Annotated in this window: 55 protein-coding genes and 1 pseudogene (2 of these 56 cut by a window edge); 32 read left to right on the top strand and 24 right to left on the bottom strand. The window is 67.9% G+C overall.

The genetic code is table 11. The features are described from left to right. The 7 genes from ACMGRF_RS19990 to ACMGRF_RS19960 all read left to right on the top strand — a co-directional run. Positions 1–606, top strand: partial view of a hypothetical protein gene (locus ACMGRF_RS19990; RefSeq protein WP_049439095.1) — the 3' portion only. 57 nt of this gene lie to the left of the window's left edge; 606 of the gene's 663 nt are visible here — the last part of the coding sequence; its start codon lies off the left edge, out of view; it ends in the stop codon at positions 604–606. A gap of 174 nt (positions 607–780) precedes the next feature. Next, positions 781–873, top strand: a complete 93-nt coding sequence (locus ACMGRF_RS19985) for a potassium-transporting ATPase subunit F (protein ID WP_005407770.1) — start codon at positions 781–783, stop codon at positions 871–873. 12 nt (positions 874–885) lie between these two features. Next, complete coding sequence (gene kdpA, locus ACMGRF_RS19980; protein ID WP_111190482.1) at positions 886–2,595, top strand: potassium-transporting ATPase subunit KdpA; 1,710 nt, start codon at positions 886–888, stop codon at positions 2,593–2,595. 10 nt (positions 2,596–2,605) lie between these two features. Then, a complete protein-coding gene (gene kdpB / locus ACMGRF_RS19975) occupies positions 2,606–4,663 on the top strand; it encodes a potassium-transporting ATPase subunit KdpB (protein WP_049413981.1) in 2,058 nt (685 codons plus the stop codon). Beyond that, the gene (gene kdpC / locus ACMGRF_RS19970) at positions 4,660–5,310 is read left to right on the top strand and encodes a potassium-transporting ATPase subunit KdpC (protein WP_100478987.1); all 651 of its coding nucleotides are present in this window, start codon (positions 4,660–4,662) and stop codon (positions 5,308–5,310) included. The genes kdpB and kdpC overlap by 4 nt, the downstream gene beginning before the upstream one ends. A 51-nt stretch (positions 5,311–5,361) precedes the next feature. Then, positions 5,362–8,022 (top strand): sensor histidine kinase, encoded by a 2,661-nt coding sequence (locus tag ACMGRF_RS19965; protein WP_049439093.1) that lies wholly within the window; start codon positions 5,362–5,364, stop codon positions 8,020–8,022. After that, positions 8,003–8,716, top strand: coding sequence for a response regulator transcription factor (locus tag ACMGRF_RS19960; protein WP_005420506.1), 714 nt, complete (start codon positions 8,003–8,005; stop codon positions 8,714–8,716). The genes ACMGRF_RS19965 and ACMGRF_RS19960 overlap by 20 nt, the downstream gene beginning before the upstream one ends. A 76-nt stretch (positions 8,717–8,792) precedes the next feature. Here the strand turns inward: ACMGRF_RS19960 and ACMGRF_RS19955 are convergent, their stop codons facing one another. The 3 genes from ACMGRF_RS19955 to coaBC are packed head-to-tail and all read right to left on the bottom strand — an operon-like array spanning position 8,793 to position 12,913. Beyond that, positions 8,793–11,141: a phosphomannomutase/phosphoglucomutase gene (locus ACMGRF_RS19955; RefSeq protein WP_049414326.1), complete on the bottom strand. Its 2,349-nt coding sequence runs from the start codon at positions 11,139–11,141 to the stop codon at positions 8,793–8,795. 12 nt (positions 11,142–11,153) lie between these two features. Further along, positions 11,154–11,627 carry a dUTP diphosphatase gene (gene dut, locus ACMGRF_RS19950; protein ID WP_005420510.1) on the bottom strand — a complete coding sequence of 158 codons (474 nt, stop codon included), beginning with the start codon at positions 11,625–11,627 and terminating at the stop codon, positions 11,154–11,156. Then, a complete protein-coding gene (gene coaBC, locus ACMGRF_RS19945) occupies positions 11,624–12,913 on the bottom strand; it encodes a bifunctional phosphopantothenoylcysteine decarboxylase/phosphopantothenate--cysteine ligase CoaBC (RefSeq protein ID WP_049414325.1) in 1,290 nt (429 codons plus the stop codon). Before coaBC ends, dut begins: the two co-directional genes overlap by 4 nt. Positions 12,914–13,112: 199 nt before the next feature. Between coaBC and ACMGRF_RS19940 the strand changes: the two genes are divergently transcribed. The 4 genes from ACMGRF_RS19940 to ACMGRF_RS19925 all read left to right on the top strand — a co-directional run bounded on the left by ACMGRF_RS19940 (position 13,113) and on the right by ACMGRF_RS19925 (position 17,226). Continuing rightward, complete coding sequence (locus ACMGRF_RS19940) at positions 13,113–13,739, top strand: response regulator transcription factor (protein ID WP_049443446.1); 627 nt, start codon at positions 13,113–13,115, stop codon at positions 13,737–13,739. 70 nt (positions 13,740–13,809) lie between these two features. After that, the gene (gene radC / locus ACMGRF_RS19935) at positions 13,810–14,514 is read left to right on the top strand and encodes a RadC family protein (RefSeq protein WP_014035697.1); all 705 of its coding nucleotides are present in this window, start codon (positions 13,810–13,812) and stop codon (positions 14,512–14,514) included. 114 nt (positions 14,515–14,628) lie between these two features. Beyond that, the gene (gene argS, locus ACMGRF_RS19930) at positions 14,629–16,317 is read left to right on the top strand and encodes an arginine--tRNA ligase (RefSeq protein WP_005420518.1); all 1,689 of its coding nucleotides are present in this window, start codon (positions 14,629–14,631) and stop codon (positions 16,315–16,317) included. Between the two features lie 21 nt (positions 16,318–16,338). Next, complete coding sequence (locus tag ACMGRF_RS19925) at positions 16,339–17,226, top strand: SPOR domain-containing protein (protein WP_049414323.1); 888 nt, start codon at positions 16,339–16,341, stop codon at positions 17,224–17,226. A 129-nt stretch (positions 17,227–17,355) separates the two neighbouring features. Here the strand turns inward: ACMGRF_RS19925 and ACMGRF_RS19920 are convergent, their stop codons facing one another. Both ACMGRF_RS19920 and ACMGRF_RS19915 read right to left on the bottom strand, forming a co-directional pair. After that, complete coding sequence (locus tag ACMGRF_RS19920) at positions 17,356–18,108, bottom strand: SDR family NAD(P)-dependent oxidoreductase (protein WP_049414322.1); 753 nt, start codon at positions 18,106–18,108, stop codon at positions 17,356–17,358. An 87-nt stretch (positions 18,109–18,195) separates the two neighbouring features. Continuing rightward, a complete protein-coding gene (locus ACMGRF_RS19915; protein WP_049414321.1) occupies positions 18,196–18,681 on the bottom strand; it encodes a hypothetical protein in 486 nt (161 codons plus the stop codon). An 84-nt stretch (positions 18,682–18,765) separates the two neighbouring features. On the opposite strand from ACMGRF_RS19915, the gene ACMGRF_RS19910 reads away from it, so the two are divergent. Continuing rightward, a complete protein-coding gene (locus tag ACMGRF_RS19910) occupies positions 18,766–19,233 on the top strand; it encodes a DUF1456 family protein (protein ID WP_049414320.1) in 468 nt (155 codons plus the stop codon). Here ACMGRF_RS19910 and ACMGRF_RS19905 read toward each other — a convergent pair. Next, positions 19,202–20,087, bottom strand: a pseudogene (locus ACMGRF_RS19905) (LysR family transcriptional regulator). The gene ACMGRF_RS19910 and the pseudogene ACMGRF_RS19905 sit on opposite strands and share 32 nt — an antisense overlap. A gap of 143 nt (positions 20,088–20,230) precedes the next feature. Between ACMGRF_RS19905 and ACMGRF_RS19900 the strand changes: the two are divergent. Next, positions 20,231–21,379, top strand: coding sequence for an MFS transporter (locus ACMGRF_RS19900; RefSeq protein ID WP_342585646.1), 1,149 nt, complete (start codon positions 20,231–20,233; stop codon positions 21,377–21,379). Here ACMGRF_RS19900 and ACMGRF_RS19895 read toward each other — a convergent pair. Beyond that, on the bottom strand, positions 21,376–22,074 hold the full coding sequence (locus tag ACMGRF_RS19895; RefSeq protein WP_049414317.1) for a TorF family putative porin: 699 nt from the start codon (positions 22,072–22,074) through the stop codon (positions 21,376–21,378). The two genes, ACMGRF_RS19900 and ACMGRF_RS19895, sit on opposite strands and share 4 nt — an antisense overlap. A gap of 178 nt (positions 22,075–22,252) precedes the next feature. Here ACMGRF_RS19895 and ACMGRF_RS19890 point away from each other — a divergent pair, with 178 nt between their 5' ends. Then, positions 22,253–22,642, top strand: a complete 390-nt coding sequence (locus tag ACMGRF_RS19890; protein ID WP_049414316.1) for a DUF6165 family protein — start codon at positions 22,253–22,255, stop codon at positions 22,640–22,642. Between the two features lie 6 nt (positions 22,643–22,648). On the opposite strand, the gene ACMGRF_RS19885 is transcribed toward ACMGRF_RS19890, so the two are convergent. Both ACMGRF_RS19885 and ACMGRF_RS19880 read right to left on the bottom strand, forming a co-directional pair. After that, positions 22,649–23,326, bottom strand: coding sequence for a response regulator transcription factor (locus tag ACMGRF_RS19885; protein ID WP_049414314.1), 678 nt, complete (start codon positions 23,324–23,326; stop codon positions 22,649–22,651). 198 nt (positions 23,327–23,524) lie between these two features. Beyond that, the gene (locus tag ACMGRF_RS19880) at positions 23,525–24,097 is read right to left on the bottom strand and encodes an Ax21 family protein (RefSeq protein WP_049414309.1); all 573 of its coding nucleotides are present in this window, start codon (positions 24,095–24,097) and stop codon (positions 23,525–23,527) included. 283 nt (positions 24,098–24,380) lie between these two features. Here ACMGRF_RS19880 and ACMGRF_RS19875 point away from each other — a divergent pair, with 283 nt between their 5' ends. Beyond that, a complete protein-coding gene (locus ACMGRF_RS19875) occupies positions 24,381–24,740 on the top strand; it encodes a DUF1428 domain-containing protein (RefSeq protein WP_049414306.1) in 360 nt (119 codons plus the stop codon). Between the two features lie 15 nt (positions 24,741–24,755). On the opposite strand, the gene ACMGRF_RS19870 is transcribed toward ACMGRF_RS19875, so the two are convergent. Both ACMGRF_RS19870 and ACMGRF_RS19865 read right to left on the bottom strand, forming a co-directional pair. Next, positions 24,756–25,448 carry a hypothetical protein gene (locus ACMGRF_RS19870; protein WP_049414305.1) on the bottom strand — a complete coding sequence of 231 codons (693 nt, stop codon included), beginning with the start codon at positions 25,446–25,448 and terminating at the stop codon, positions 24,756–24,758. Positions 25,449–25,554: 106 nt separating this feature from the next. Next, positions 25,555–26,427, bottom strand: coding sequence for a hypothetical protein (locus ACMGRF_RS19865; protein ID WP_049414304.1), 873 nt, complete (start codon positions 26,425–26,427; stop codon positions 25,555–25,557). A gap of 490 nt (positions 26,428–26,917) precedes the next feature. On the opposite strand from ACMGRF_RS19865, the gene ACMGRF_RS19860 reads away from it, so the two are divergent. From ACMGRF_RS19860 to ACMGRF_RS19820, 9 genes are all read left to right on the top strand, one after another. Beyond that, on the top strand, positions 26,918–28,354 hold the full coding sequence (locus ACMGRF_RS19860) for a Do family serine endopeptidase (protein WP_049414303.1): 1,437 nt from the start codon (positions 26,918–26,920) through the stop codon (positions 28,352–28,354). A gap of 101 nt (positions 28,355–28,455) precedes the next feature. Continuing rightward, on the top strand, positions 28,456–28,821 hold the full coding sequence (locus tag ACMGRF_RS19855; protein WP_004153835.1) for a hypothetical protein: 366 nt from the start codon (positions 28,456–28,458) through the stop codon (positions 28,819–28,821). A gap of 8 nt (positions 28,822–28,829) precedes the next feature. Further along, positions 28,830–29,300: a phage holin family protein gene (locus tag ACMGRF_RS19850; protein ID WP_004153834.1), complete on the top strand. Its 471-nt coding sequence runs from the start codon at positions 28,830–28,832 to the stop codon at positions 29,298–29,300. Then, positions 29,297–29,758, top strand: a complete 462-nt coding sequence (locus ACMGRF_RS19845) for a hypothetical protein (protein ID WP_005420550.1) — start codon at positions 29,297–29,299, stop codon at positions 29,756–29,758. The genes ACMGRF_RS19850 and ACMGRF_RS19845 overlap by 4 nt, the downstream gene beginning before the upstream one ends. Positions 29,759–29,825: 67 nt before the next feature. Then, positions 29,826–30,935, top strand: coding sequence for an AI-2E family transporter (locus ACMGRF_RS19840; RefSeq protein WP_049414302.1), 1,110 nt, complete (start codon positions 29,826–29,828; stop codon positions 30,933–30,935). A 31-nt stretch (positions 30,936–30,966) separates the two neighbouring features. Then, a complete protein-coding gene (locus ACMGRF_RS19835) occupies positions 30,967–31,686 on the top strand; it encodes an HAD family hydrolase (RefSeq protein WP_049414299.1) in 720 nt (239 codons plus the stop codon). A gap of 3 nt (positions 31,687–31,689) precedes the next feature. Further along, entirely contained in the window at positions 31,690–33,057 is a 1,368-nt protein-coding gene (locus ACMGRF_RS19830) for a leucyl aminopeptidase family protein (protein WP_049414297.1), read from the top strand. A 136-nt stretch (positions 33,058–33,193) separates the two neighbouring features. After that, positions 33,194–34,297, top strand: a complete 1,104-nt coding sequence (locus ACMGRF_RS19825) for a catalase family peroxidase (protein ID WP_049414295.1) — start codon at positions 33,194–33,196, stop codon at positions 34,295–34,297. Next, entirely contained in the window at positions 34,294–34,830 is a 537-nt protein-coding gene (locus tag ACMGRF_RS19820) for a cytochrome b (RefSeq protein ID WP_099495468.1), read from the top strand. Before ACMGRF_RS19825 ends, ACMGRF_RS19820 begins: the two co-directional genes overlap by 4 nt. A 576-nt stretch (positions 34,831–35,406) precedes the next feature. Here ACMGRF_RS19820 and ACMGRF_RS19815 read toward each other — a convergent pair. From ACMGRF_RS19815 to ACMGRF_RS19805, 3 genes are read right to left on the bottom strand one after another with little or no spacing between them, the layout of a single operon-like run. Next, a complete protein-coding gene (locus ACMGRF_RS19815) occupies positions 35,407–36,009 on the bottom strand; it encodes a response regulator transcription factor (protein WP_014645643.1) in 603 nt (200 codons plus the stop codon). Continuing rightward, entirely contained in the window at positions 36,006–37,229 is a 1,224-nt protein-coding gene (locus tag ACMGRF_RS19810; RefSeq protein ID WP_111096994.1) for a sensor histidine kinase, read from the bottom strand. Before ACMGRF_RS19810 ends, ACMGRF_RS19815 begins: the two co-directional genes overlap by 4 nt. After that, positions 37,226–37,354, bottom strand: a complete 129-nt coding sequence (locus ACMGRF_RS19805) for a hypothetical protein (RefSeq protein WP_257473236.1) — start codon at positions 37,352–37,354, stop codon at positions 37,226–37,228. Before ACMGRF_RS19805 ends, ACMGRF_RS19810 begins: the two co-directional genes overlap by 4 nt. 202 nt (positions 37,355–37,556) lie before the next feature. On the opposite strand from ACMGRF_RS19805, the gene ACMGRF_RS19800 reads away from it, so the two are divergent. From ACMGRF_RS19800 to ACMGRF_RS19785, 4 genes are all read left to right on the top strand, one after another. Then, positions 37,557–38,804, top strand: a complete 1,248-nt coding sequence (locus ACMGRF_RS19800) for an efflux RND transporter periplasmic adaptor subunit (protein ID WP_049412546.1) — start codon at positions 37,557–37,559, stop codon at positions 38,802–38,804. Positions 38,805–38,906: 102 nt separating this feature from the next. Then, entirely contained in the window at positions 38,907–39,596 is a 690-nt protein-coding gene (locus tag ACMGRF_RS19795; protein ID WP_004137569.1) for an ABC transporter ATP-binding protein, read from the top strand. Positions 39,597–39,610: 14 nt separating this feature from the next. Continuing rightward, positions 39,611–40,768: an ABC transporter permease gene (locus ACMGRF_RS19790; protein WP_005420575.1), complete on the top strand. Its 1,158-nt coding sequence runs from the start codon at positions 39,611–39,613 to the stop codon at positions 40,766–40,768. A 12-nt stretch (positions 40,769–40,780) separates the two neighbouring features. After that, positions 40,781–42,097, top strand: a complete 1,317-nt coding sequence (locus ACMGRF_RS19785; RefSeq protein WP_100478998.1) for an ABC transporter permease — start codon at positions 40,781–40,783, stop codon at positions 42,095–42,097. A gap of 302 nt (positions 42,098–42,399) precedes the next feature. On the opposite strand, the gene rarD is transcribed toward ACMGRF_RS19785, so the two are convergent. Then, positions 42,400–43,296 carry an EamA family transporter RarD gene (gene rarD, locus ACMGRF_RS19780; RefSeq protein ID WP_049412555.1) on the bottom strand — a complete coding sequence of 299 codons (897 nt, stop codon included), beginning with the start codon at positions 43,294–43,296 and terminating at the stop codon, positions 42,400–42,402. Next, positions 43,293–44,198, bottom strand: a complete 906-nt coding sequence (gene yedA, locus ACMGRF_RS19775) for a drug/metabolite exporter YedA (protein ID WP_099488051.1) — start codon at positions 44,196–44,198, stop codon at positions 43,293–43,295. The genes rarD and yedA overlap by 4 nt, the downstream gene beginning before the upstream one ends. A gap of 223 nt (positions 44,199–44,421) precedes the next feature. Here yedA and ACMGRF_RS19770 point away from each other — a divergent pair, with 223 nt between their 5' ends. Together ACMGRF_RS19770 and ACMGRF_RS19765 are read left to right on the top strand one after the other, a co-directional pair. Further along, positions 44,422–45,756, top strand: a complete 1,335-nt coding sequence (locus ACMGRF_RS19770; protein ID WP_005420583.1) for an MFS transporter — start codon at positions 44,422–44,424, stop codon at positions 45,754–45,756. A gap of 31 nt (positions 45,757–45,787) precedes the next feature. After that, positions 45,788–46,123: a hypothetical protein gene (locus tag ACMGRF_RS19765; protein WP_239666619.1), complete on the top strand. Its 336-nt coding sequence runs from the start codon at positions 45,788–45,790 to the stop codon at positions 46,121–46,123. A gap of 151 nt (positions 46,124–46,274) precedes the next feature. On the opposite strand, the gene ACMGRF_RS19760 is transcribed toward ACMGRF_RS19765, so the two are convergent. The 4 genes from ACMGRF_RS19760 to ACMGRF_RS19745 all read right to left on the bottom strand — a co-directional run bounded on the left by ACMGRF_RS19760 (position 46,275) and on the right by ACMGRF_RS19745 (position 50,828). Further along, positions 46,275–47,927: a M28 family metallopeptidase gene (locus ACMGRF_RS19760; RefSeq protein ID WP_100478999.1), complete on the bottom strand. Its 1,653-nt coding sequence runs from the start codon at positions 47,925–47,927 to the stop codon at positions 46,275–46,277. A 106-nt stretch (positions 47,928–48,033) separates the two neighbouring features. Continuing rightward, positions 48,034–48,966: an MBL fold metallo-hydrolase gene (locus tag ACMGRF_RS19755; RefSeq protein ID WP_049412565.1), complete on the bottom strand. Its 933-nt coding sequence runs from the start codon at positions 48,964–48,966 to the stop codon at positions 48,034–48,036. A gap of 149 nt (positions 48,967–49,115) precedes the next feature. Then, a complete protein-coding gene (locus tag ACMGRF_RS19750) occupies positions 49,116–49,412 on the bottom strand; it encodes a hypothetical protein (RefSeq protein WP_049412567.1) in 297 nt (98 codons plus the stop codon). A gap of 123 nt (positions 49,413–49,535) precedes the next feature. Continuing rightward, positions 49,536–50,828 (bottom strand): tryptophan--tRNA ligase, encoded by a 1,293-nt coding sequence (locus tag ACMGRF_RS19745; RefSeq protein ID WP_049412569.1) that lies wholly within the window; start codon positions 50,826–50,828, stop codon positions 49,536–49,538. A 108-nt stretch (positions 50,829–50,936) separates the two neighbouring features. Between ACMGRF_RS19745 and ACMGRF_RS19740 the strand changes: the two genes are divergently transcribed. Continuing rightward, positions 50,937–51,737 (top strand): hypothetical protein, encoded by an 801-nt coding sequence (locus tag ACMGRF_RS19740; protein WP_049412572.1) that lies wholly within the window; start codon positions 50,937–50,939, stop codon positions 51,735–51,737. A 66-nt stretch (positions 51,738–51,803) separates the two neighbouring features. Here ACMGRF_RS19740 and ACMGRF_RS19735 read toward each other — a convergent pair whose 3' ends face one another. The 3 genes from ACMGRF_RS19735 to rocF all read right to left on the bottom strand — a co-directional run bounded on the left by ACMGRF_RS19735 (position 51,804) and on the right by rocF (position 53,449). Further along, positions 51,804–52,025: a CsbD family protein gene (locus ACMGRF_RS19735; protein ID WP_019661831.1), complete on the bottom strand. Its 222-nt coding sequence runs from the start codon at positions 52,023–52,025 to the stop codon at positions 51,804–51,806. A gap of 202 nt (positions 52,026–52,227) precedes the next feature. Beyond that, complete coding sequence (locus tag ACMGRF_RS19730) at positions 52,228–52,365, bottom strand: entericidin A/B family lipoprotein (protein WP_019661832.1); 138 nt, start codon at positions 52,363–52,365, stop codon at positions 52,228–52,230. A gap of 163 nt (positions 52,366–52,528) precedes the next feature. After that, on the bottom strand, positions 52,529–53,449 hold the full coding sequence (rocF, locus tag ACMGRF_RS19725; RefSeq protein ID WP_005420594.1) for an arginase: 921 nt from the start codon (positions 53,447–53,449) through the stop codon (positions 52,529–52,531). Between the two features lie 272 nt (positions 53,450–53,721). Between rocF and ACMGRF_RS19720 the strand changes: the two genes are divergently transcribed. After that, entirely contained in the window at positions 53,722–54,171 is a 450-nt protein-coding gene (locus tag ACMGRF_RS19720; protein WP_414485507.1) for a hypothetical protein, read from the top strand. Positions 54,172–54,293: 122 nt separating this feature from the next. Here ACMGRF_RS19720 and ACMGRF_RS19715 read toward each other — a convergent pair whose 3' ends face one another. After that, positions 54,294–54,621: the final stretch of an ankyrin repeat domain-containing protein gene (locus ACMGRF_RS19715; RefSeq protein WP_262257535.1), read on the bottom strand. Its footprint extends 617 nt past the window's final position; only the last 328 of its 945 coding nucleotides appear in the window; its start codon lies beyond the right edge, outside the window — the gene reads right to left on this strand; the stop codon is at positions 54,294–54,296.

Below are 54,621 nucleotides of genomic sequence, written 5' to 3'. Positions count from 1 at the left end.
GTGCCGGCGCAGTCGCGCGACGGCGGCAAAGTGGAAAAGAAACTGTACTGCTGGAACGAGGGCAAGGAGCGGATCTGCAGCGATTCACTGCCAGCCGATGCGGTCAATCACGCCCGCGAGGAGTTCAACGCGAAGAGCGGCCTGCGCAATGCGCAGGTCCAGCGCGCGTTGACCGACGAAGAGCGCGCCGCCGCCAGCACGGTGGCCGCGCAGCAGCAGCTGGACCTGATGGCCGAGCAGACCCGCCAGCGCACCGAGCAGGCGATGCTGACGACCTATGGCAGCGAGGACGACCTGCGCCGGGTGTTCGCCGAGCGCCAGGAAGTGCTGGACAACAACCTGAAGACCGCCGAGTACAACGTCACCAGCCTGCGCGAATCGCTGGTGGCGCTGTTGTCGGCCGCTGGCGACCGTGAACTGGCCGGCGGCAAGGTCGCCGACAAGCAGGCCGAGGCGATCCGTCAGCGGCACGTGCAGTTGCGGGCGCAGCAGCGCCTGCAGGCGGGGTTCCTGCAGCAGCAGCAGGCGCTGAAGGCCGAGATCGACAGCACGCTGCAGCGCTACCGCGAGCTGAAGGGCGTGGCGCCGGCTACCCCGGCGGGCTGACGACGCTCCTGCCGCCGGGCATGACCCAGCGCTACCCGTGGCCCGGTTACGGCTTGAACCACCGAATTTATGCACTCTTTACGCGTCGGCACGGTCCGGCGCGTAGTGCGTTTATGGGCGGCAGGACGACGATGACGACCTGAGGTGGAGGGGTTCCACCAGGACGCTATTGCAATGTCCCCCTGGCTGTCGTTGTTGTGTGGCGTGCTGGTGCTGGTCGCCGCCGCCTATCTTCTTTATGTCGTGCTGCGGCCCGAGTCGTTCTGAGCGGAGCCTGCCATGACCGAGATGCTTGTGATTATTGCCGCCAGCCTGCTGCTGGCGTGGCCGCTGGGCCTGTACCTGGCCCGCGTGATGCGTGGCACGCCGATGAAGGTCGACGTGCTGTTCCACTGGATCGAGAAGCCGCTGTACAGGGTGTTCGGCGTCGATCCCTCGCGCGCGATGTCCTGGCGCGGCTACGTGCTGGCCTTCGTACTGAGTAACGTGGTGGTCGCCGTACTGACCCAGGCGGTGTTCATGACCCAGGCCTGGCTGCCGCTGAACCCGGACCAGATCCCGAACATGCGCTGGGACACCGCGCTGCACACGATGATCTCGTTCCTGACCAACACCAACCAGCAGCACTATTCGGGCCAGGCGCAGCTGTCCTACCTCTCGCAGATGACCGGCATCACCGGCCTGCAGGTGGTGACACCGATGATGGGCCTGGCGCTGGCGGTGGCCACGCTGCGCGCGTTGTTCTCGCGTGCGCCGCAGGCTGCCGCGGCCACCGGTGCCGGCGACGACCGACAGGTAGCGGTGGGCAACTACTACGTGGACGTGGTGCGCCTGTGCGTGCGCTTCCTGTTGCCGCTGTGCCTGGTGTGGACCCTGCTGCTGACCAGCCAGGGCGTGCCGTCGACGATGGCCGGTGGCCCGCAGGCCACGCCGATCGATGCCAGCGCCGGCATGGCCGCACAGAAGCTGCCGCTGGGCCCGGTGGCGGCGATGGTCGCGGCCAAGCAGCTGGGCGCCAACGGTGGCGGCTGGTACGGCCCGAACAGCAGCTTCCCGCTGGAAAACCCGACCCCGCTGTCGAACGCGCTGGAGATCGTCGGCATCCTGCTGGTGCCGATGGCGGTGATCTTCATGATCGGTGCGTTCACCGGCCGGCGCCGGTTCGGCGCCCTGGTGTTCAGCTGCATGCTGGGCATGTCGCTGCTGTCCACCGGCGCAATGATGTGGAGTGAAGGGCACAGTGCCAGCGCCGCCACGCCGCTGCTGATGGAAGGCAAGGAGGTGCGCTTCGGCGCCGACGGCACTGCGCTGTGGGCGGCGGTGACCACGCAGGTCTCCAACGGCTCGGTCGACGGCATGCATGACTCGCTGGCGCCGCTGAGTGGCGGCATCGCGATGGTCAACATGCTGGTCAGCGCGATCTGGGGCGGCATCGGCTGTGGCCTGCAGCAGTTCATCGTGTACCTGCTGCTGGGCGTGTTCCTGGCCGGGTTGATGACTGGGCGTACGCCGGAACTGTTCGGCCGCAAGCTGGAGACGCCACAGGTACGCCTGCTGGCCCTGCTGGTGCTGCTGCAGCCGATCACCCTGCTGGTGTTCACCGCGATCACCCTGGCCGTGCCCGGGCTGGCCGGTACCTCCAACCCTGGCTTCCATGGCATCAGCCAGGTGTTCTACGAGTACGTCTCGGCCTACGCCAACAACGGCTCGGGCTTCGAGGGGCTGGGCGACGCCACGCTGTGGTGGAACCTGAGCTGCTCGCTGGTGCTGCTGCTGGGCCGCTTCCCGCTGCTGATCATCCCGCTGGTGGTGGCCGCCCAGCTGGCCGCCAAGCGCCAGGCGCCGGAGTCTGCCGGCAGCCTGCAGATCGAAACCCCGACCTTCGCCCTGACCCTGGTCTCGGTGATCGTCATCCTGACCGTGCTGCAGTTCATGCCGGCGCTGGTACTCGGCCCGATCGCCGACCACCTCAGCCTGGGACTGCACTAAGGACACCCCGATGAGTACCCACGCAAGTTCCACCCGTAGTTCCCTTGCCCCGCGCCCTGCGCTGCTTGATGGCGCCGGCCTGCGCCGTGCGCTGGTCGAAGCAGTACGCAAGCTCTCGCCGATGCACCTGGTGCGCAGCCCGGTGATGGCGGTGGTGATGGCCGGCACGATCGTCGCCGCCATCGTCACACTGACCGGCAATGCGCCGCTGGGCTTCGGCCTGGCGGTGACCGCGATCCTGCTGGTGACTGTGTTGTTCGGCAATTTCGCCGAAGCAGTGGCCGAGGCGCGTGGCCGTGGCCAGGCCGCGTCCTTGCGCCGCGCGCGCCAGGATCTGGTGGCGCGGCGCCTGGCCGCACCGCAGCCGGGGGCTGCGGAAGCCCAGGTACCTGCCGCCGAGCTGCGCCCGGGCGACCATGTGATCGTCAGTGCCGGTGAGCTGGTGCCGGCCGATGGCGAGATCGTGCAGGGCCTGGCCACCATCAACGAGGCGGCGGTGACCGGCGAATCCGCCCCGGTGCTGCGCGAGGCCGGTACCGACCGTTCCGGCGTGATCGGCGGCACCAAAGTACTGTCCGACCAGATCATCGTGCGGGTGACCGCCGAGCCGGGGCACAGCTTCCTGGACCGGATGATCGCGCTGGTGGAGGGTGCCAACCGTCAGAAGACGCCGAACGAGATCGCGCTGACCCTGTTGCTGGCAGCGATGACGCTGACCTTCCTGGTGGTGGTGGCGACGCTGCCGGCGATCGGTGCGGCGGTAGGCGTGCAGGTCGATCCGCTGCTGCTGATCGCGCTGCTGGTATGCCTGATCCCGACCACCATCGGCGGGCTGCTGCCGGCCATCGGCATCGCCGGCATGAACCGTGCGCTGGCCGCCAACGTGCTGGCCAAGTCGGGCAAGGCGGTGGAAGTGGCCGGCGACGTCGACGTGCTGCTGCTGGACAAGACCGGCACCATCACCTACGGCGACCGCCAGGCCAGCCACTTCCATCCGTTGGCCGGCATCGACGCCAGCCAGCTGCGTGAAGCGGCGCTGCTGTCCTCGCTGGCCGACCCGACCCCGGAAGGCAAGTCGATCGTGCGCCTGGCGCGCGAGCAGGGCTGCGCCACCGCCGAGCCGGACCATGCCGAGTACCTGGCGTTCAGTGCGCAGACCCGCATGTCCGGCGTCGATCTGGAACATGGCCGGCAGATCCGCAAGGGTGCCGCCGATGCGATCCGCGCCCATGTGCAGGCGCTGGGCGGCAACGTGCCGGCGGAACTGGCCGGTCGCGTCGAGCAGGTGGCGCGCAATGGCGCCACCCCGCTGGTGGTGGCCGAGGGTCGCCACGTGCTGGGCGTGATCGAACTGTCGGACGTGGTCAAGCACGGCATGCGCGAGAAGTTCGCGCAGCTGCGGGCGATGGGCATCCGTACGGTGATGATCACCGGCGACAACCCGCTGACGGCTGCAGCCATTGCCGCCGAGGCTGGCGTCGACGACTACATCGCCGAGGCCCGCCCGGAGGACAAGCTGGCGCGCATCCGCCAGGAACAGGCCGGTGGCCGGCTGGTGGCAATGGTCGGTGACGGCACCAACGACGCCCCGGCACTGGCCCAGGCCGACATCGGCCTGGCGATGAACTCCGGCACGCAGGCGGCGAAGGAGGCCGGCAACATGGTCGACCTCGATTCAGACCCGGCCAAGCTGCTGGCGGTGGTGGAAGTGGGCAAGCAGCAGCTGATCACCCGCGGCGCGCTGACCACCTTCTCACTGGCCAACGACGTCTCCAAGTACTTCGCGATCCTGCCGGCGCTGTTCGCCGCGGCCGTTCCGACCATGGCCGCACTGAATGTGATGCAGCTGTCGAGTCCGCGCAACGCGGTGCTGGCGGCGCTGATCTTCAACGCCCTGGTGATTCCCGCGCTGATCCCGCTCGCCCTGCGCGGCGTGCGCTTCCGCCCGGCCACCGCGACCGCGCTGCTGCGCCGGAACATGCTGGTGTACGGCCTCGGCGGCGTGCTGCTGCCGTTCGCGGCAATCAAGCTGATCGACCTCCTCCTTGTCCTGGTATTCGGCGCATGAACCGTTCTGTTTCCACCTCCACCTCCCTGCCCCGCGAAGCGAACGCCGAGGCCCGCGTGGCCAGCCTGCAGGACGACGCCCGCTGGCGCCCGGCGATCGGCCTGGGCCTGGCCACCCTGCTGCTGGCCGGCGCGGTCTATGCCGGCATCGCCACCGGCTTTGCCGGCCTGGCCTACCCGACCCAGGCCGAAGGCAGCCTGCTGCGCGATGGCAGCGGCCAGGTGCGTGGCTCGGCCTGGCTGGCGCAGCCGTTCACCGGTGACGGCTACTTCCAGGCGCGTCCGTCGGCGGCCAACTACGACCCGATGGCCGCGGCCGGTTCCAACCTGGCGCGCAGCAACCCCGCACTGGCCGAGCGCGTCGCCGCCAGCACCGCTGCGGTGGCCGCACGCGAAGGCATCGCCCCGGCGCAGGTGCCTGCGGACCTGGTCACCCAGTCCGCCGGTGGCCTGGATCCGCAGCTGTCGCCGGCGGCGGCGCAGCTGCAGGTGGTACGCGTGGCGCGTGCCCGTGGCCTGCCGGTGGAGCGCGTGCAGGCACTGGTGCAGGCGCATACCGAAGGGCGCCAGTGGGGCCTGTTCGGCCAGCCACGGGTGAACGTGGTGACGCTGAACTTCGCGCTGGACCATGCGGCCAAGACGCCGTGATGCCGGGCTGTACCCGCTGCGCGCACAATGGTGGCCATGACAGCGGCCCCCATGACTGATGCACGTACCCGCCAGGCCGATGCCCTGGTTGAAGGCCTGCAACGCGAAGCCGGCGGCAAGCTGACCGTGTTCCTCGGTGCGGCGCCGGGCGTGGGCAAGACCTACACCATGCTGACCCGTGCGCAGGAACAGCTGCGCCGCGGCGTCGACCTGGTGGTGGGCCTGGTGGAAACCCATGGACGCACCGATACCCAGGCCCTGCTGGAGGGCCTGCCGCAGCTGCCGCTGAAGGACGTGGCCTATCACGGCCATGTCCTGCAGGAGATGGACCTGGATGCCGTGCTGGCACGGCATCCTGCGCTGGTGCTGGTGGATGAACTGGCCCACCGCAATGCACCGGGCAGCCGCCATGAGCGGCGCTGGCAGGATGTGATGGAGCTGCTGGATGCCGGCATCGACGTCTGGACCACGGTCAACATCCAGCATCTGGAAAGCCTCAACGACGTGGTGATGCGGATCACCGGCGTGCGCGTCAGCGAGACCGTGCCCGACGGCGTGCTCGACCGCCTGCACGACATCGTGCTGGTCGATCTGCCGCCGCGCGAACTGATCGCTCGCCTGCAGCAGGGCAAGGTCTATGTGCCCGAACAGGCGGCACAGGCACTGCAGGCGTTCTTCTCACCGGCCAACCTGACCGCGCTGCGCGAACTGGCGATGCAGGAAGCCGCCGACCGCGTCGACAGCAGCCTGCGCGAAACCCGTGCCGCGCGCGGCGAAAGCAATCTGCCCCTGCGTCGCGGCGTTCTGGTGGCCATCGACGGGGGCGGCCAGAGCGAATACCTGGTGCGCGTGGCGCGGCGCATCGCAGAGCGCCGCGACGCACCGTGGACGGTAGTGACCGTGCAGGGCCGGCGCCAGGACGAGGCGACCCGGCGCGAGATCGATGCGGCCTTCGCGCTGGCACGGCGGTTGGGCGGCGACGCCGAACTGCTGCACGGATCGAGCATTGCCGATGCCCTGCTCGACCATGCCGCACACAACGGCGTGTCGACCCTGGTGCTGGGCCGGACCCGCGAACGGCCGCTGGCGCGGATGTTCAACCGCACCCTGACCCAGCAGCTGATCCAGCGTGGCGCGCATTACGAGATCACCATCATCAGCACGCCGCAGGCACGCGCACGCTCGCGCCGCGAGAGCCTGCTGCCGCCAATGCGCGGTATCAGTCATGAACCGGCACAAGCCCTGATCGCCACCGCGCTGGCCTGTGCGGTGGCGTGGCTGGCCGAACACTGGGTGGGCATGGCCGACCTGTCGATGGTGTTCATCGTCGCGGTGGTGCTGGTGGCTGCACGCACGCGCGCCAGCGTGGCGGTGATGGCCGCGATCCTGTGCTTCCTGGCCTACAACTTCCTGTTCATCGCGCCGCGCTTCACCTTCGCCATCGGTGCGCGCCAGGGCGTGATCACCGTGTTCCTGTTCCTGGCTGCGGCACTGGTGGCCGGGCGCCTGGCCTCGCGCCTGCGCATGCAGGTGATTGCGCTGCGTGCGGCCAACCGCCATGCGCGTGCGCGCCAGCAGCTGGGCCGTCAGCTGGCCAGCGCGGCCGGCAACGGCGAAGTGGCACAGGCGGGCCGGCATGCGCTGGAGCAGGCCCTGGACGTGCCGGCGTGGCTGCGGATCGGCACCGATACCGCCGCCGGTGGCCGCAGCCAGCCTGGCGATACCGACCTGGCGGCCGCCGACTGGGCACTGCGCCACGGCCAGCCCAGTGGGCGTTTCACCGATACCCTGGCCGGCGCGCAATGGTGGTTCCTGCCGCTGCTGGACGGCGAAGACCGTGCGATCGGCGTGGCCGGCCTGTACCTGCCCGGCGCACAGGCGCGCCTGCTGCCCGAACAGCGGCAGCTGGCCGAAGCGATGGTCGATGACATCGCACAGGCCGCGCTGCGTACGCGGCTGGTGGCGGAACTGGAGCAGGCACACGTCAGCAACGAGACCGAGCGGCTGCGTTCGGCGCTGCTCTCCTCGGTGTCGCACGACCTGCGCTCGCCACTGGCGGCGATGATCGGTTCGGCCGACAGCCTGGCCAGCTACGGTGCAGCGATGGATACGGCTGATCGCCGCGCCCTGCTGGACACCATCCTGGTCGAGGGCGAGCGCCTGGACCGCTACATCCAGAACCTGCTGGACATGACCCGGCTGGGTCATGAAGGGCTGAAGATCAACCGCGACTGGATCGGCGTGGACGAACTGATCGGCTCGGCGGCACGGCGCCTGCAGCGCTACCAGCCAAAGGTGCGGCTGGAGCTGGACATCCCAGCCACGCTGGCACCGATCTGGGTGCATCCGGCGCTGGTCGAACAGGCCGTGTTCAACGTGATGGAGAACGCGGCCAAGTTCTCGCCGCCCGACGCCGCCGTGCAGGTACAGGCGCGCGAGCTGGACGGCCAGCTGCGCATCGACGTGATCGATGCCGGCCCCGGCATTCCCGATGACGAGCGCGCGCGCATCTTCGACATGTTCTACAGCGTCGAGCGTGGCGACCGAGGCCGCCACGGCACCGGCCTGGGCCTGACCATCTGCCAGGGCATGATCGGCGCACATGGCGGCAGCGTGCAGGCGCTGCCCGGACGCGACGGTCGCGGTACCCTGATCCGCATCACCCTGCCCCTGCTCAAGCCAGCCTCCCACGATGAGCCCGACCCCGATTGATGCCAGCGTGCCGGCCGCGCGCGTGCTGGTGATCGATGATGAAACCCAGATCCGCCGGTTCCTGGACATCAGCCTGCGCGCGCAGGGCTATCAGGTGCGGCAGGCCGCCACCGGCCAGGAAGGCCTGCAGCTGGCCGCCAGCGAGGACATGGACCTGGTGATCCTGGATATCGGCCTGCCGGACATGGAAGGCCACGAAGTACTGGAACAGCTGCGCCAGTGGAGCCAGGTGCCGGTGATCATGCTGACCGTGCGCGCCGGCGAAGCCGAGAAGGTGCGCGCACTGGATACCGGCGCCAACGACTACGTGACCAAGCCATTCGGCACGCAGGAGCTGATGGCGCGGGTGCGGGCGCTGCTGCGCACGCGCAGCGTGCCGACCGATGGCACGCCGCCGGTGTTCGACGATGGCCACCTGCACGTGGACCTGGTGCGTCGCGAAGTCGCCCTGCAGGGTGAACCGGTGGCGTTGACCCGCAAGGAATACGCGCTGCTGTCGCTGCTGCTGCGCAATGCCGGGCGGGTGGTGACCCAGCCGCAGATCCTGCAGGAGATCTGGGGGCCGACCCACCAGCACGACACCCACTACCTGCGCATCCTGGTCGGCAAGCTGCGGCACAAGCTGGGCGATTCGGCGCTGGATTCGCGCTACCTGTTCACCGAGCCGGGCGTGGGGTTGCGGTTCAAGGGGTAGTGCCGGCCGCTGGCCGGCAAGCCCAATTGCCGGCCAGCGGCCGGCACTACCCATTCTGCTGCAGCGTCCAAAGGGGTCAGAACCCCAGCGGGGTATCGCCCAGCACTGGTTGCAGCTGGCTGCGGAACAGGGCCTGGATGCGTTCCAGTGCGGCCTCGTCGTTGCCTTCGAAGCGCAGCACCAGCACCGGCGTGGTGTTGGAGGCACGCACCAGGCCCCAGCCATCGGCGAAGTCCACGCGCAGCCCGTCGATGGTCGACAGGCGGCCACCCACATACGGGTTGTCCGGCGATTGCGCCGCCGCCACCAGCATCGCCACCAGGGCATGCGGCGTCCCGTCGGCCACCGGTACCTTCAGCTCCGGCGTGGCGACCATTTCCGGCAGTTCGCCCAGCACCTCGTCCGGGGTTTCCTCGCGCTGGGCCAGGATCTCCAGCAGGCGCGCAGCGGCGTACAGACCGTCGTCGAAACCGAACCAGCGTTCCTTGAAGAAGAAGTGGCCGCTCATCTCGCCGGCCAGCTCGGCATCGGTCTCGCGCATCTTCGCCTTCATCAGCGAATGCCCGGTCTTCCACATCAGCGGGCTGCCACCGTTGCGCAGCACGTGGTCGGACAGCTTGCCGGTGCACTTCACGTCGTAGATCACCATCGCGCCCGGATTGCGCATCAACACATCGGCAGCGAACAGCATCAGCAGGCGATCGGCGTAGATGATCCGGCCTTCGCCGGTCACCACGCCCAGCCGGTCGCCGTCGCCATCGAAGGCCACGCCGAGATCGGCGCCAAAGCGCTTGACCGTCTGCACCAGGTCTTCCAGGTTGGCCGGTTCGCTCGGGTCGGGATGATGGTTGGGGAAGGTACCGTCGACATCGCAGTACAGCGGAATGACGTCGGCGCCGATCGCTTCCAGCAGCTGCGGCGCCAGTGCGCCGGCCACGCCATTGCCGGCATCGGCCACGACCTTCAGCGGGCGGTCCAGCTGCACGTCATCGGCGATGCGCTGGATGTAGTCGGCACTGACATCGCGCTGCTGGTAGTCACCGGGCTCGGCGGCCTGCACCAGGCGGCCCTCGACGATGCGCTGGTAGAGATCGGTGATGGCATCGCCGGACAGCGTCTCGCCGCCAATGACCACCTTGAAGCCGTTGTACTCGGGCGGATTGTGGCTGCCGGTGACTGCCACGCAGGTGCCGGTACGCAGATGGAAGGCGGCGTAGTACACGAGCGGGGTCGGCGCCAGGCCGATGTCGATCACCGCGCAGCCGGCACGGCGCAGGCCCTCGGCCAGCCCGGCCGTCAGCTCGGGTCCGGACAGGCGGCCATCGCGACCGATCACCACCTCGCGCAGGCCCTGCTCCAGTGCCACGGTGCCGATGGCCTGGCCGATCAGCGCCGCGGTCTTCGGTGTCAGTTCACTGCCCACCACGCCGCGGATGTCATAAGCGCGGAAGATGCCGGCGGCCAGCTCCTCGGCCGGCACCGGCGGGGGCGGCGGTGGCGTGGCATCGCCACTGCCGGTCACAGCGGCCACGGGTGGCGGCGCCTGCTGCAGGCTCTCGCTCAGGGTCGGGCCATGGTCGGCCTCGGACGCTGCGGCGCGGCGCGGCAAGGGCAGCGACTTCGGCAGTCGGTCACGTCCCACCACCAGCAACACGGCAATGAACGCCAGCAGCAACGCCACAATGGCGCTGGCCAGCGCGCCCAGGCCCAACGGACCGGCGTCGACATTCGGCACCGACGCGACCAGCCGCAGCGGCGTGCCTGCAACCGGGCGCGCCAGCGCTTCGGCACTTTCGGACAGGCCCGCGTCGCCCTGGGTGACCAGATCGAACCCACCCTGGCGCAGGCCAAGGAAGCCTGCGGACGGCGCACGCACCTGGTCCAGCGGCGAGGTCAGCCGCAGCAGCGGCTGGCGGACATAGATCACGGCCGGCCCCAGGCTGCCCAGCTGCACCGGCGCGGCCAGGCCCAGGCGATTGCCGCCACCATCGCGGACGACGCGCAGGCTGGGTTTGCCCTCAGCCACCGCCGCTTCCAGCAGAGCCAGGCGTGCATACCCGAAGGTGGCCGGATCGGCATAGGCGTTGGCCAGATCGGCCGTCAGCACCTCGACCTGCTCAACCCCGGTCCAGCTCTCGCGCACGGCCAGCGCCGCTGCAGCAGCATCGCCGGCCTGCAGCGCCTGCTGCACGCGATCGTTCTTCAACTGCTGCTGCAGCTGCTGCAACTGGCCTGCAGCGGCCTGCTGCAGGCCCTGCACGGCCTGGTCGCGCGCTTCTTCCAGCGCCTGGCCGTTGGCCTCCTGCCGCCATTGCTGCACCGCGCTCCATCCGAACCAGCCGGCCAGCAGGATCAGCAGCACCCCCAGTAGTGGTGCACTGCGACCCAACGACCGTCCCCGCTGTCCTTCCCCGATGCCGCTCATCGATGTCCCCTGTCAACGCACCCCGGTATGGCCGAATCCACCCGTGCCCCGCACGCTGTCGGTGAAAGTATCCACCACCTGCAGGCTGACGCGGGCAATCGGAACCACCACCAGCTGCGCGATGCGATCGCCGGGCTCGATGGTGAAGGCCTCGCGGCCACGGTTCCAGACGCTGATCAGCAGCGGCCCCTGGTAGTCGGCATCGATCAGGCCGGTGCCGTTGCCCAGCACGATGCCATGCCGATGGCCCAGCCCCGAACGCGGCAGGATCACCGCGCACAGGTTCGGGTCGGCAATGTGGATGGCCAGGCCGCTGGGCACCAGCGCGGTGTCGCCCGGCTGCAGGGTCAGCGCGGTATCCAGCGCGGCGCGCAGGTCCATGCCGGCGCTGGCTTCGGTGGCGTAGGCCGGCAGCGGCCAGCTGTCGCCGAAGCGCGGATCGAGCAGCTTGACCTGCAGCGGTTGGGAAAGGGATGCCTGGGTCATGCCTGGAGTCTCCGCGCGATCAGCGCCAGCAGTTGTTCGGCCAGTTCGCGCTTGGAGGTGGCCGGGAATACCTGTTCACCGTCCTGCCAGAAGGCCGTGGCGGCATTGTTGTCGCTCTCGAAACCACCGCCACTGATGCCGACCTGGTTGGCAATCACCAGGTCCAGGCGCTTGTCGATCAGCTTGCCGCGTGCATATTTCTCCACGTCGTGGGTCTCGGCGGCGAAGCCGACCACCAGCTTCAGCGACTGCGTCTGCGCGGCGACTTCGGCCAGGATGTCCGGCGTGCGCACCAGCTCGATCACCAGCGACTGGCTGTCGGCGGTCTTCTTCAGCTTCTGCGCGGCGACCTGGCGCGGGGTGTAGTCGGACACCGCGGCGGCACCGATATAGATGTCGGCGGGCAGCGACTTCAGTACGGCATCGCGCATCTGCGCGGCCGAGCGCACGTCGATGCGCTGCACGCCCGGTGGCGTCGGCAGCTGGACCGGGCCGCTGACCAGAACCACGTGCGCGCCCAGCGCGGCGGCGGCAGCGGCCAGGGCAAAGCCCATCTTGCCGCTGCTGCGGTTGCCGACGTAGCGCACCGGATCGATGTCTTCGTAGGTCGGGCCGGCACTGATCAGCAGGCGCAACCCCTGCAGGGCATGGGTTTCCGGCGCGGCAACCGTCGCAGCGGTACCGCCATTGGCCACCAGCGCGGCCACGATGTCGCCCGGTTCGGCCAGCCGGCCGGGACCGGATTCACCTTCGGCCAGCGGGCCATCGACCGGGCCGATCACCTGCGCACCGCGCTGGCGCAGCAGGGCGATGTTGGCCTGGGTAGCCGGATGCAGCCACATCCGGTGGTTCATTGCCGGGCAGATCGTCAGCGGTGCGGTGCTGGCCAGGCACAGGGTGCTGACCAGGTCATCGGCATGGCCTTGGGCCAGCCGCGCCAGCAGATCGGCGGTACCCGGCGCGACCACGATGCGGTCGGCCCAGCGCGCCAGCTCGATGTGGCCCATGGCCTGCTCGGCGGCGCTGTCCCACAGCGTGGTGCGGGTCGGCTGCCCGGACAGGGCCTGGAAGCTGAGCGGAGTGACGAACTGCTGGGCACCGGCGGTCATCGCCACCTGCACCTGGGCACCGGCATCGCGCAGGCGCCGCACCAGCTCCAGGGCCTTGTAGGCCGCGATCCCGCCTCCGACGCACAACAGCAGTTTCTGGCCTTCCAGCGCGCGGGCCGGCGCGGGGGAAGCGTTGGGGGAGTCAGCCACCTGGAATTCCTGTGCAAACGAGGGCATTAGCTTACCCGATGGTCAGTAATGTCCCGGTACACGGCACACATAGCGGGCGGCTATCAGCAGATGGGACTTGCGCCACAACGCTTCCGGGGTTCAAGACACTGCGATTCGGAACTTTCCTATACCTGTTGCCCGGCCACGTTTGCAGAATCGTCGGTGGCCACCGCAGGTGTGCCGCTTCGCTTTTCGAGGATTCCGCGTGCACCCGCGCATCATCATCGCCGACGACCATCCCGTCGTCCTGCACGGCATCCGCATCGTGCTGCAGACCCATCTGATGGAGGTCGTCGGCAGCGCGCGTGACGGCGCCCAGCTGCTGCAGCTGGTCGAGCACCACGGCTGCGACGCGGTGCTGACCGACCTCTCCATGCCGGGCACCGGCCCGGATGGCCCGGAACTGATCGCTGAGCTGCGCGCACGCCACCCGGGCATGCCCGTGGTGGTGCTTACCGGCGCCCGTCACCCCGGCCTGCTCGATGGCCTGCTGCGTGAAGGTGTCAGTGGCCTGGTGGACAAGTGCGCCGATTTCGGCGAGTTGCCGCAGGCCCTGAACGCGGCCATGGCCGGGCAGGTGTTCGTCTCGCAGCAGCTGCGCCACCACCTGCAGGCGCGCGACCTGATGTTCGCGCGTGAGCCGGCGGCGCTGTCGGCCCGCGAACAGGAAGTGCTGGACCTGTTGGCCGCCGGACTGAAAGTGAACGCCATCGCCGTCCACTGCGGCCGCAGCCCGAAAACGATCAGCCGGCAGAAGGCCGAAGCCAAGCGCAAGCTGGGGCTGCAGAACAATCAGGAGCTGTTCGCCTATCTGCAGTCGCGACGCGACTGAGGCAACAGCCTACCCGGGCGTGCGCCCTGCCCTGATGGGACGCATCACCCGCGCTGGCGATGATGCAGGCATGCCCATCCATGACTGGCCCGAGCAGGAACGTCCCCGCGAGAAGTTGATCGCCCGCGGCCCCGCCACGTTGTCCGACGCAGAACTGCTGGCGCTGTTCCTCGGCTCTGGCTTCGGTGGACGCGACGCGGTGCAGACCGCCCGCGACCTGCTGCAGGCGCATGGCCCCCTGCGTGTGCTGCTGGACCGCCCGGCCCGCGAGCTGGCCCGGTTGCCGGGGCTGGGGCCGGCACGAAGCTGTGCACTGGCCGCCGGCCTGGAACTGGCCCATCGCTACCTGGCCGCCGAGCTTCAGCAGGGCGAGGCGGTCGGCAACAATCCGGCCGCAGTCGGCCGCTACCTGCAGCACCGCCTGCGCGGCCAGGCCCGCGAGATCTTCATGGCGCTGTTCCTGGACAACCGCCACCGGCTGATCGCCTGCGAGGAACTGTTCCAGGGCACCATCAATGCCGCCCCGGTCTACCCCCGCGAGGTGGTGCGGCGAGCCCTGCTGCACAATGCCGCAGCGGTGATCCTCAGCCACAACCACCCCTCCGGCGACCCGGAACCCTCCGGCGCCGATACCCGGATCACCGATGAACTGCAGCAGGCGCTGGCACTGGTGGACGTACGCCTGCTGGACCACTTCGTGGTCGGCGAAGGCCGCCCCGTTTCGTTTGCTGAACGGGGCCTGCTGTCCCCGCCCCAGCCACGCCTGTTCGGCTGAGCGCGGCCCCTTCAGGCGCCATCGGCCGCCCCCACACGCATGTTCTGGTCAGCGTGGGCGCGGGTATCTGCGCTAAAATGGGCGATTCCGCCGCTCATTCTCACAGCAGGCCTCGTGAAAAATCTCCTCCGCGCCCTGATCAGCCAAGGCATCGAAGCCTTGCGCGCCAATGGCACCCTGCCCGCCGACTCCCTGCCGCCGGACTTCGTGGTCGAGCGCCCGAAGACCCGTGACCATGGCGACTTCGCCACCAACGCCGCGATGCTGCTGGCCAAGGCCGCGCGCAGCAATCCGCGCGCACTGGCTCAGGCGCTGGTCGAGGCGCTGCCGCGCAGCGAGGACGTCAGCAAGGTCGAGATCGCCGGCCCCGGCTTCATCAACTTCCACCTGGCTCCGGCTGCGTACCAGCGCGAAGCCGCGTCGGTCATCAAGGAAGCCCACGACTACGGCCGCAACCTGTCCGGCAATGGCCGCACGGTGGGCGTGGAGTACGTGTCGGCCAACCCGACCGGCCCGCTGCATGTCGGCCATGGCCGCGCGGCGGCGATCGGCGACTGCGTGGCCCGCGTGCTCGATGCCAACGGCTGGAACGCCAAGCGCGAGTTCTACTACAACGACGCCGGCGTGCAGATCGAGAACCTGGCACTGTCGGTGCAGGCCCGCGTGAAGGGCATTGCGCCGGACCAGGAAGGCTGGCCGGAAGGCGGCTACCGCGGTGAGTACATCGCCGATGTTGCCCGCGCCTACATGGCCGGCGCCAGCGTTGACCTGGAAGGCACGCTGGTGGTCGGCGCCAAGGACCCGGACGACATGCAGGCGATCCGTCGCTTTGCCGTGGCCTACCTGCGCAACGAGCAGAACCTGGACCTGGCCGCCTTCGGCGTCGACTTCGACATCTACTTCCTGGAAAGCTCGCTGTACGCCGATGGCAAGGTCGCCGAGGCCGTGGCCAAGCTGCAGGCCTCCGGGCACACCTACGAGGAAGGCGGCGCGCTGTGGCTGCGCAGCACCGATTTCGGTGACGACAAGGACCGCGTGATGCGCAAGTCCGACGGCACCTTCACCTACTTCGTGCCGGACGTGGCCTACCACCTGTCCAAGTGGCAGCGCGGCTACGAGCGCGCGATCACCGAACTGGGCGCCGACCACCACGGCTCGCTGGCGCGCGTGCGCGCCGGCCTGCAGGCGCTGGAAGTGGGCATCCCGCAGGGCTGGCCGGAATACGTGCTGCACCAGATGGTCACCGTCATGCGCGGCGGCGAGGAAGTGAAGCTGTCCAAGCGTGCCGGCAGCTACTTCACCCTGCGCGACCTGATCGAGGAGGCCGGCCGCGATGCGACCCGCTGGTTCCTGATCGCGCGCAAGCCCGATTCGCAGCTGACCTTCGACATCGACCTGGCCCGCCAGCAGAGCAACGACAATCCGGTGTTCTACGTGCAGTACGCGCACGCCCGCGTCTGCAGCCTGCTGCGCCAGGCCCAGGAAAAGGGCCTGGTGTACGAGCAGGGCAATGGCCTGGCCAATCTGGGCCGCCTGGCCGACGATGCCTCGCTGGGGTTGATGAACGAGATCTCGCGGTATCCGGAAGTGGTGGAAGCGGCTGGCGTGGCGCTGGAGCCGCACCTGGTGGCGCAGTACCTGCGTGAATTGGCGCATGCCTTCCACACGTGGTATCACGGGACGCCGGTGCTGGTGGACGACGCCACCGATCGCAACGCCAAGCTGACCCTGGCCTGCGCGGCGCGCCAGGTGCTGGCCAACGGCCTCGAACTCCTGGGCGTGAGTGCCCCGGAAAAAATGTAAGCATCAGGAGACGCAGTACACATGGCAGCACGACGCGGCAAAACCCAGGCACGACGCAACAGCAGCAGCCAGGGCACCCCCGGATGGGTGTGGCTGGTGGCCGGTGTGGCGATCGCCGCCGTGGTGTTCCTGGCGGCGCCGAACCTGTTCAAGGGCGAAGGCGATGGCTTCCTGCGTGCCGGTCCGCAGCCGAACCCGAACGCGCAGCCGGCCCCGGTCGCTGATGCCGACAGCGATGTCGGCAGCCAGCCGGCCGCGCAGCCGGCCACGCCGAAGCCGGCCGAACCGGAGAAGCCCGCCGCGACGCAGTACGACTTCTACACCCTGCTGCCGGGCAAGGAAGTGGAAATGTCCGACGCCGAACTGGCCGCCAGCGCGCGCGCCGAGGATCAGCGCCGGGCCAAGGCCGAAGCGTCGCGCGCGCAGGCCGCGCTGGAGGGCAGGCCGGTACCTCCGGCAAGCACGGCCACGCCGGCACCGACCGCAACGGCCAGCGTCGCAAGCACCGCGCCGGTAACCGCGACCAACCGTCCGCTGCCGGCACCGCTGAGCGAGCACCCGGCCGCGGCAACCCCGTCGGCCAGCACGGCGGCCGCCACTCCAGCGCCGCGCGCGGAAAGCGCGCCCGCCACGTCGGCACCGCCGGCGTCCGCAGCTGCACCGGCGGCCGCCGACAACGCCCGCTACATCCTGCAGGCAGGAGCCTTCGGTGCTTCCGGTGACGCCGAAGCCACCAAGGCCAAGCTGGCCATGATGGGCCTGGCGGCACGCGTGGAGTCGGCGCAGATCAACGGCAAGACCGTGTACCGCGTGCGCATGGGCCCGTACGGCAGTGCCGGCGAGTTGTCCGAAGCCAAGCAGAAGCTGGATGGCACCGGCCTGCAGGCGATGGCGATCAAGGCGCAGTAAGCCTGCCGATGTGAATGAAAAAGCCGGGCAGTGCCCGGCTTTCTTGTTTCTGCAGAGTCGAGCCATGCTCGACTGCCGTTGAATGCAGTCGAGCATGGCTCGACTCCACAAAAAGCGATACGACTCCGGTCAGCCCTCGCGGGCGACCTGGAATCCGGCGAACGACTGGCTGACCGGCATCAGCTCCAGCCGGTTGATGTTCAGGTGCGGCGGCAGGCTGGCCACCCAGAAGATCTGCTCGGCGATGTCTTCGGCGGTCATCGGGTTGGCGCCGCTGTACAGCTTGTCCGAGGCGTTCTGGTCGCCATGGGTACGTACCACGGTGAATTCGGTTTCGGCCATGCCCGGCTCGATCGTGGTCACACGCACGCCGGTGCCGTGCAGGTCCGAACGCAGGCCCAGCGAGAACTGGCTGACGAAGGCCTTGGTGCCACCGTAGGCGTTGCCACCCGGGTACGGGTAGACGCCGGCCACCGACGAGATGTTGATGATCGCGCCCTTGCGCTCCACCAGCTGCGGCAGCAGGCGGTGGGTCAGGGTCACCAGCGCGGTGATGTTGGTGTCGATCATCGTGGTCCAGTCCGACAGCGTGGCGCTCTGTGCCGGCGCGGTGCCCTGCGCCAGGCCGGCGTTGTTGACCAGCAGGTCGATCTCGCCAAAGGCCGGCGGCAGCGCCAGCAGGGCCGCCTCCATCGCCACCGCATCGCGGATGTCGAAGGCGGCGGCATGCACCACGTCCTTGCCGTAGCGCTCTACCAGCGGCTGCAGGCGTTCGCCGCGGCGGCCGGTGGCGATCACTTTCCAGCCGGCCTGGGCGAAGCGGTGGACGGCGGCGGCGCCGAAGCCGGACGTGGCGCCGGTAATCAGGACAGTGCGGGTCATCAGGCAACTCCAGGGGGAAAAACCGGACGCCCATTCTGGCATTCCCGGCCCGTCCTGAGTTGCCCGCCGTCCTGCCGTCCCCCCGGCTCAACGCACGCGAAACACTCTGGCCTTGGGCAGGTCTTCGTCGACCTGCAGGAACCAGCGCCCGGCAATTCCGGGAACAACGGCGATCTGCGGCGACTGCAACACCCTGCGCAGCTTCATCTGTCCCTTCATCACCTGCCATTGCTGGCCGTTATCAAGGGTGAACAGCGTGCCGGGCTGCCAGCCTGCGACCTCTCCGACCACACGGGCGCTGACCGGTTCGTCTTCCAGGCCCAGATGCATTGCTGCCGGTGCCGGCACATTGGCAGGCAGCGGCGCAGCGACCGGGGCCACCGCTGCCGTCGACGCGGCCGTGCTCTCTGCCTCGCGCAGTACCCGGTTCAACGCCTGCAACTGCGCTGGGCTGAGCCCGACCTCGGCCAGTTGGGATGCACTGAGGCGCCGCTCGACGGGTACGAAGCGGTCCTGGGCGAAGGCAGCGAAGCTGCCGGCGAGCAGTAGTGCGGAAAACAGATACCGGCGCATGCGAGGGTCCCAGCGAACGAGTGCTCACGATGCTGCAGTTCGATGACAGTCCGGTGACACACCAGGGGCCGGTACAATTGGGCCATGATCAACAATGATGTCCTGCGCAGCGTGCGCTACTCCCTGGACCTGGGTGACCAGCACGTGGTCACCCTGTGCCAGATGGCCGACCCGGCCTTTGCCGTGGATACCGGGCAGGTGAAGGCCTGGCTGCGCCGCGAGGACGAAGCCGGTTTCGAGGCGATGAACGACAGCGCGCTGGCGCACTTCCTCGACGGCCTGATCGTGCACCTGCGTGGCCGCGACGAGAGCCAGCCGCAGCGCGCAGTGGAAACCCGCATCGACAACAACCTGGTGCTGAAGAAGCTGCGCGTGGCGTTCCAGCTGCGCGACGTGGACCTGATGGAGATCTTTGCCAGCGCAGGTTTCAATGTCTCCAAGTCGGAAGTGGGCGCGCTGTTCCGCCAACCCGGGCACGCCAACTACCGGCGTTGCCTGGACCAGATGCTGCGCAACTTCCTCAAGGGCCTGAGCCTGCGCCTGCGCGGCTGAGCACGGCGTCGACGAACGCCCGCGCCGCTGGTCGGCAGGCGCTGCCAGACCAGGTGCACGCGCCGGGTCGGGGTCGGCTGCAGCGGAATCTGCACCACGCCCTGGAACCCATCGGCGATCAATGCCGGCACGATGCCGACCGCCAACCCATGGCGGACGAAGCGCTCGACCAGTTCCATCAGGTTGACCTCGAAACGGACCGTGTGCGGCAGTCCGGCTGCGGCAAAAGCATCATCGGTCTGCCGGCGTGCGCCGGTGCCGCGCGGGAAGTCGACCAGTGCTTCATCCTGCAGTGCGGTCAATGGCAGCCGCTTGCGCCCGGCCAGCCGGTGCGATGGCGCCAGTACCGCTACCAGATCCTCCTCCTGCAGCACCTGGTGGCAGACACCGTCCAGCGCTGCCGAAGGCGCCAGGCCGACCAGTGCCACATCCAGCGCGCGCGACTGTACCTGCGCGATCAGGTCCTCGCTCTTGTCTACGCGCAACTGGAACTCCACCTGCGGGTGCACGCGCTGGAAGGCCGCCAGCATCGCCACAACGTCGATGTCGGTCAGCGAGGAAATCTGCCCGATGGCCAGCAACCCACGCACTTCGCCACTGACGGCGGCCACGTCGGCGCGCAGGTGGCGCAGGCTGGCCAGCACCTGGCGTGCGTGCACCAGCAACGCCTCGCCGGCGGCGGTGGCCCGCACCTGGCGCGGCAGGCGCTCGAACAGCGTGGCACCCAGTTCCTGTTCCAGGTAGGCGATCTGGTGGCTGAGCGCGGATTGCACCACGTGGCAGCGCTCGGCGGCACGGGTGAAATTGCCCTCTTCGGCCAGCGCCACGGCGAATTCGAGCTGCTTGAGGTTCATACAACTATCTTGTTTTCAGATGGCTCGGATGATGATGATTCATTTCCATCATGCTCGCAGCAGGCGGACACTGTGCCCCCCGTTTCCTGGAACATCGCGTGAACCCGTCCCTTCCCCCTCTGCAGCGCTGGCAGGTGCTGCTGATGTCGGTCGCCACCGGCGTGGCCGTGGCCAGCAACTACTATGCGCAACCGCTGCTGCACACCATCGCCGACGCCTTCGGCGTGCCGTTCGGCCAGGTCGGCATGGTGGTTACCGCCGCGCAGCTGAGCTATGCCGCCGGCTTGATCCTGCTGGTGCCACTGGGTGACCTGTTCGAACGCCGCCGCCTGATCGTGGTGATGAGCCTGCTGTCGGCGGGTGGACTGGTGATCAGTGCCTGCGCACCGTCGCTGACCTGGCTGCTGGTGGGCACCGCGATCACCGGCCTGTTTTCGGTGGTGGCCCAGGTGCTGGTGCCGTTCGCCGCCACGCTGGCCGCGCCGGAACACCGTGGCCGCGTGGTCGGAACATTGATGAGTGGCCTGCTGCTGGGCATCCTGCTGGCGCGCACCGTGGCCGGCCTGCTTTCCAGCCTGGGCGACTGGCGCCTGGTGTATGCGATCGCCGCTGCCACCCTGGTGCTGACCGCACTGGCATTGCAGCGCGGCCTGCCGCGCTTCCACCACAGCGCCGGCCTGGGCTATTTCGCATTGCTGCGCTCCATTGGCGAACTGTTCGTGCAGGAACCGGTGCTGCGCCAGCGCACGCTGCTGGGGGCCTGCAGCTTCGCCATGTTCGCGATCTTCTGGACCCCGCTCGCGTTCCTGCTGGCACAGCCGCCGTACGCCTACAGCGACGCCACCATCGGCCTGTTCGGGCTGGTCGGTGCGGCCGGCACGCTGGCGGCGGGGCTGGCTGGCCGCATGTCCGACCGTGGCCAGACCGGACGTGCCACCGCCATTGCACTGGCGCTGTTGCTGCTGTCGTGGCTGCCACTGGGGCTGTCGGCCCACTCGCTGCTGGCGCTGCTGGTCGGCGTGGTGGTGCTGGACCTGGCCGCGCAGCTGCTGCATGTCAGCAACCAGAACCTGATCTATGCGCTGCAGCCTGCGGCACGCAACCGCCTCAATGCCGGCTACATGACCGGCTATTTCATCGGCGGCTCGCTGGGCTCGCTGCTGTCTGCACAGGTCTACCAGCGCTTCGGCTGGACCGGCGTCTGCGTGGCCGGTGCCGCCGTGGCCGTGCTGGCCCTGCTGCTGTGGCTGCCCGGCGCGCTGCGTGCGCGCCAGGCGGCATCGTCGAATTAGAAACTGCCCTGCAGCGCCAGCTCCCAGCGCCCACCGGCGTTACCCGGGAACAGGCGCTTGGCCGCGTTGTCGGTGTCGTGCACGGTGGCACGCAGCTCCCATGCCGGGGCCAGCGTGGCAATGGCACTGAGCTGGCCATGCAGGTAGTCCGGGCCCTGCGCGGTGGCCAGCCAGTACTGGCCCACCGCCGCTTCCAGGCGGACGCGTTCGTGCAGCGGCACACGCACTCCCAGCTGGGCATAGGTGCCGCGATGGCCACCGGCCAGTGCATCGCTGGAATGGGCGACCTGCAGCCAGGCACGCTGCTTCCAGGTCAACGTGGTGTTGAGTTCGGTCCAGTCCAGCGTGCGGCCGGTGCCCGGGTACACGTAGCGGGTCAGGTTCGCATCCAGGTTCCAGGCCGGCGCCAGTGCGCCGGACCAGCCGGCCACCAGGTCGAACTCGCTGCGCGCGCCATTGTCCGGTTTGAACGAAACGTTCGACCCCCACACGCTGGCGTACCATCCCGACGGGATCGAGGCCTTCGCGCCGGCCTGCACCGCCGGGTCGCCATCGCTCTGCGAGCTGCCACGCCACACGTAGTCGCTGGTCAATGCAGCACTGCCACTGGCCTGCACCTGTGCCTGCGCGCTGCCGATCCCGAGCAGCCCTGCCAGGGCGGCCACCAGCGCCGCCATCATCCCCTTGCTGTTCACTGCACTGTGTTCCTTGTCGAAGGCGGTCGCGCCGCCGGGACGGCAGTGTCGGGCGCGCCGCCGTAACGGATCGAGGGTGCTGCCCGGCCAGCGGCGCAAATTCGGCGTAAATCCCGTGGATGGAGGCTGCGCGCCAGCCGCGCGGTATCATGGCGCCTTGTTTCCAGGAACCAATCACGTGGACGCCATCCTGACCCCGGTATCGATCGGCGAGCTGATCGACAAGATCACCATTCTCGAGATCAAGGCCGAGCGCATCGATGATGCTGCCAAGCTGGCCAACGTGCGCACCGAACTGGATGGCCTGTTGCCCTTGCTGCAGCAGCAGCTGCAGGCGCAGCCGGCATTGGACGCGCTGAAGCAGCAGCTGAAGGCGATCAACGAGCGCATGTGGGACATCCAGGACCAGCTGCGCGACAAGGAAGCGGCCCAGGTATTCGACGATGCGTTCATCCAGCTGGCACGCGGTGTCTATGGCACCAATGGCGAGCGGGTGCAGGTGAAGAACGAGATCAACCGCGTGGCCGGTTCAGCGCTGGTGGAAGAGAAGCAGTACCAGGGCGAGTAAGGCCGCTCAGCCGCATTCCAGCAGGTGGCGGAAGCGGAACAGGTCGCCGTCGCCACGAATGCCGAGCTTGCGGTAGGCCGACGTCTTCTGCGAGCTGATGGTGCTGGCCGAGCGCCCTGAGCGCAGGGCCATTTCACTGGTGCTCACGCCCTTCAGCACCAAGCCGAGCACTTCACGCTCGCGCTGGCTCAGCGGCGCGAGCACCGGTGCAGATACCCGGCGTGTGCGTGGCAGCTTCAGCTCCTCACGCAGTTCCGGTGGCACGAAGCGGCCGCCACGGGCGATCACGTCAATGGCGCGCAGCAACGTCTCCGGTGGCATCGACTTGGACAGGAAGCCGCGCGCGCCGGCTCGCATCGCGGTGGTCACCGTGCTGGCGTTGCAGTGCGCCGAGAGCACCAGCACCGGCAGCGCCGGCCAGCGCTGCGACAGCACGCGCAGCAGGGCCAATCCATCGCCCAGGTCGCCCATCGGCAGCGCATCGATCAGCAGCAGGTCGACACACCTCGGGCTGCGCTCCAGCAGCTGCAGCAGGTGCGCCTCGCTGGACAGGCTCACGCGCACCTGCACACCACTGTGTTGGCGGAGCAGCACTTCCACGCCCAACCGCAGCACAGGATGCGGGTCCAGCAGCGCCAGGCGGCATGGCCGATCAGGCAGCAGGGGCGGGCGAGTGGGCGGCATCGCGGCATGTCCAGGCAACATGGGGCATCCACCGTAGGCCGGTGCCCGCAGCGGCGGAATCCAATTCCTTGCAATGCTCGGCCCGCGTGCGCCACCAGTCAGACGGCATTTTGTTTCGCGCGGCCACAAACGCAACAGGCCCGGCAAGAGCCGGGCCTGTCGAGACTTCTCCAGCGCGCAGGCGCGCCGGAACAGCAATTACCAGCTGAAGCGCGGGCCGACGGTGTATTCCTTGTCGCCGTCGCGGTTCATCTTCAGTTCGCCGTTCAGGCCCCAGTTCTGGTTCAGCTTGACCTGGCCACCCAGGCGGCCGTACCACTGGCCTTCCGGGTTGATGCCGTGCTTCTTCGAGAAATCTTCGTAGCCGACCATGCCGTAGACCTCGGCGTGGGCACCGAAGGCGGTGCGGATACCGGCTTCAGCGCTGTAGCCGTTGAAGTCCAGGCCGTGCTTCGGGTCGAACTTCTGGTAGGCGACGCGGGCAACGAAGTCGGTGGTCGGGGCGATTTCGACGTTGTAGCCGGCACCGACCTTCCACTGGTCAACCTTCAGGTTGGTGTGGTCGATTTCCTGGCGGCTGTACTCGCCGAAGGCGTGGAAGTTCGGCAGGAAGCCGTACGAACCCTTCACGCCCCAGCCGTCGGCCTTGATGCCTTCAACGTCGGTCTTGGCGTAGTCGGCTTCGGCGTAGTTGTAGGACAGGTTCTCAGCAGCCGAGGCGGTGAACGGCAGGGCAGCGGCCAGGGCCAGAGCAATCAGCGAATTCTTCATGGGGGTACACCTTTACTTTCTTATGGTGTGCAGCAGCGCCAAGGCGCCATCGCATCGGGAATGTAAATTCTCCGTTATTCGCCACAACGCTCCCTGAAAACAGCGGTCTTCGCATTGCTGAATTTTCTGGCTTGATTCAGGCTGGCTCTGGCATACGCGCGCGGCGCGCGTGCATTCTGCTTCCAGCTTTCACCCACCTTTCCCCAGATGTCGATCCGCGATGCCCGGGTTCGTCGGTTACTTGAAGGCCGTGCATGTGGCACGGTCCATCCGGAGGCAGGCAATGAGCTACATCGATGGTTTCGTCCTGGCGGTGCCCACCGCCAACAAGGAGAAGTTCCTCGCCCATGCACGCACAGGAGATCCGGTCTTCATCGAGTACGGCGCACTGCGCGTGGTCGAGTGCTGGGGCGATGACGTGCCGCACGGCAAGACCACCGACTTCTTCGGCGCGGTGAAAGCCACGCCGGACGAGACGGTGGTGTTTTCCTGGATCGAATGGCCCGACAAACCGACCCGCGACGCCGGGATGAAGAAGATGATGGAAGACCCGCGGTTTGATCCAACGAAGAATCCGATGCCGTTTGACGGCGCGCGGATGATCTACGGCGGCTTCGTGCCGATCTACGAGCTGACCCGCTGAACCCGGCGGACGTGCTCAGCGCGCGTCCATTTCATCGCTGGCAGTGGCATGGCCGGCGCCCAGTGCGGCGCCGGCTCCGAGGCCCATGCCGCCCATGCCAGCGCCCATTCCGCCGCCCCCACCTCCGCCACCACCCGCACGGCCGCCCTTGGCATCGCCATCGTTGCGCCCCTTGCCGCCACCACTGGCCGCGGGGCGGGTCGGCCCCTGCGGCGGAATCCGCAGGTCGGCAGGAATCGGCGCCAGATCCAGCGCTTCGCGCACGAAGTCGCGCAGCGAGACCACCAGTTCGTGGATATGCACCGGCCGCCCCTGTGCCAGTTCGTTGGCGGCACGCGCCGCCAGTCGCACCTGTTCGTCGGTGCCCAGCAACAGGATGTCCGAGAGCGCGGCCTCGACCGCATCGCGGATGCGGCGCGTTCGATCCGAACGCGGTTCGGCGATGCCTTCGGCCGCTTCGCGCTGGCGCAGATCGCGGCGATGGCTGGGATCCACGCCCAGTTCACCAGTGAATGAACCGCCCAGGGTCTTGTAGGCCGCCATCAGCGTGCGCAGCCGCTCGTTGATCTGCCGGTTCTCGCGCTCGCGACGCTGCTGCAGGGTCTGCATCACCAGCAGGCGGATGCCCACGCCCAGCAGGGTGATCAGGACCAGGCCGGCCAACGTGGACAGCACGCCCTGCCAGGAACTGAAATCGATACCGCGCATGGTGGGGCTCCGGCGGGAAGAATCTGCATCTTGCCCCAGACCGCGCCCCGAAAACGCGAAAGGCCCCACCACCCGGTGGGCGGCAGGGCCTTCGGTCACGGCGCGATTACTTGCGCTTGGCGACCTTGCGCACGGCCTTGGCCGGGGCCTTCTTGGCAACAGCCTTCTTGGCCGGAGCCTTCTTGGCGGCGACCTTCTTCAGCGGTGCAGCCTTCCTGGCCACGGTCTTGCGGGTCGCGGCGACCTTCTTGCCGACAGCCTTCTTGGCAGCAGTGGTCTTCTTGGCAACGGCCTTCTTGGCGACGGCAGCCTTCTTGCCGACAACCTTCTTGGCGGCGGCGGTCTTCCTGGTGGCGACCTTCCTGGTGGCGGCAGCCTTCTTGCCGACAACCTTCTTCGCAGCCACTGCCTTCTTGGCGGCGACGGTCTTCTTGGCCACAGCCTTCTTGGCGGTGGCGACCTTCTTGCCAACCACCTTCTTGGCGGCCGCGGTCTTCTTGGCAACGGTCTTCTTCGCGACAGCAGCCTTCTTGGTGGCGGCCTTCTTCACGGTGGCGACCTTCTTGCCGGCAGCCTTGGTGGCGGCCTTGGTGGTCTTCTTGGCAGCGGCGGCCTTCTTGGTCACGGCCTTGCCCGCAGCCGCCCTCTTCTTCGCCACTTCCTTCTTCAGGGCAGCAGCTTCGGCCTTGGCGTTCTTCTTGGCCGCTTCCAGCTTCTTCTTGGCGTTGGCAACCGTCTTGCCGACCGACTTGGCAGCCTTCTCGGCCTTCTTGGCAACGGTCTTCTCGACCTTGGCCACGGCCTTCTTGGCCTTGGCAACGCGGGTACCGGCAGCCTTGCTCGCGCGCTTGACGGTCTTCTTGACCGACTTCACTGCGTCTTCGGCGGCGTGGGCGATGGTCTCGCCGACGTTGGTGGCGGTTTCTTTCACGTTCTCGACAGCGTCGGTCACGACCGACACACCATTACCGTTGCTCATGTTGCCCTCCTGCGGGCCTTAAGTATCAAAACGGGGCGATGCTATACCGACATTGACGATCGTGGAACGGGGCATATGCCAGCAATCGCATCTGTTGCGACGCCGATGGTGTACGCAGCAGTGCCCGTTGCCGCCTGCGGTTCGCAGCAAACCCCTTTTTTTCAGTGCTGCGCCACGCGAACCCAGCATTGTCTGGCCGTCGTCGCGCGCACGTGCACGGATGCCGCCTCCGGCATCCATCGTGGCGCATTGCGGCACCCGCCTGCGCGGAACTGCGCAAGTATCCGCCTGTGCCAGTGCGGCGCGCGTTGGCGTTGAGTGGCGCACCCATCACCTGCCCGGGTGTCGCCACAAGCGCGTTCCTGGCCCCTGCGCTCCCCCCTTCGAGGCACCCGTTTTCATGGCGCATTTATCCAGATCGCGACACACTCATTCAGCTTGTTTTACCGTAGGCCCGAACGGCCCCACCCACGCCAGCGAACCGACTCCCATGCGACCGCTTCCCACCCTGCTCACGCTCGCAATCGCCGCCGCCTTCGGTGGCTTCGTTGCCACCGGCATCAATGCCCACCTGGACAACCGTGCCGACGCCGCGCCGCTGCCGGCGGTCCTACCGACCACCGCAGCGTTGCCGGCCTCGGTGGCCGGACAGGCGGCGGTACCGTCACTGGCACCAATGCTGGAGAAGGCGATGCCGGCGGTGGTCAGCGTCAACACCAAGCAGGTGGTTCGCGTACGCAATCCCTTCTTCAACGACCCGTTCTTCCGCCGCCTGTTCCCGGACATCCCGCAGGAACGCATCAACGAATCGCTCGGCTCCGGCGTGATCATCGACGCCAAGGAAGGCCTGGTACTGACCAACCACCATGTGATCGAGAACGCCGATGACGTGCAGGTGACACTGGCCGACGGGCGCACGGTCAAGGCCCAGTTCCTGGGTTCGGACCGCGATACCGACATCGCCCTGATCCGCATTCCGGCGCAGAACCTCACCGACATCAAGCTCGGCAACAGCGACCAGCTGCGGGTCGGCGACTTCGTCGTGGCCATCGGCAACCCGTTCGGCTTCAGCCAGACAGTCACCTCGGGCATCGTCTCGGCCGTAGGCCGCAGCGGCATCCGCGGGCTGGGCTACCAGAACTTCATCCAGACCGATGCGTCGATCAACCCGGGCAACTCCGGTGGCGCGCTGGTCGACCTGCAGGGCCAGCTGGTCGGTATCAACACCGCCAGCTTCAACCCGCAGGGCAGCATGGCCGGCAACATCGGCCTGGGCCTGGCGATTCCATCGAACCTGGCGCGCAGCGTGGTCGACCAGCTGGTCAAGCACGGCGTGGTGGTGCGTGGCACGCTGGGGGTGGAAAGCCAGAACCTGACCGCGCAGATCGCGCAGGGTCTGGGCCTGGGCGAAACACGTGGTGCGCTGATCACCCGCGTGCTGGCCGGTTCGGCCGCCGCCGCAGCCGGGCTGAAGCCAGGCGACGTGGTGGTCTCGGCCAACGGCCAACGCGTGGACAGCGCCGAAGCCCTGCACAACGTGGAGGGCCTGGCCGCCGTCGGCAGCCCGATGACGCTGGACGTCCGCCGCGAAGGCAAGCCCGTGCAGATCAAGGCAACGCTGAAGGAACAGGCACGTGCGGTCAGCGGCGAGAGCCTGGACCCGCGGCTGACCGGCGCCACCTTCGTCGACCTGCCCGAGTCGCTGCGGCAGTCGGGGGTCGGCGGCGTGCTGGTCAGCGAGGTCAAGCGCGGCAGCCGCGCGGCCAGCAACGGCCTGCAGCAGGGTGACATCATCACCGACGCCACCGTGGGTGAATTCGCCGACCTGGCCAGCTGGCGTGCCAATTTCCAGCAACGCCCGCCGACCTTGGTCGTGCGCGTGCTGCGCAACAATGGCCAGCAGCAGGGCCAGCTCGTGATGCGCTGATCGCCCTGCCGTAACACCCCCTATACCCCGGCAATGCTATTGCTGTCAGTCCAGGTCGGCACCGCCGACGCCCGTTCCCCCATCGCAACAGGAGTGATTCGATGAGCCCCACCAATACCGAGAACCTGAAGGAACACCTGGGTGAAGCCGGTTCCCACCTGAAGCAGGCCGCCACGGCCGCCGGCGGTGCGATCAAGGGCGCAACCGGTGCCGCGACCGACGAACTGCGGATCGGCAAGGCCAACGTCAAGGCTGAACTGTCCGACAGCGCGCTGTCCGGCCTGGCCGCCGCCGAGTTCGGCGGGGCCGCTGCCAAGGAACAGGTCGATGCACTGATGGACAAGGGCAAGGACCTGATCGACAGCGCCGCCGAGCTGATCCGCGAACGTCCGCTGGCTTCGTTCGGTGTTGCCTTCGCTGCCGGCTGGATCATCGCCAAGCTGGCCCGCGGCAGCAGCGACAAGTAAGCTGCGGCGTGAGCGAAGACAACGCGCAAGCCCCTGATCCGGCGGCCACCCCGCCGCTGGATGAGAGCATCCGCCAGGTCGGCGCGGCCGGTCGTGCCGCTGCCGATTCGGCCAAGCACTCGCTGCGTTCGCTGCGCCGGCTGGCCTCGGCCGACTTCGCGCTGGCTCGCAGCGCATTCGGCCGTGCACTGGCCTGGGCCGGGGTAGCGATCGTATTCGGTGCGTCGGCCTGGCTGCTGATGGCCGCCACCCTCATCGCCCTGCTGCAAAGCTGGGGCCTGAGCTGGCTGCAGGCCCTGCTGATCACCTCGCTGCTGAGCCTGGCCGTCACCGGTTATGCGATCTGGCGGGTGTCCTACTTCTTCCACCACACCGGCATGCACGCCACCCGGCGCCAGCTGTCCCGCCTGGGCCTGTTCGACGAGCCCAGCGAAGACGACCCCGATGCCGATGTGCAGCTGCCAGAGGGCAAGCCATGAAGTTCGGCGCGCTGCAGCGGCGGGTGAAGCGCTGCGAACAGGTGGTGACCGTGCGTCTGGTCGAGACCCAGGACCACTGGTCCACGCTCAGCCAGGTCTGGCGCCAGGGCTGGTCGCCACTGCGCATCGTGGTGGTGGGCCTGGCCGGTGGCTTCATTGCCGGCAAGCTGGAAATGCCGGGCAAGGTCAACGGTGCGCGCTGGCTGCAGATGGTGGGATCGGTCTCGAACCTGTTCGCCAGTGCGCAGGCGGCGTTCGCCACGGCGATGGCGGCGCAGGCTGCGGCCACCGCCGACGATGCGGCCGAAGAAGCCGACAACGCCAGCGAACAGGCACAGGCGGCCGCATCGGCATCAACCGCACGGCCCGCGCCAGCGGCGGCGCCACGGCCCGCGGCAGAACCGGAGCCGCGCGAACCGCGCCCGGCCGAAGCCGCCACCGAACTGTCCGAACGTTGATCCATGGAATCCGCCGCGCCGATCGCGGCCGGCGGATAATGCGCTCCCCTTTCCGGCTGATGCGTCGATGAGCGAGTCCTCCCTGTTCCCGTCACCAGCCGATCCGCAGGACCCGGAGGCACCGCTGCCGCCTCCGTCTCGCCCACGCGGGCCGATGTCGCTGGTGGTGCTGGCGACCCTGGCGGTGGGCTACACGCTATGGGCTGCACAGGACATCATCCTGCCGGTGCTGCTGGCGATGTTCTTCGCACTGGTCGGCAACCCGATCCTGCGCCTGCTGCAGAAACTATGGATTCCGCGCGCGCTGGGCGCGCTGCTGATTCTCGGCGCCGGCCTGGGCGTGACCGGTTCGCTGGCGGTGCAGTTGATCGGCCCGGCGATGGAATGGGCGCAGGAAGCCCCGCAGCAGCTGCGCAAGGTCGCCCGCCAGGTGCAGGACCTGACCAAGCCGGTGCAGCAGGCCAACCAGGCGGCGGAGAACTTCGCGCGCGTCGCCGGCGGCGACAGCAACCACAAGGTGCAGGTGATCCGCACCCAGCTCGACGACCCGTACCGCATGCTGACCCGCGCGCCACGGCTTGCTGCCTCGGTGCTGGCCGTGGTGCTGCTGACCCTGTTCTTCATGATCTATGGGCAGAGCCTGCAGCGCGCGGCGATCGCGCTGTTCCCGAACCGCCAGCAGCAGCGCTTCACCGCCGACATCCTGCGGTCGATCGAACGCGAGGTCTCGCGCTATGTGCTGACCATCAGCGTGATCAACACCCTGGTCGGGCTGGTGTTCGCCGGCGTGCTGATGCTGCTCGGCATTGGCCTGCAGGAGGCGTTGCTGTGGGGCACGGTGGCCGCGCTGCTGAATTTTGCCCCGTACGTCGGCCCGCTGATCGGCGTGGCACTGATGCTGCTGATGGGCTTCGTGGAATTCCGCGACCCACTGCAGGCGCTGCTGCCGGCGGCCGCGTACCTGGCCCTGCACACTCTGGAAGGGCAGATGGTGACCCCGATCGTGCTGGGCCGGCGCATGAAGCTGTCGCCGCTGGTGCTGATCCTGGCACTGATGGTGTTCGGCTGGGCCTGGGGCATGATCGGCCTGCTGCTGGCGGTGCCGCTGCTGGTCTGCATCAAGCTGGTGCTGGCACGGCTGGACGGCATGCAGGGCTGGGCACGGCTGCTGGAATGAAAGCCCGCGCGGGCAGGCGTAGAATGGAGGGGTGAATTTCCCCGTCCAAGCCATCACTCTCGACCTTGACGACACGCTGTGGCCGTTCGCTCCGATCGGCGCCCGCATCGACCTGGTCCTGCACGAATGGATGCGTGAACACAGCCCCGCCACCGCCGCGATGTATCCGGTGGCGGCGATGCGCGAACTGCGCGAGCGCCTGTACCACGCTCATCCGCACCTCCACCACGACCTGAGCGCGCTGCGTCGGCTGACCCTTCACGAAGCGCTGCACGCCAGCGGCGCCAGCCTCGATCTGCTGGAGCCAGCGTACGAAGTGTTCTACGCCGCGCGCAACCAGGTCGAGTGCTATCCCGATGCGATCGATGCGCTGGCGCGGATTGCCGCGCGGGTGCCGGTGGCAGCGCTGAGCAATGGCAATGCCGATCTGGAGCGGATCGGCCTGGCCCATCATTTCGCCTTCCAGCTGGGCGCGCGCGAACACGGCGCGGCCAAGCCGGAGGCAAGCATCTTCCACGCCGCCTGCACCCGCCTGGGTGTGGCGCCGGCACAGGTACTGCACGTGGGCGACCACGCCGAGATGGACGTGGCCGGGGCGATCGCCGCCGGCCTGCGCGGCTGCTGGATCAACCGCGAAGCAGCCACCTGGACCCATCCGCACCTGCAGCCGGACCTGCAGTTCGACACCCTCACCGGCCTGGCCGACTGGTTGGACGCCAACCTCGACACCGCCGCATCCCGGAGTAACTGACGCATGAGCGAGATCACTGGTTTCACCGCCGACAGCGCCGCGGCGCTGCCTCTGTACGTGCTGGACCGCGAGCAGTTCGCCGCCTGGAAGCAAGGCCAACCGGCCGCGATCCAGGCCTGGCTGGCCTCGCAGGGCTTCAGCGCCGGCGCGCACAGCGTGGCCCTGCTGCCCGGAAGCGATGGCCTGGCCGGTGCGGTGATGGGCGTGGGTGATCGCGCCGATGCCTACAGCTATGCACATGCGCCGCACGCCCTGCCGGAAGGCAGTGTCTGGCAGCTGGCCAATGAACTGCCTGCCGCCGAACAGGCGCTGCTGCAGCTGGGCTGGGGTTTGGGCAGCTACCGCTTCGACCGTTACCGCAAGCGCAACCGCGCCCCGGCGCAGCTGGTGGCCGCACCGTCCGGCGAAGTGGCCGACCTGATCGCCGCCAGCCTGCGCGTGCGCGACTGGGTCAACACCCCGACCGAAGACATGGGGCCGCAGCAGCTGGAAGACGCCGCGCGTGCACTGGCCGCTGCGCATGGTGCGCAGGTCGAGGCGATCACCGGCGATGAACTGCTGAAGCAGAACTTCCCGGCCATCCACGCCGTGGGCCGCGCTTCGCACCGCGCGCCGCGCCTGGTGGTGCTGCGCTGGGGCAAGGAAACCGACCCGGCACTGGTGCTGGTCGGCAAGGGCGTGTGCTTCGATACCGGCGGCCTGGACATCAAGCCGGCCGACGGCATGCGCAACATGAAGAAGGACATGGGCGGCGCCGCGCATGCGCTGGCCCTGGCCGGCCTGGTGATGGCGCGCGGACTGCCGGTGCGCCTGACCCTGCTGGTGCCGGCGGTGGAAAATGCGATCGGTCCGGATGCGTTCCGCCCGGGCGAAGTGATCGCCACCCGCAAGGGCCTGAGCGTGGAGATCGACAACACCGATGCCGAAGGCCGAGTGATCCTGTGCGACGCGCTGACCTTTGCCGGTGAGCAGAAGCCGGACCTGGTGCTGGACTTCGCCACCCTCACCGGTGCCGCGCGCATCGCGCTGGGTCCGGATCTGCCGGCGCTCTTCAGCAACGACGACACGGTGGCGCAGCAGTGGCTGCAGGCCGGCGACGCAACCCGTGACCCGGTCTGGCGCATGCCGCTGTGGCGCCCCTACCTGCGCTATCTGAGCAGCGGCATCGCCGACCTGGCCAATGCCGGTTCGCGCATGGCCGGCTCGGTGACCGCCGCGCTGTACCTGGAGCGCTTCCTGGAAGACGGCCAGCGCTGGGCGCACCTGGACGTGTACGCCTGGAATGATGGAGAACGCCCGGGCCGTCCGGCCGGTGGCGAAGCGCTGGCGCTGCGCTCGGCCTGGGCGATGTTGAAGCAGCGCTACAGCTGATCGAGTGGGTGCCGACCGTTGGTCGGCACGCCGTCCCCGGCAAATCTGACGAAAAATTGAATTTCGGCCCCGGCCGGGTTCTGCGAGGATGTGTGGGTCGACCACCCACACGCTCCGTGAAGGCAGGACTCCGACCATGTCGCTCTTCGGCTACACCCGTGCCGGCCAGACGCCGGGCGCACCGCGCAAGCATTCCCCCCTGCTCTGGATCGCGCTGATCGCGCTCATCCTGGGTACCGTGGCGCTGGCCTTCGCCTGGCTGGCCGGCTGGATGGGCGACCGCCTCACCGCGCAGCGCTTCACCGACACCATCGAGGCCACCGGCCCGGCCCATCCGGGCTTCCGCCGTGCACACAGCAAGGGCATCTGCGTAAGCGGCTGGTTCGAACCCAGCGCGCAGGCCCCTACCCTGTCCAGTGCCCGGGTGTTCTCGCAGACGCGCGTCCCGGTGATGGGCCGCCTGTCGATCGGTGGCGGCGACCCCTACGGCGCCGACAACACCGCACGCGTGCGCAGCCTGGCGGTGCAGATGGTCAGCGATGATGGCCAGGAATGGCGCATGGCGATGAACAGCTTCCCGTTCTTCGCGGTACCCACGGCCGAGGCGTTCTATGAGCAGACGCGCGCCTCGATTCCCGATCCAGCCACCGGCAAGCCGGACCCGCAGAAGATGGCGGTAGTGCTGGCGAAGTACCCCAGTGCGCAGGCGTTCCAGCAGTGGGCGAAGACGGCACCGTGGACCAGCAGTTGGGCCGACACTACCTTCAACAGCGTCAACAGTTTCTGGTTCACCAACGCGCAGGGCCAGAAGCGTGCGGTGCGCTGGCGCTGGCAGCCGCAGGCGCCGGTGGTGGAGATGGATGCGGAAGCGCGCAAGCAGGCCAGCGTCGATTTCCTCAGCCAGGAACTGCAGCAGCGCCTGGCCCGCGGCCCGGTGCGCTGGAACCTGGTCGTGACCACCGCCGAGCCCGGCGACGCCATCGATGATCCGTCGGTGCCGTGGCCCGAATCGCGTGACCAGGTAGTGGCGGGCGTACTCAGCCTGGACCGCATGCAGTCACAGGAACAGGGTGCCTGCGGCCAGATCAACTTCGATCCGCTGATCCTGCCCAGTGGGGTGCGCGGCAGTAATGATCCGATCCTGGCGGCCCGCTCGGCGGTGTACTCGCAGTCCTTCAACCGCCGTGAACGCGAGCGCGCCACCGGCAACGTCGAACAACCGAAGGAGGCCGCACGATGAGCACCGGCAACGGCCACTTCAACCTGCTGGCGCGGGTGCTGCACTGGTCCATGGCGCTGATGATCGTCGCCATGCTGTTCATCGGCGTGACCATGGTCGCCTCGCTGCACCTGCGTCCCGTGCTGATCGACCTGCACCGCCCGCTGGGCATCGCCATCGGCGTACTGGTGCTGCTGCGCCTGTACAACCGGCTGCGCCATCGTCCACCGCCGCTGCCGGCGGACCTGCCCGTGTGGCAGGTGATGGCAGCCAAGGCCTCGCACTGGATGCTGTACGCGCTGATGCTGGCGATGCCGTTGATCGGCTGGGCGATGCTGTCGGCCGGCGGATACCCGATCGTGCTGTGGGAAGGGCTGCACCTGCCGCCGATCGTGCCGCACACCCCGGCGTTGTATGCCGCGTTGCGCAATGCGCACAGCCTGTTGGCCTATGTGTTGTTTGCCACGGTGCTGATGCATGTGGGTGCGGCGTTGTTCCACCTGTGGGTGCGGCGGGATGGGGTGTTCCAGGCGATGGCGCGCGGGAAGGAGTGAGCGGGTTCGCCGGGCGTTCCCGGCGGATCGTTTCCGCGACCACGGAGGGGTGTCACTTTCTTTGCGCGCAAAGAAAGTAACCAAAGAAACGCCCCGCCGGCCGCGAGCCGGCGTGCTTCGCACGCCGGTGCCCTGCGCTCCTCGGTCCGTCGAGGGACGGCGCGGGAACTCGCTGCGCTCAGACACCCGCACCTCTTCGCCCTCGCCGGACCTCCGGTGCTCGGCTCGCTTGAAGGCGGACTGGAAGGTCAAGATCAAGAGCAACAGCATCCACGCATGGCGTGGATCTACTGGGTGCAGCTGTGGCTTTTGACGTTGGGTCCGCCTTCTAGCGAGCCGAGCATCGCAGGGGAATCAGGGGCGTAGAGGCGCCGGTGTTTGAGCGAAGCGAGTTCGGCGCCGTCCCCTGATTCCCCGAGAAGCGCAGGGCACCGGTGCGTAGCACCGGCTCGCGCTCTGGCGGCGTGTTTCTTTGGTTACTTTCTTTGCACGAGCAAAGAAAGTGACACCTCTCCACAGGCGCGGAAATGATCCGCCGGGCAGCGCCCGGCGCTACCAGTGCGTCGGCGCACGCCGCTACAACCACCCCTTCTGCCGCGCCAGCCGGTACGCCTCGATCCGGTTGGCCACGCCCAGCTTGCCGATGCACTCGGACAGGTAGTTGCGCACTGTGCCGTGCGACAACCCCAGCTGCTCGGCGATCTCGCTGGCGGTGCGGCCCTCGCCCGCCAGCCGCAGCACGCGGCGCTCGCGGTCGGTCAGCGGGTCGGCCTGCGACCACGCATCCAGTGCCAGCTGCGGGTCGATCGCGCGGATGCCCTGCTTCACCTTGCGCAGTGCATCGGCCAGGTTCTCGGCCGGTGCGTCCTTCAGCAGGTAGCCCAGCACGCCGGCTTCCAGCGCGCGTCGCAGGAAACCTGCGCGGGCGAAGGTGGTCACGATCACCACCTTGATCGGCAGTTCATGGCGGGCAATGCGCTGGGCCAGTTCCAGCCCGGACAGGCCCGGCATCTCGATGTCGGTCACCAGGATGTCCGGCTGCAGCTGCTGCAGCATGCGCCACGCGGTTTCGCCGTCGGCGGCACTGCCCAGCACCTCGATATCCGGCTCCAGGCCCAGCAGCGCCGACAGTGCGCCGCGTACCATCGCCTGGTCCTCGGCCAGCAGGATGCGGATCATGCGGCACCGTCCTGTGCCAGCGACGGCGGCGTTCCCGGCGGCAACGGTGTGGTCGCGGCAGCCAGCGGCACGCGCACGGTCAGTAGCGTGCCCTCGCCCCTTGCGGACTGTACCTGCAGGCTGCCCCCCAGAGCGGCCACGCGTTCGCGCATGCCGCTCAGCCCGTTGCCCTCCGCCTGCACGCCGCCACGACCATCGTCGCGGATCTGCATCGCCAGCATGCGTCCCTCCAGCATGAACTCCACCCGTGCCTGCGTCGCTTGTGCATGGCGCACGATATTGGTCGCGGCCTCGCGCAGCACCAGCGCCAGCCCGCGTTCGACATCCACCGGCATCGCCGGCGGTGGTGCGTACTGAAGGTGGACCTGCTGGCACTCCAGCAGCAGCCGCGCCGATGCCAGCTCGCCGGCCAGGTCGCTGGCGCGGATACCGGTGACCGCGCTGCGGACCTGCGCCAGCGCCTCGCGGGCGATGGCCTCGGCCTCGCCGATCTCCTGCCGCGCGCGTGCATCACCGCGGTCGTGCAGCTTGCGCGCCAGTTCCAGCTTCAACGTGATCAGCGACAGGGTGTGGCCGAGCAGGTCGTGCAGGTCGCGGCCGATGCGTTCGCGCTCTGCAGTGGCGGCGAGCCGCCGCACCTCGTCCTGCGAAAGCTGCAGTGCCGCATCCTTCTGCTGGTTGAGTGCCTCCACGTTCACGACCAGGCCGACGATATAGGACACGGCGGGGATCCAGACCAGGCTCTGCCACGGGTACTGGAACAGCAGGGCGAGGCTGCAGAACAGGAGGTTCAGACCAGTGAGCTGCAGCAGATACTGCCACCAGCCTCCGCGACCGCTCACCCGCAGCAGCACGCAGCCGAACACGAAGTAGGTCAGCCCGGACGGGTACCAGGGCAGCAGCACCAGCGACATCGCGATCAGGCCCAGGGCATAGCGCGGGGCGTGATGGCGCGGCGCCACCATCACCTTGGCGTACAGCAGCAGGAACACCGGATAGCTGGTCAGCGTCAGCAGCAGCCAGCGCAGGGTGAAGCCATGGCCAAGCAAGGGCGTCAGGAAGATCCACACTGACCACAGCAGGTGGATTGCCTCGCCCCAGGGGGACTTTCCCCGGCGCAGCGTATCGGCCACCGCCGAGTCCGGCGCGGGGCGCAGCAGCGAGGCAAGCCATGTCGACGGCACGGGCGGTTCCAGGCGGGGACGATCGCCGCCGATCATGCCAGTTCAGCCGCCTGCGCGCAGGCGCCACCACCGGCCGGGCGGCACCGGCGCAACCGAGCGCGGATCACGGTACGCTTGGCGGCGCGGCTGTGGCGGGCCAGCGACGGGGTGATCGGATCCATGGGCGGTACCGGTAGCGGGGACGTTGCCATCCTGTGCCGCCGTGGTCACGTTTCGCAGTTGCCGCCGTCAGTGTCATCGGGTGACAGCTGTCACTGCCGTCATCGCTGTGTCTGCCTTCATGCTGTGCCGCACGCTCCACCGCCGGAACCGCCGCCGCCCGCCCTTCCGGCCACACCCGCCCAAACGCCTGTGATGGAACGAATGAACGCTTCTGCCGAGCTGTTGAAGGAACTCCGTATCGACCGCAAATCGCCGCCGCCCGCCTCCGGCAGCAGTGGCGGTGGCCGCCGCTGGCTGTGGATCGCGATCATCGTGGTCGTGCTGCTGGTCGCCGCGGCCGTGGCCTTCCTGTTCGGTCGCGCACCGGCCGAAGAGGTGGAAACGGCTCCCGCCGTGGCCATCCAGCAGGGCAGCGCCAGCAGTTCGGTGCTCGACGCCAGTGGCTACGTGGTTGCCCGTCGCATGGCCACGGTGTCGGCCAAGATCACCGGCAAGGTGCGCGAGGTGATGATCGAGGAAGGCATGCGGGTCGAAGCCGGCCAGGTGATGGCCACGCTCGACCCGATCGATGCCGACGCGCAGCGCAGCCTGTACGCCTCGCAGCTGCAGGCTGCGCGCAGCCAGGTGGCCGGGCTGGAGGCACAGCAGAGGCAGGCCGCCGCCGAAGCCAGCCGCCTGCAGGCGCTGGTTGGCCAGCAGCTGGTCTCGCGCTCGCAGTACGACCAGGCCGTGGCCCAGCGCGACAGCCTGCGTGCGCAGCTGGATACCGCGCAGCGCAACGTCAAGGTTGCCAACGACCAGCTGGCCATCGCCGACCTGGGCGTAGACAACAACATCGTGCGCGCGCCGTTCTCCGGCGTGGTCACCGCCAAGGCGGCGCAGCCCGGCGAGATCGTTTCGCCGCTGTCGGCGGGTGGTGGGTTCACCCGTACCGGCATCGGCACCATCGTGGACATGGACTCGCTGGAGATCGAAGTCGAGGTCGGCGAGGCCTTCATCGGCCGCGTGCAGCCGAAGATGCCGGTGGAAGCCACGCTCAACGCCTACCCGGAATGGAAGATTCCCGGCGAGGTGATCGCCATCATCCCCACCGCCGACCGCGGCAAGGCCACGGTGAAGGTGCGCGTGGCGCTGAAGGTGAAGGACCCGCGCATCGTGCCGGAGATGGGCGTGCGGGTCAGCTTCCTGGAACAGGCGCAGCCGCAGGCGGCCGCCAAGCCGCAGGGTGTGCGCGTGCCGGGCGGCGCCGTGGTCCAGCGCGAGGGTGCCTCGGTGGCCTTCGTGCTGGGTGACGGGAACCGCGTGCAGCAGCGCACGGTCGAGGCCGGCCAGGCGATGGGCAAGGACCGCCAGATCCTCAAGGGCGTGAGCGCAGGTGAGACGGTGGTGGTGAACCCGCCGGACACCCTGCGCGATGGCGCCAAGGTGCAACAGAAACAAGCGCAGTAACGGCCTGGCGCCCATGGGCGCCGCCGGCAACACCGCTCGACGCACGCCTGCGGCCACCGCAGGTGCGCTTCCCCGTTTCCCGCCTTCCGTGGAGAACCACCCATGTCGACCCTGGTTTCACTGCGCAACATCACCAAGACCTACCAGCGTGGCCCCGAGAAAGTGCAGGTGCTGCACGGCATCGACCTGGACATCGCCAGCGGCGACTTCGTCGCGCTGATGGGCCCGTCCGGCTCGGGCAAGACCACCCTGCTCAACCTGATCGGCGGCCTGGACAATCCCAGTGGCGGCGAAATCAGCATTGAAGGCGAGCGCATCGACCAGATGAGCGGCGGCCAGCTGTCGACCTGGCGCAGCCACCACGTCGGCTTCGTGTTCCAGTTCTACAACCTGATGCCGATGCTGACCGCGCAGAAGAACGTGGAACTGCCGCTGCTGCTGACCCACCTCAATGCGGCGCAGCGCCGCCGCAATGCCGAGATCGCGCTCACCCTGGTCGGCCTGGCCGACCGCCGCAGCCACCGCCCGAATGAACTGTCCGGCGGCCAGCAGCAGCGCGTGGCGATCGCCCGGGCGATCGTCTCCGACCCGACCTTCCTGATCTGCGACGAACCGACCGGCGACCTCGACCGCCAGTCCGCCGAGGAGATCCTCGGCCTGCTGCAGCAGCTCAACCGCGAGCATGGCAAGACCATCATCATGGTCACCCATGACCCGAAGGCCGCCGAGTACGCCACGCACACGGTGCACCTGGACAAGGGCGAGCTGGCCGACGCGCCGCTGGCCCACTGACGGAGGCCACGGCGATGAAATACTTCTCGTTGGTGTGGGCGCAGCTGTTCCGCAGCCGTACCCGCACGTTGCTGACCCTGCTCTCGGTGGTGGCCGCGTTCCTGCTGTTCGGCATGCTCGATTCGGTGCGCGTGGCGTTCTCGTCGGGTGGCAGCGTGGAAGGCGCCAACCGCCTGGTGGTGGCCTCGCGGCTGTCGATCACCCAGTCGCTGCCGATCCGCCTGGAAGCACAGGTCCGCCAGGTGGCCGGCGTGCGTGACGTGGCCTACGGCATGTGGTTCGGTGGCATCTACCAGGACCCGAAGAACTTCTTCCCGAACTTCTCGGTCTCGCCCAACTACTTCGACGTGTACCGCGAACTGCAGATCGACCCGGCGCAGCTGGAAGACTGGAAGCAGACCCGCACCGGCGCCATCGTCGGCGAGACCCTGGCCAAGCAGTTCGGCTGGAAGATCGGCGATACCATCCCGCTGCAGGCGACGATCTTTCCGCGTGGCGGCAGCAACGACTGGCCACTGGTGCTCAAGGGCATCTACCGCTCCAAGGACCGCGCGCTGGCCGCCAACGAAGAGCGCCAGCTGATGATGAACTGGAAGTACTTCGATGAATCCAACGACTACATCAAGAACCAGGTGAGCTGGTACACGGTGACGCTGGACAACCCGGACCACTCTTCGCGGGTGGCACAGGCGATCGATGCGATCTCGGCCAACTCCGACCACGAGACCAAGACCCAGACCGAATCCGCCTTCCAGCAGGCCTTCGTCAAGCAGTTCGCGGACATCGGCATGATCGTCACCTCGATCATGGGCGCGGTGTTCTTCACCCTGCTGCTGTTGACCGGCAACACCATGGCGCAGGCCGTGCGTGAGCGCGTGCCGGAGCTGGCCACGCTGAAAACGCTGGGCTTCAAGGACAGCACCGTGCTGACCCTGGTGATGGTGGAATCGGTGCTGCTGATCGGCCTCGGTGGCCTGATCGGCATGGGCCTGGCCGCCCTGATCCTGCCGGCGATCGGCCCGAAGAGCATGGGCATGCTGCCGCCACACGTACCAACGCCGACCTGGCTGATGGGGCTGGGCCTGATCGTGGTGATCGGCATCATCGTCGGGCTGCTGCCCGCGCTGCGTGCCAAGCGCCTGAAGATCGTCGATGCACTGGCCGGCCGCTGAGGAGGATTGCAGATGAACAAGCTCAAGAAGTGGCTGGGCAACGGCGTAACGGTGCTGCTGCTTGCGATCGGCCTGGTGTTGTGGATCGGGCTGCCGTGGTTTGGCGTGCTGGCCGTGGCCGTGCTGGTAGCGCTGTGGCTGCTGCTGACCCGCGGCGGACGGCTGGCGTTGGCCGCCACCCGCATCGGCGTGGCCAGCCTGCCGCAGCGCTGGGGCGCGTCCTCGGTGATCGTGGTCGGCATTGCCGGCGTGGTCGGCGTGCTGGTGGCGATGCTGGCGATGGGCGAAGGCTTCCAGGCCACGCTCAACAACACCGGCGATGACACCACCGCCATCGTGCTGCGCGGTGGCTCGCAGGCCGAGACCAACTCGGTGATCACCCGCGAGCAGGTACCGATGCTGTCCACCCTGCCCGGCATCAGCCGCGATGCGCAGGGCCGACCGTTGCTGTCACCGGAACTGTCGCAGGTGGTCAATCTGGTGTCCAAGTCCGATGGCACCGACGTCAACGCGCAGTTCCGCGGCGTCGGCCCGCAGGCATGGGCCGTGCATGACAAGGTCAAGATCGTTGAGGGCCGCAAGTTCGCCACCGGGCTGCGCGAGATCGTGGTCGGCCAGGGCGCCAAGGGCCAGTTCCGCGACATGGAGGTCGGCAGGACGCTGACCCTGGGCAACCAGGCCTGGACCGTTGTGGGCGTGTTCGCCACTGGCGATGCGCATGATTCGGAACTGTGGACCGACGCCGATACGCTGGCCACCACCTACCAGCGCAGCGCCTGGCAGTCGATCAGCGTGCGCACCGAGGGCAAGGCTGGCTTCGATCAGTTCAAGGCGGCCGTCGCTGCCGACCCGCGCCTGAAGCTGGACGTGGAAACCACCCGCGTCTACTACAGCAAGCAGGGCGGCGGGCTGACCAAGCTGATCGACATCCTGGGCAAGGTGATCGGCACGATCATGGCGGTCGGTGCGGTGTTCGGCGCGCTCAACACCATGTATGCGGCCGTGGCCACGCGCGCCCGCGAAATCGCCACCATGCGTGCGATCGGCTTCCGCGGCCTGCCGGTGGTGACCGCCGTGATGCTGGAAACGATGCTGCTGGCGCTGCTCGGTGGCCTGCTCGGCTGTGCGGTTGCATGGCTGCTGTTCAATGGCTACAGCGTGTCCACCATCGGCAGCAACTTCAGTGCGGTGGTGTTCAAGTTCCACGTATCGCCGGAACTGCTGTGGACCGGCCTGAAATGGGCACTGGGCATCGGCCTGGTCGGCGGCCTGTTCCCGGCGCTGCGCGCGGCACGTTTGCCGATCACCACGGCGCTGCGCGAAACCTGAGCCCCGGCTTCGCAGCGGCACACCCGCAAGGACGGAGCGAAGGCTCCGTCCTTTTTTCCGTCATGCGTCTGTGGATTGTTGGACACGATTCATCTTGGCGGCACGCTGCCGGACCTTTGCCAATGGAAACCCTCTAGAATCGCGCGCCCATCATCTGTATCCGCGTTCCCACCACGGCCATCTCTCTCCTGGCCATGGCTGGAAGCAGAACGGCGCCTCTCGGGGCGCCGTTCTTTTTGCGCGAAGGCGGGGTCAGAGCCCTCCGCGTTGCGGAGGGATCCGACCCCGTAGCCCCGCCTGCGCTACTGCTTGGCGCGCATCGTGCGGATGTTGTCGCCGACGAACAGGATCAGGCCGGCCCAGATCGCGGCAAAGCCGATCGCCTTGGCGGTATCGAACGCTTCGTGAAAGAAGAACACGCCCAGCAGCAGCTGCAGGCTCGGTGCGATGTACTGCAGGATGCCGACCAGCGACAGCGGAATGCGCTTCACACCGTAGGCAAAGCCGATCAGTGGCACAGCAGTCACTACGCCGCCGAAGATCAGCAGCAGGTCGTTGCGCCAGCCCCAACCATGGAAGAACGCACCGCCGTGGCCGTTCTCGGCCCAGATCGCAAACGCCAGCGCCGGCAGGAACAGGTACATGCTCTCCACCCCGAGGCCGGCCACCGGGTCGACCGAGACCAGCTTGCGCAGCAGGCCATACAGGCCGAACGAACAGGCCAGGCCCAGCGCGATCCACGGTGGCGTACCTGCATCGATGGTCAGCCAGGCCACGCCCACCGCCGCCATCGCCACCGCGACCCACTGCAGCCGGCGCAGCCGTTCCTTCAGCACCAGCACGCCCAGCAGCACGTTCACCAGCGGGTTGATGAAGTAGCCCAGGCTGGTCTCGATGACATGACCGGCGTTGACCGCCCAGATGTACAGGCCCCAGTTGAACGCGATGGTCAGGCTCGACACCAGCAGGATCGGCAGCGCGCGCGGCTGCGCGGCGATCTTCTGCCACCAGCCCAGGCGCGCACTGATCAACAGCCAACCCAGCACCAGCACCGTGCTCCAGATGATGCGGTGGGCGATGATCTGAAACGAGGGCACCTCGTTGAGCAGGTGCCAATAGACCGGCACCAGGCCCCAGATCACGAAGGTGGATGCGGTGACCAGCAGGCCCCGGCGTTGTTCTTTCTCGTCCATGCTCACTTCTTTCTCGTCCTTGCCATTGTCAGCACCACCACACCCAGAAGAATCACCGCCATCGCCAGCAGATCGCGCCAACCGAAGCGCTCACCGTTGAGCAGCGCGCCCAGCAGCACCGCGATCACCGGATTGACATACGCGTAGCTGCCTGCGAGCGCGGGGCGCACGTTCTGCAGCAGCCACACGTAGGCAGTGAACGCGACGATGGAGCCGAACACGCACAGATAGGCCATCGCCAGCAGGCCACCGGTATCGGGCAGCGTGGTCGGGCGCTCGCCCACCGCCAGGCCGATCAGCACCAGCAGCACGCCGCCGCAGATCATCTGCCCGGCCGCGGTCATGAACGGACCCGGCAGGTCCAGGCCGCGTGCCCACACAGAACCGAACGCCCAGCCGATCGGCGCGATCAGCAGCAATACCAGCCCGGTCGGCGAGCCGGTCAGGCTGCTGCCGGCATTGAGCCAGACCACACCGAGGAAGCCGATGGCGATGCCCAGCCACTCACCACGGCTGGCATGTTGCCCGCGCAGCGCCGAGAACAGCGCCATCCACAGCGGCACCGAGGCCACCGCCGTGGCGGCCAGGCCCGAAGACACCTCACGCTCGGCCAGCACCACCATGCCATTGCCCAGCACCAGCATGGTCACGCCCATCACCACCAGGTTGCGCCACTGCCGCAGCGTCGGGTTCGGCAGCTTCCAGAACAGGCGCAGCGCAAGGAACATCAGGCCGCCGGCAATGATGAAGCGGCTGCCGGAGACCATCGTCAGCGGCAGTGCGCCGCCGTGCAGGGCCTTGGCGATGCCCAGGTAGGTCGAACCCCAGACCACGTAGACCAGCAGCAGTGCCAGCGCGACAAGGCCACCCCGGGGGGCAGCCGCAGACGAAGAGGGGGGAGCCGACATGACACACCAGGGAGCCGGGGGAAGGCGGATTCTAGGACGTTTTGAGTATGGTCCGGGACCCCATACGGTGGCACGCTGTCATCCATCCATGCACCCTGCTCTGGTCTGCTACCCCGTGTTGACGGCCGATGCAGTACCAAGAGGGCTGCCCGGTCGCGCCGTCCCAAGGCCGGACGCCGTTTTCCCTGCGCACGGACGCGCCGCATCGAGGATTTCCACCCAGATGAGCACCACGTCCCAACCTGTTGTCCCCGCGAACGACCGTGCCGCCCTGCGGCGGTCGATCTCCAACACCCTCAAAGGCTCCGCCGGCAACCTGGTGGAGTGGTACGACGTCTACGTGTACTCGGTGTTCGCCGTGTACTTCGAATCGCAGTTCTTCTCGCCCGACGACAAGAACTCCACCCTGTACGTGTGGGCGATCTTCGCGGCGACCTTCCTGATGCGCCCGATCGGCGCCTGGTTCTTCGGCCGCTTCGCCGACCGCCACGGCCGCCGCCTGGCGCTGACCGTCTCGGTCACGTTGATGGCGCTGTGCTCGTTCCTCATCGCCATCACCCCCACCGCCGCCAGCATCGGCATCTGGGCCGCCGTGATTCTGTTGTTCGCACGCCTGCTGCAGGGCTTCGCCACTGGCGGCGAGTATGGTGCCAGCGCCACTTACATGTCCGAGGCCGCCATTCCGGGCCGTCGCGGCTTCCTGTCCTCGTTCCACTACGTCACCCTGGTCGGCGGCCACGTGCTGGCCCAGCTGACCCTGCTGCTGATGCTGACCTTCTGGGGCAAGCCGGAGATCTCCGAGTGGGGCTGGCGCATCGCCTTCGGTATCGGTGGCATCGCCGCGGTGGTGGTGTTCTGGCTGCGCCGGGGCATGGACGAGTCGCTGTCAGAGTCGTCGATCGAGGCCGCGCGCGAGGGCAAGGCAAAGAAGTCCGGTTCGATGTACGAGCTGTTCGTGCACCAGTGGCGGCCGCTGCTGCTGTGCTTCCTGATCACCGCTGGCGGCACCGTGGCCTTCTACACCTACTCGGTGAACGGCCCGAAGATGATCCAGAGCGCCTTCGCCGGCAACGACCCGATGACCGGCACCCTGATCAACCTGGGCGTGCTGGCCTTCCTGATGGTGCTGCAGCCGGTCGGCGGCTGGCTGTCGGACATCATCGGCCGCAAGACCCTGCTGGTGTTCTTCGGCGTCGGCGGCGTGCTGTACAGCTGGTACCTGATCACCCAGCTGCCGCACCAGCATGACGCCACCCTGGCCTTCCTGACCCTGGCGCTGGCGTTCGTCATCCTCACCGGCTACACCTCGATCAACGCGGTGGTGAAGGCTGAGCTGTTCCCCACCCACGTGCGCGCACTGGGCGTGGGCCTGGGCTATGCGCTGGCCAACTCGCTGTTCGGCGGCACCGCCCCGCTGCTGTACCAGGGCGCGCTGAAGACCGGCCACGTTGATTGGTTCGCCATCTACGTGACCGCAACGATCGCGGTATCGTTGGTGGTCTATGTGTTCTTCCTTACCAACAAGGGCCCGAACTGGCTCGACGGCACCCGCAAGTAAGCGCGTTGCCCTGATCGCGGCCACTGGTGCAATGCCGGTGGCCGCTACCTCTCCCGCCACCGCGCTGATGTGGATCGCGGTGACGCTGGCCGCAGCCACGGCAGTGGCCTGGGTGCTGCGCCGCCCCAACGCGCAGGCCACGTGGCCGCGCACGGGGTTCGGGGTCGCCCTGCTGGTGGTCTGCGCCGCGCTGGCGCTGCAGCTGGCGGTGGACCTGGGCAGTGGCCACAGCTCGCTGCAGCTGCGGCTGCATCGCGGCGTCAACGCCGGGTCGCTGGTCGGCCTGCGCACGATGGTGGCGTGCTATCTGGCCGCGCTCGCTGCCGGCGGCTGGGGCGCATGGAAGCTGCTGCGCCGGCGCCGGTAGTACCGGCCGCTGGCCGGCAAAGCCACCTTCTTTCGGTAGTGCCGGCCGCTGGCCGGCAAAGCCAGTTCTTTCGGTAGTGCCGGCCGCTGGCCGGCAACCTCATGAACCTCCGGGAAGAGCAGGGAGTTGCCGGCCAGCGGCCGGCACTACCTCAGCGGCGGGCCGCTTCGCTCTTGTCGCGCGCGCCGCGGAACTCCGATTCCTTTTCCCACGTCGGCCAGCGGCGGCTGTTGGCCAGCTCCGCACCCAGGTCGTAGACCAGCAGGGTGTCGGCAGCGTGGCCGCTCGGGTCCCAGCTCGGCGTCCAGGCATCACAGGCCTGGTGGTAGCAGTCGGCGAAGTACTTCTCGCGCAGCGCGCGGCCGGCTTCAACGCCACCGTCCAGCTTGTCCAGGCCCGGGCCGATGGTGATCGCCGGCACGCCCAGGCGGGCAAAGGCGAAGTGGTCGGCGCGGTAGAAGAAACCGGCTTCCAGGTTCGGATCCGGGCTGTAGCTGCGGCCGCGGGCCTTGGCCACGCGTTCCAGGTCGCGTTCCAGCGAGACCCGGCCCTTGCCCCACGAGGCGATGTCGCGGGTCGGGCCATCCGGGCTGAACATTTCGATGTTCAGCACCGCAGCGGTCTTGTCCAGCGGCGCCAGCGGATGCGCGGCGTAGTAGCTGGCGCCCAGCAGGCCCTTCTCTTCGGCGGTCAGTGCCACGAAGTACAGCGTGCGCTGCGGCTGCGGGCCAGCGGCGAACACACGGCCCAGTTCCAGCACCGTGGCCACGCCGGTGGCGTTGTCGATTGCACCACGGCGGATGCGGTCACCCTTGGCGTCGGGCTGGCCGATACCGAACGCATCCCAGTGCGCGGAGAAGATCACCGCCTCGTCGCCATGCTCGCCACCGGGCAGCTTGGCCACCACGTTGCGGGTCACCACCTGCTCGCGCTTGAGCGCGAAATCCACGCTCAGCTTGGCGTTGCCCAGTGCAACCGGGCGGAAGTCGGCACGCATCGCCTTGCGCTTCTCAGCATCGAAGTCGAGGCCGGCGTCGGCGAAGATCGCCTCGGCCAGCTCGCGCTGCATCCAGCCGCGCAGCGGCGTGTGCTGCGCCATCGCTTCTGCCTGGCTGCGCTCGATGTCGAACAGCGGCGAGGTGCCCGAGCTCTTCACCGTGGCCCAGCCATAGGCGGCCGGCGCGGTCTCGTGCACGATCAGCACGCCCTCGGCACCCCGGCGTGCGGCTTCCTCGAACTTGTAGGTCCAGCGGCCGTAGTAGGTCACCGCCTTGCCATCGAACGCGCCCGGCGCATCGGCCTCGAAGTCGGCGTCGTTGATCAGCACCACGGCGATCTTGCCGTGCAGGTCCACGTCCTTGTAGTCGTTCCAGTGGCGTTCCGGCGCATCAATGCCGTAGCCGACGAACACCAGCGGCGCGTCCTTGATCTGCACGCGCTTGCGCGGCTGCAGGCTCTGCAGGGTCACGTCCACGCCGTTGGCCAGCGCACGCTTGCCCTGCTTCAGCGACAGGCTGGCCCTGGCCGGGCCGTCCAGCTGCGCGCGCACCAACGGGACCGGCTGCACCCAGCTGCCATCCACGCCGCCCGGCTGCAGGCCATAGCTGCGGAACTGCTCGATCAGGTACTGCACCGTGCGCTCTTCGCCCTCGGTGGCCGGTGCGCGGCCCTCGAACTCATCCGACGCCAGCACGCGCACGTGCCGCGACAGTGCCTGCGGATCGATGCCGCCACCCGGCAGGTCGTTGGCCGCATGGGCCAGGCCCCCGACGAACAGGCAGGACGACAGCAGCAACACGCGCATCGGATTCACGGCAGTACCACGGCTAGCTTGGAAGTCACCAGAGTGTAACGTGGTCGTGACATCACGGCGCAGGCTTGGGCCTGCGTCATCCACGCAGGGCGTGGATCTACCTGCTGATACGGTCCAGCCAGCAGGCCAGGCCCTGTGCGTTGAGCTCGATGTCCATCGCCAGCACGGCGGTCACTGCCGCATCGTCCAGCGCACAACCGTGCAGCTGTGCGCGTTCCAGGTACAGCGCCTGCAGTGCGGCCAGCAGGCAGCGGTGGCGGTCCGGCCGGCCATCGCACTGGCGGCCGATGGCGGCCATCGCATCGATCTGCTCGAACAGGTCCCCTGCCAGTTTTTCCACCTGCTCCACGCGCCCATAGTGGGTCAGGTACATCGCCTGCGGCGCGTAATCGAGCATGCGCCGGATCGAGGCCTTCATCGCCTCCGGGTCGAACTGCACCGGCGAGGAGGTCGGGAAGATGAAAGCGCCCTGCGCGCTGTCCAGCTCGCGGTAGGAGATGCCGAACGTATCGCCGGTGAACCAGCTGCGGCTGCGTGCATCCCACACGCAATAGTGGTGCAGGGCGTGGCCCGGCGTGTGCAGCAGCACCAGCTCGCGGCCAGCGAGATCGATGCGGTGGCCGTCTTCGGCCACCACCACGCGGTGTTCGGGAATCGGCTCGATGCGGCCGTAGCTGCGCGCGATCTCCTCGGCGCCGTACACCGCCGTCGCACCCGCAATCAGCCGGGTCGGGTCGATCATGTGCGGCGCACCGCGCGGATGCAGCACCGCCTTTGCGTTGGGCAGCTGCTGCATCAGCAGTCCGGCGCCGCCGGCGTGGTCCAGGTGCACGTGCGTGAGCAGCAGCCAGTCCACCGCGTCCACGCCCAGGCCAGCGTCCACCAGCGCCTGCAGCATGGCCGGCACTGACAGCCCGGTGCCGCAGTCGACGAAGGCCGCGCGGCCGTTTTCAACGATCAGGTAGGCCGCGTCGAAATCGGGACGCTGGAAGCCGGTATCAATGGTGTGGATGCTGGGGTCGGCGATCATCGGCACGCACCTGGCAGTCTCGGAAACAGACGCCCATGGTAGGCGCGCAGGCGGTCCAGGTTCGATGCGGCTTTGGTCGGGTAGTGCCGGACGCTGGCCGGCAACCTCGGGGCAGCCCGTTGAATGCCGTTGCCGGCCAGTGGCCGGCACTACCGGTGCAGCCAGCGCGGCCGCAGCAGCAGGGCCAGCACCAGCACCGCCAGGAATGCGCCATAGGCATACAGCACCGCCAGCACCTGCGGCCAGATCGGGCCGGCGCCGGGTTGCACCACGCCAAGGCGGTAGCCCCACAGCATCGACACGATGCTCAGCGCGAATGCCACGACCAGGGTGGTGCCATCGAACAGGCGCCGCCGCGCGCTGCGCGGCTGGCGCGGAAACAGCCAGTACAGGCTGCCCAGCAGCAGGAACCAGGGCAGGAACAGCAGCAGCGACAACCAGGCCATCGCAGACTCCATGTCATCGCGCCGGAGGCGCGCGGACATCATGCCATGACCTTGGGCGGCGGGTAGTGCCGGCCGCTGGCCGGCGTTTCCCATGCAGTTGCCGGCCAGCGGCCGGCACTACCTTTACGCTTCGCGCAGCGCGGCCAGGGCGGCCAGCACCGCGTCCACCTCGGCGTCCAGCTTGAACAGCTCGCTCTGCAGCTGGTCGCCCTGCTCGGCCTGCTTGATCACGGCAATCAGCTGGCCGGCATCACGTGGCGAATCGAAGCCTTCGCTCTGGATCAACAGCGTGCCGTCACCAGCAGTCAGCTTGAAGTAGAAACGCCCATCCTTCTCGCGGTACTGCTTGAACTGCGGCGGTGCCACACGGGCCACGCCCGCGTCCTCACTGGCGATGTCGCCGGCGCTGGACAGGTCACGCAGGCCCACCGCATGGCGCAGCTCGTCCAGCAGCGGCGCCGCCAGCTGCTCGCGCAGCTGCTGGCCACGGCGCTTGAGCAGCGCTTCGATCTTCTCCGGCTCGGCCATCAGCGCGTTGTAGCGCTCGCGCAGCGGCGACAGTTCGCTGTCGATGCGCTCGAACAGCTGCTGCTTGGCGTCACCCCAGCTGATGCCCGCAGCGAACGCCCTGGCGAATTCGGCGGTCTGTTCCGGGGTGGCGAACGCCTGGTACATCTGGAACAGCGCCGAGCCCTCGGTGTCCTTTGGCTCGCCCGGCGCGCGCGAGTCGGTCAGGATCGAGAACACCAGCTTCTTCAGCTCCTCGCGCGGCACGAACAGCGGGATGGTGTTGTGGTAGCTCTTGCTCATCTTGCGGCCATCCAGGCCCGCCAGCGTCGCCACCTGCTCGTCGATCACCACGTCCGGCAGCGGGAAATACTCCTTGCCGTACACGTGGTTGAAGCGCTGGGCGAAATCGCGCGCCATCTCGATGTGCTGGATCTGGTCACGGCCCACCGGCACCTGGTTGGCCTTGAAGATCAGGATGTCGGCCGCCATCAGCACCGGGTACATGAATAGGCCGGCGCTGACGCCTGCGTCCTCGTCCACGCCTTCCTCGCGGTTCTTGTCCACCGCTGCCTTGTAGGCGTGCGCGCGGTTGAGGATGCCCTTGCTGGCGATGGCGGTCAGGAACCACATCAGCTCGGTGGTCTCGCGGATGTCGCTCTGGCGGTAGAACCACACGTGTTCCGGGTCCAGGCCGCAGGCCAGCCAGCTGGCCGCGATCTCCAGGGTCGCGCGCTGGGTGCGCTGCGGGTCCTGCGACTTGATCAGGCTGTGCAGGTCGGCCAGGAAGAAGAAGCTCTCGATCCCCGGCGCGCGGCTGGCCGCGATGGCCGGACGGATGGCACCAACGTAGTTGCCCAGGTGGGGCGTGCCGGAGGGGGTAATGCCGGTAAGGACTCGGGTGGTCATGACTGCGTGGGGTAACCTTCGATGAACGGGGCCAGTTTACCTTGCATGCCACCAACCCCGTCAGGGCCCGCGGCGCGTTCATTCACGCAACCCCGCTGGAGACGCCCGATGAAACGCCTGCTGCCCCTGCTGCTGATCCTGCCCCTGGCCGGCTTCCGCCCGGCGCCCATGCCGCCGCCGGTGTACGACGGCGGCCCCGTGCGCATGGCCCTGGTCGACCGCGACCGCGGCACCGAACTGCGCAGCTACCCCGCCGAGGGCCAGCGCTGGGTGGCTGGCGAGCGCGGCCACCGCTACGCCGTGCGCCTGTACAACGACAGCCCGCGCCGGGTGCTGGTAGTGCTGTCGGTGGACGGCGTCAACGCCATCTCCGGCGAGGATGCCGATCCCTCGCAGACCGGCTACGTGCTCAATCCCGGCCAGCGCGCCGACATCACCGGTTGGCGCAAGAGCCAGGACGAAGTGGCGCAGTTCGTGTTCAGCAGCCCCAGCGGCAGCTATGCCAGCCGCACTGGCCGCCCGGACAACATCGGCGTGGTCGGCGTGGCGGTGTTCGAGGAGGCGCGTCGCTGGTACCCGCAGCCGATCCTGCGACGTGGCGTGCCGCTGCCGGCCCCAACCGCGCAAGCCGAGGCTGCCGCCGACGCCAGTGCCAGCCGCATCGAGGGCTATGCCAGCAAGTCGCAGGCGCCAGCGCTGGGCACCGGCCACGGCGCACGTGAACAATCTTCGGTGCGCGATACCGACTTCGAACGGGCCAGCCGCAGCCCGGCGCAGGTTCTGCAGCTGCGCTACGACAGCGCCCGCAACCTGCGTGCGCGCGGCATCCTGGTCGATGCGCCCTCGCGCCTGCCGCGCGAACCGCAGGCCTTCCCCAACCTTTACGTGCCGGACCCGCCGGCACGCTGAGCGGAGACAGCACAACGCCCGCAACCTCACGGTGCGGGCGTTGTGCTGTGGGGGAATCCGTCGCGCTTACTTGTAGTCCGGGTAGTCCTTGCGCACGCTGTCTTCGAAATCCCTGACTTCCTTCTCGGCACGGTCCTTGGCCCAGCCATAACGTTCCTGCAGGCGGCCGGCCAGGTATTCGGCATTGCCTTCGGCCACATCGAAATCGTCGTTGGTCAGATCGCCCCACTTGGCCTGGGCCTTGCCCTTCAGCTGCGACCACTTGCCGGAAATGATGTCTTTGTTCATTGCTGGGAGTCCTTGGTTGCAACGGCGTTCTTACCGTAGCTCCAGCTTCGCGCAGCGGCTGTTGAATACCGGTCAACCGGCAATGAAATAGATGCTCACCTGCTTGAATGGTTCACTCCGCTTGCACAGCCGTGCGTGGCAGCGGGCATAAAAAAAGGCCGGGGATGATCCCCGGCCTTTCTCTTTCCGTTCCGCACCGGGCTCAGTTGCCCTTCGCGGCATCCTCAACCTTCTCACCGGCCTTCTGCACGTCCTTGCCGGCACCGGCCACGGTGTTGCAACCGGCCAGCAGGGCCACCGAGAACATCGACAACAGCATCAGGGCAACTACGCGCTTCATGGGCTTCTCCTTGGGTTCGCCGCTATACCGCTTCATTCGCGGATGGGATTCTCTCGCTCGGCGGGAGGGCACCAATGCCCACTGCCGCCGCGTGAAGTGCAATCTGGCGGCAGCGGCGTGGAGCGGGCGTGAACGGTTCGGCTATCCGTTCAGCAGGGGGCGGTCAGTCGCGCATCAGGGTGGACTTGCCGAACAGGCTTTCCACCAGGTCCACGGCCAGTTCGGCGGTGGCATTCTGCTTGTCCAGCAAGGGGTTGAGCTCGACGATGTCCAGCGAACCCATGCGCCCGGTGTCGGCGATCATTTCCATCACCAGCTGCGCCTCGCGGTAGTTCACCCCGCCCGGCACGGTGGTGCCGACGCCCGGCGCGATGCTCGGGTCGAGGAAATCCACATCGAAGCTGACATGCAGGTGGGTGTTCTCATCGATGCCGGCCAGCGCCGCTTCCACCGCGCGTTTCATGCCGTTCTCGTCGATGTAGCGCATGTCATAGACATCCACCTTGTGGGTCTTGATCAGGCGCTTCTCTTCCGGGTCCACCGAGCGGATGCCGATCTGGTGCATCTGCGCCGGGGTGATCGCCGGTGCGCTGCCACCCAGGCGGGTCAGTGCGTCCGGGCCGAGGCCACACAGGCAGGCCACCGGCATGCCGTGGATGTTGCCCGACGGCGTGACATCGCTGGTGTTGAAGTCCGAATGCGCGTCCAGCCACAGCACGCGCAGATTCTTCCCCTGCTCGCGGCACCACCGCGCGACCGCGGTGATCGAACCGATGCCCAGGCAATGGTCGCCACCGAGCATGATCGGCATGCGCCCGGCCTGCAGCTCGGCGTAGCTGGCTTCCATCAGTGCGCGGTTCCAGGCCACCACCTCATCCAGGTGGCGGTAGCCCTCCACCGGCGCGGTCCAGGGGTTGCGCGGGCCATCCAGGTTGCCCACGTCGCGCACGTCCACGCCGCGCGCTTCCAGCGCCTCCGGCAGGCCCGCCACGCGCAGCGCTTCCGGCCCCAGCCGTGCACCGCGATGGCCCGCACCGACATCGGTGGGAACGCCGATCAGGGATACGGAAATGGGATGGGCCATGGGTGCCTCCTGCGCGGAAAAAGAAGCACAGTCTAGCCAGAGCTGTGTGACACCACTCGCGGCGGTGCAGCAGGCCGAGGGTAAGATCGCCAGGAACGGGTGGCCCTTACCGGTCAGGCTTTCCAGCGCTGGATCGTCAGACATTCAATCTTCCGCGACCCGCTTCACATCCCGGTCGGTTTCGCCTCTTACGCAAGGCTGTTGTTGTGTCCAGGCTGCATCGGCACCCTGAAGGTGCCGCATCACTTCCTCACTCATGGAGCACCACGCGCATGAAACATGCACTCAATGGACTTGCGGTACTGGCAATTGCCCTGGGCGGACTGTTTCCCGCCGCTGCCAGTGCACCCTCGCAACGCATCACGCATACGGTGACCACCGACGCGTACCCCATCAAGACGGCGGGCGCACGCGAAGTGCTCGACTGGGTGGCGCAGCGGGTGAAGCCGACGTTCGCCCCGCAGGGCTATGGCAGCGTACAGGTGGAACGGCGGGCGTTCTCCGTAGGAGGCGCGTCTGCACGCTCGGACGGATCGATTCCCGGAAAGCTGCCGGAGCAGGGCATTCCCGGTGAGATCTACCGGGTGGAAAACCTGCTTCCCGATGGTTCCATCCAGACATGGGAATTCACCTGGGTGGAACCCTCATCCGGCCATGGCGGCGGCTGGGATGTCACCGGGTACTCCTACAAGAAGGGCAATGACCCGGTGAATCAGCAATAGCGGGACAGGGGCAATGTATGCCGCATTGCCCCTATAGAGTCGCGGCCGACGGCGGTCATGTCGGCCTGCGACGGCTTTTACTGCGGCGGAAGATTGGTGACCGACCGCTTGGAGGGCCGCGCTTAGAGGATCGCCGACGACCACTTTTCAACTCGGAACGGGCGCCTTTTCAACACGTCGATACGCCACTGTCCACTCACGCGTCTGAGTACGAACAAGTGCTCGTAACGCAAGGAACTCGACTTCTGAGGATCGTCGCGTACCAGCACTTCCGCCTTCGAGACCCCAAGCTTCGCAACTGATACCAGTAGGTCATCCGGCACGTACCGTCGGGGGCTGCCGACTGAAATTCCAGTCGAGTACACACGTTGGCGGTCGGTGCACCAGGCTGTCAAAATATCCGCTTTCTCCTGCTGGAAGCCGGAGCTTCGCAGAAGGTTGCCACCGGAC

Source organism: Stenotrophomonas sp. EMP41, assembly GCF_047495535.1.
Taxonomy (GTDB): domain Bacteria; phylum Pseudomonadota; class Gammaproteobacteria; order Xanthomonadales; family Xanthomonadaceae; genus Stenotrophomonas; species Stenotrophomonas sepilia.
This window is presented reverse-complemented; position numbering and strand designations above follow the sequence as displayed.

Excerpts from the sequence above, each read along its gene's own strand:
- ACMGRF_RS19750 (WP_049412567.1), bottom strand. The coding sequence starts at position 49,412 with ATGGCCTGGTTGTCGCTGCTGCTGTTCCTGCCCTGGTTCCTGCTGCTG.
- kdpB (WP_049413981.1), top strand. The coding sequence starts at position 2,606 with ATGAGTACCCACGCAAGTTCCACCCGTAGTTCCCTTGCCCCGCGCCCT.
- kdpC (WP_100478987.1), top strand. The coding sequence starts at position 4,660 with ATGAACCGTTCTGTTTCCACCTCCACCTCCCTGCCCCGCGAAGCGAAC.
- ACMGRF_RS19920 (WP_049414322.1), bottom strand. The coding sequence starts at position 18,108 with ATGACCCGCACTGTCCTGATTACCGGCGCCACGTCCGGCTTCGGCGCC.
- ACMGRF_RS19820 (WP_099495468.1), top strand. The coding sequence starts at position 34,294 with ATGAGCACCGGCAACGGCCACTTCAACCTGCTGGCGCGGGTGCTGCAC.
- ACMGRF_RS19955 (WP_049414326.1), bottom strand. The coding sequence starts at position 11,141 with ATGAGCGGCATCGGGGAAGGACAGCGGGGACGGTCGTTGGGTCGCAGT.
- ACMGRF_RS19845 (WP_005420550.1), top strand. The coding sequence starts at position 29,297 with ATGAAGTTCGGCGCGCTGCAGCGGCGGGTGAAGCGCTGCGAACAGGTG.
- radC (WP_014035697.1), top strand. The coding sequence starts at position 13,810 with ATGCCCATCCATGACTGGCCCGAGCAGGAACGTCCCCGCGAGAAGTTG.
- ACMGRF_RS19815 (WP_014645643.1), bottom strand. The coding sequence starts at position 36,009 with ATGATCCGCATCCTGCTGGCCGAGGACCAGGCGATGGTACGCGGCGCA.
- ACMGRF_RS19925 (WP_049414323.1), top strand. The coding sequence starts at position 16,339 with ATGGCAGCACGACGCGGCAAAACCCAGGCACGACGCAACAGCAGCAGC.
- ACMGRF_RS19810 (WP_111096994.1), bottom strand. The coding sequence starts at position 37,229 with ATGATCGGCGGCGATCGTCCCCGCCTGGAACCGCCCGTGCCGTCGACA.
- ACMGRF_RS19860 (WP_049414303.1), top strand. The coding sequence starts at position 26,918 with ATGCGACCGCTTCCCACCCTGCTCACGCTCGCAATCGCCGCCGCCTTC.
- rocF (WP_005420594.1), bottom strand. The coding sequence starts at position 53,449 with ATGGCCCATCCCATTTCCGTATCCCTGATCGGCGTTCCCACCGATGTC.
- ACMGRF_RS19910 (WP_049414320.1), top strand. The coding sequence starts at position 18,766 with ATGATCAACAATGATGTCCTGCGCAGCGTGCGCTACTCCCTGGACCTG.
- ACMGRF_RS19855 (WP_004153835.1), top strand. The coding sequence starts at position 28,456 with ATGAGCCCCACCAATACCGAGAACCTGAAGGAACACCTGGGTGAAGCC.
- ACMGRF_RS19870 (WP_049414305.1), bottom strand. The coding sequence starts at position 25,448 with ATGCGCGGTATCGATTTCAGTTCCTGGCAGGGCGTGCTGTCCACGTTG.
- ACMGRF_RS19965 (WP_049439093.1), top strand. The coding sequence starts at position 5,362 with ATGACTGATGCACGTACCCGCCAGGCCGATGCCCTGGTTGAAGGCCTG.
- ACMGRF_RS19785 (WP_100478998.1), top strand. The coding sequence starts at position 40,781 with ATGAACAAGCTCAAGAAGTGGCTGGGCAACGGCGTAACGGTGCTGCTG.
- ACMGRF_RS19875 (WP_049414306.1), top strand. The coding sequence starts at position 24,381 with ATGAGCTACATCGATGGTTTCGTCCTGGCGGTGCCCACCGCCAACAAG.
- ACMGRF_RS19985 (WP_005407770.1), top strand. The coding sequence starts at position 781 with ATGTCCCCCTGGCTGTCGTTGTTGTGTGGCGTGCTGGTGCTGGTCGCC.
- ACMGRF_RS19880 (WP_049414309.1), bottom strand. The coding sequence starts at position 24,097 with ATGAAGAATTCGCTGATTGCTCTGGCCCTGGCCGCTGCCCTGCCGTTC.
- ACMGRF_RS19740 (WP_049412572.1), top strand. The coding sequence starts at position 50,937 with ATGAAACGCCTGCTGCCCCTGCTGCTGATCCTGCCCCTGGCCGGCTTC.
- kdpA (WP_111190482.1), top strand. The coding sequence starts at position 886 with ATGACCGAGATGCTTGTGATTATTGCCGCCAGCCTGCTGCTGGCGTGG.
- ACMGRF_RS19720 (WP_414485507.1), top strand. The coding sequence starts at position 53,722 with ATGAAACATGCACTCAATGGACTTGCGGTACTGGCAATTGCCCTGGGC.
- dut (WP_005420510.1), bottom strand. The coding sequence starts at position 11,627 with ATGACCCAGGCATCCCTTTCCCAACCGCTGCAGGTCAAGCTGCTCGAT.
- ACMGRF_RS19770 (WP_005420583.1), top strand. The coding sequence starts at position 44,422 with ATGAGCACCACGTCCCAACCTGTTGTCCCCGCGAACGACCGTGCCGCC.
- ACMGRF_RS19755 (WP_049412565.1), bottom strand. The coding sequence starts at position 48,966 with ATGATCGCCGACCCCAGCATCCACACCATTGATACCGGCTTCCAGCGT.
- ACMGRF_RS19915 (WP_049414321.1), bottom strand. The coding sequence starts at position 18,681 with ATGCGCCGGTATCTGTTTTCCGCACTACTGCTCGCCGGCAGCTTCGCT.
- coaBC (WP_049414325.1), bottom strand. The coding sequence starts at position 12,913 with ATGCCCTCGTTTGCACAGGAATTCCAGGTGGCTGACTCCCCCAACGCT.
- ACMGRF_RS19795 (WP_004137569.1), top strand. The coding sequence starts at position 38,907 with ATGTCGACCCTGGTTTCACTGCGCAACATCACCAAGACCTACCAGCGT.
- ACMGRF_RS19730 (WP_019661832.1), bottom strand. The coding sequence starts at position 52,365 with ATGAAGCGCGTAGTTGCCCTGATGCTGTTGTCGATGTTCTCGGTGGCC.
- ACMGRF_RS19765 (WP_239666619.1), top strand. The coding sequence starts at position 45,788 with ATGCCGGTGGCCGCTACCTCTCCCGCCACCGCGCTGATGTGGATCGCG.
- ACMGRF_RS19735 (WP_019661831.1), bottom strand. The coding sequence starts at position 52,025 with ATGAACAAAGACATCATTTCCGGCAAGTGGTCGCAGCTGAAGGGCAAG.
- ACMGRF_RS19825 (WP_049414295.1), top strand. The coding sequence starts at position 33,194 with ATGTCGCTCTTCGGCTACACCCGTGCCGGCCAGACGCCGGGCGCACCG.
- yedA (WP_099488051.1), bottom strand. The coding sequence starts at position 44,198 with ATGTCGGCTCCCCCCTCTTCGTCTGCGGCTGCCCCCCGGGGTGGCCTT.
- ACMGRF_RS19840 (WP_049414302.1), top strand. The coding sequence starts at position 29,826 with ATGAGCGAGTCCTCCCTGTTCCCGTCACCAGCCGATCCGCAGGACCCG.
- ACMGRF_RS19790 (WP_005420575.1), top strand. The coding sequence starts at position 39,611 with ATGAAATACTTCTCGTTGGTGTGGGCGCAGCTGTTCCGCAGCCGTACC.
- ACMGRF_RS19865 (WP_049414304.1), bottom strand. The coding sequence starts at position 26,427 with ATGAGCAACGGTAATGGTGTGTCGGTCGTGACCGACGCTGTCGAGAAC.
- ACMGRF_RS19745 (WP_049412569.1), bottom strand. The coding sequence starts at position 50,828 with ATGACCACCCGAGTCCTTACCGGCATTACCCCCTCCGGCACGCCCCAC.
- ACMGRF_RS19900 (WP_342585646.1), top strand. The coding sequence starts at position 20,231 with ATGTCGGTCGCCACCGGCGTGGCCGTGGCCAGCAACTACTATGCGCAA.
- ACMGRF_RS19960 (WP_005420506.1), top strand. The coding sequence starts at position 8,003 with ATGAGCCCGACCCCGATTGATGCCAGCGTGCCGGCCGCGCGCGTGCTG.
- ACMGRF_RS19760 (WP_100478999.1), bottom strand. The coding sequence starts at position 47,927 with ATGCGCGTGTTGCTGCTGTCGTCCTGCCTGTTCGTCGGGGGCCTGGCC.
- ACMGRF_RS19805 (WP_257473236.1), bottom strand. The coding sequence starts at position 37,354 with ATGGATCCGATCACCCCGTCGCTGGCCCGCCACAGCCGCGCCGCCAAG.
- ACMGRF_RS19800 (WP_049412546.1), top strand. The coding sequence starts at position 37,557 with ATGAACGCTTCTGCCGAGCTGTTGAAGGAACTCCGTATCGACCGCAAA.
- ACMGRF_RS19830 (WP_049414297.1), top strand. The coding sequence starts at position 31,690 with ATGAGCGAGATCACTGGTTTCACCGCCGACAGCGCCGCGGCGCTGCCT.
- ACMGRF_RS19885 (WP_049414314.1), bottom strand. The coding sequence starts at position 23,326 with ATGCCGCCCACTCGCCCGCCCCTGCTGCCTGATCGGCCATGCCGCCTG.